This window comes from Bacillus cereus group sp. MS39 (genome assembly GCF_040448665.1).
GTDB classification, from domain to species: Bacteria; Bacillota; Bacilli; order Bacillales; family Bacillaceae_G; genus Bacillus_A; species Bacillus_A wiedmannii.
Genome location: NZ_CP123058.1, coordinates 3,854,116 through 3,911,786 on the forward strand (window position 1 = coordinate 3,854,116; position 57,671 = coordinate 3,911,786).

The window sequence follows — 57,671 nt, forward strand, 5'->3', positions numbered from 1 at the left end:
GAATTTGTGCCAATTGTAATGAAATATTTAAGTTCTCTAAATCACTTTCAATCTTTGTGCGCTGCGCTTTCGTTAATGATGCTACATTTTCTAGTACAGTTGCTACTGTTCCGTGCTCTTGAATCAATTTATACGCTGTTTTTTCCCCGATACCTTTTACACCTGGGTAATTATCGCTCGTATCTCCCATGAATGCTTTCGCATGCACGATTTGCCACGGCTCTACGCCTTTTTCTTCCATGATTTTCTCTGGTGTGTAATATTCGTAATTTCCGATTCCTTTGCGCAAGAGCATTACTGTAACGTTCTTATCAACAAGCTGGAGTAAATCCGTATCACCTGTTAAAATATACACTTCCGCTTCATTACAGTATTGTTTTGCAAGCGTGCCGATACAATCATCCGCTTCATACCCTTTCATACCGATAACTGGAATAGACAATTTCGCAGTCATTTCTTGAACTAAATCAAATTGCGGAATTAATTCTTCAGGCGGCGCTACACGATTCGCTTTATAATTCGAGAACGATTCTGTTCTAAATGTCGTACTACCCATATCCCAGCATGTTACGATATGTGTCGGTTCAATTGCTTGCATAGCTGTTAATAAATGTTTCATATAACCATGAATCCCATTTGTAGGGGTACCATCTTGTCGTTTCATAAATTGTCCGTAGACACTTGTTGCGTAAAAAGCACGAAATAATAGTGCCATACCATCAACTAATAATACTTTTTTCATAATCCCTCTCCTACCAAAAAAATAATAACCCCACGTCATCACGTAAGGTTATATAAATAGATTACCATTCTACGTTTTTTCAACTTTGTCTATTATACATTGTTTTTGTATATTTAGCATCATTTACACATTAAGACGTTCTACTACAACAAGTATGAAGAATTCCTGTATACGTATTTTTCCCAGTCGAAACAACTACAGCCTTTGCATTTCCGCCAACAATATGAGTCCCTTTGAAACATACGTTTTCAAGTTCAAGTGGATTATAGTCTTTCATTCGTTTTAAAGGAATAAATCGTTTACGCTCAAGGTGATAGCAACTTTCAAATTTCTCAATACTTGCATCTTTTCCTGTTAGCACGGATTCATTTACTAATAAATCATTCGCATAAATGATACGTACATCTGCTGGTACTGTATCACCTTCTGAAAGAAAAATCATATCCCCAGGAACAAGCTCTTGTACTGGCACATTCATCATTTTTAATTCACCGTTTAAACCTGTTACACTAGAACATTCTACTCGAGACACAGTAATTTTCTCACATTGTAATCCATCACGCACATGTTGTTTTGAAAAACCTGGAATCATTCCACTTAGCTTCATCATTACTTCCGCAATACGCGCTCTTTTTGAAATTAATTCGTTTCGGCCGTATACTTGAATGCGTTTTTGTGCCTCTTTCATAGATAATCCGTCTCTTGTTGTTTTAAAATACGCAAATACAGATTTTACATCTCTCGTTGCGATTTCAATTAATAAATCTTTATTTTTTTGAAGCATTGTTTGTTCTTTCATTGATTTTTTACTTAATTTATATGACGTGTTACCCACAGTTTTGTTTGCATATAACATATTATCGTCTCCTCCTGTACAACATAGGAAGAAACGCTTTGTTTCTCAATTTATCCACTTTACCGTAACAGTGTTTAGCGCTTGAACATGCATATAAACGCTACATTATGATAAATATAGAGGGAGGAACAAGTCGTTTCCTGCCTACATCATATATTTTTGATTTGAAGTATATGGGTAACGGAACCGAGTCAGAATTTGACATGCTCCTCACCTCCTCGTTTAATTTTATAGTTTATACTATGAAGTTACTCATAGATTTGTAACAAAAAGACCCTTACTCCGAAAAGAGTAAAGGTCATGGCATACACAAATAAACGATTCCTAAACAATTAGAAATCTACGGACCTCTCCCTCGCCGAGTTTTAGCACTGTATAGCATAGGTACATTACCAGCTACGTTAAGAAAAACCTTAATTCGATCATTCCTGTTGACCCATTGGCGTCTCTCGACATTTTTGGGCAGTAGCATTTCTCTATACAGGAGCCTCACCTAACAGAGACTTATTTTTATTACATAGAAAATGTTACTCTTATTTAAAATAGATGTCAACAGTAGCCTACAATTTTTTCGAAAAGTATGGCGAACTAACATATATAAAATAAAAACCTTTACGTCTAAACGTAAAGGTTTTAATAAGTTATACAACCAGCAATTACAATCCCAATGGAAAGCGATAAAAACATAAGAAAAAGACCGACTGCTTGATTATCTTCTTCAAGACTTTTGTTTATATTAAAGCGTGGTGTAAGCCACTCAGCTAAATAAAAGACGATAATTTGAGCCAAAATCCCAACGGCTCCCCATGAAACCATATCAAGAAGTGAAATGGAATTAGCTGCTGTCGAATATAAAACAATAGCTAACCCAAGTAATCGTCCTCCAAGTACATAGCTTACCGCCTTATTTCCTTGGGCCATTAACTTAAATTCTTTTACTTTCGTTGTCACTTCCATGAGGAACAGACCAATGCATAAAAGGCCCAGTGTTACTGCTAAATATAATAAAAAATTAATCATATACTTTCCTCCTTTTTTATACCTACCGGTAAATAGTACGATTCATTCCCTGTAATTTTTTCCCCAGCGCGAATACCGATACTACTCGCTTTTCCAGCAATTAAAAACGAACCAAACACATACGACAGTTTCTCCATCCCTTTCTCTGTTTCCAAAGATACGACTGGAAGTTCTGTATACTTTTGAAATATCGGCAGTGACGCTTTATACGTTTGGTGTGCATTTTGAATCATAATATTTTCGTCCTTATCGCGAACGGTAATTGTGTCTCCTTCTCTACCAAATGAAGGTTTTTGAACGAAAGAGCCTTTTCCTAAAAATAAATCTGGTTCTAAATATGTAGGTAACATATATTCTTTAATCCACTGTTGTTCCTCATTTGTATAAAAGGCCTTTTCTTCTGCTAACCCCCAAATAAGACACTGAATTGATTTTGGCTGAAGCAAAAATGCTGACAAAGGATTTATTATAAAAAGCTTTCCGGCTTTTACAAGTTGCAACAGTTCCACACCTACGAAGTCTCCTGTTTCAGGATCTTGATCCTCAATTAAATCTTCTATCGGATATGTTTGGCGATATAAAATATCAATCTGTACTCCATCCCTATCCACTAAAGCATCTTTTGTAATTCTAAGTTCTGACATTGGCACTACTTTATTTTCAACATGGCATAACTGACTCAAATACATAGTCGTATTCCAATCCTCAATATGTTCATGATGTGCTGTAAAAACAACATTTGGGTTATCTATTCCCTTTGTCGCTTCCATTACGGCCTTTGTAACACCAGAAGATAGTAATCGTTCTTGACCCAAGTTTGGATCATCATAGCCTAGTTTCCCACAAATTTTTCCATTCATTTGAAAGCATTCCATAATAAAAGTTGGTGTATCACTATTAAACTCAAGCATTTTAATTTGGTTATCACTTGTTAAAACGAAATCAAATCGTGAAATAACAGATTCAGGATATAATCCTTTCATTCTAATGAAAGATAAGCTTGCAGGAGGATACCCAAGTTCAAGAAGCTGTTCGTCACTTAAATTCCGCAAAAGTTTAGCAGTCTTAAAAAATATTTTCCCCATTCGTTCAGTTGCTAATTGCAATTGTTTCATAGTCTGATTTGTTATAGAGAAAATATGAAACAAACTATACTCACATTCATATAAATCCGACCAAAAATTCGGATATTTCGAATAAAACTCTTTTCGATCCCTTATGTATTGCGACATATGTTAGCCCCCAAATCCTCCCTTTGAACCGCTTCCAATTCCACCTTTAAATTCCGCAGACGATTGATAAGATTTAAACGCCGATGAATTTTTAAAAGTGGATTTATTTTGATAGTAACTCCCACCATAAAAATAATGCCCACGATAACCTGACCTACTATCATCACACTGCCATACCCCAAGTTCATCATCCCAATCCCAATCTGAACAACTATTATCATTCGGTTTTGGGGGAAGATCTTGTGCGCAGCCAAATAAGGTGCCAGTCATTAAAGACGTTACGACACCACCTACTAGCCATTTCGTTTTTGTCACCTTCGCACTCCCCTTTTTAAATTCTATTCCTATTATATAAGATAGCATGATAAAGTAGAAGAAAAAGGAAGAAGAGGGATAAAATGCGCTTAGAATATCGACTTAATGATGAAACGAAAAGGTATCCTGCTTTATGGAACTACGCAAATATTTCTAATTCTGAAATCATCGCACGCATGACGTGTGAATATTTTATAAAGGATAACAAGACATATGTTGTTACTGCTACTTCAGTAGATCCAGACGGAACAGCAGTTATATATATTCAAAAAGAAGAGTTTGCAAATGACCCTTCAGATCCTACATACTCTCACATCGGTTTTGAGGTTAGAGAACTAAGTGAAACGAGTTCAAGCATAATAGATCGGAAAGATGTATGGAACTATGAAGAAATTTTGCCATCTCTTCATTCAGACCTTATATATATTCAGCGCGACGGCATGCATATGGAGTTCGCTTTAGATTCAAGAGAGATTGATGAAGATAGAAAGTGCTATATTTATTATGGAAACTTCACAGGTGAATCCAGATAAAATAGATATATGTATGCAACAAAAAAACCTTACGTATAAAACGTAAGGTTTTTATATAGCCCCACATATGCCGTTCTCTCTAGATGTCCATAAACCTGCTCTCACAGGTGGATGCTCTCACAAATGTTTGTAACTTCCTTCTTAAAAAGATGGCATGTTAGCTACATTTAAATATTGAACTTCCATATTAAACTTATTGGTTTAAGACATGCATAAGCTACGTACACCGTAGGAATTTTATATAATGTTAGTTGAAATAAGACCCCCGCACGTGCCGCTCCTCGTAAATGTCCAAAAACCCGCTACTCGCAGGTGGATGCCCTCACAGTTACCGTACATCTTCCTCCACAAGGAAGGCTTGATGATGGTCGCTAAATATTGAGCTTCCGTATAACTAACATCGGTTTTAGACATAAATAAGTTACGTACACCGCAGGATGTATTATTTACTTGTCGTTATATTATCACATTGTTTCCAATGTGTAAAATACAAAGTTTTTCGAGCAATTTCTTGCTTGTGACCTTATTTTAATACAAATTATTTTTGCATGCAAGTGATTAATCTTCTTCTTTTGCAATTTGATTTTCTGGATAAGAAATCCAATCACTCCAGCTACCTGCATACAATTTAACATTTTGGAATCCAGCTAATTTCAATGCAAGGATATTTGGACATGCTGTAACACCAGAACCACAATATACAATTGTTTCCTTATCTTTCGAAAGATTTCGGAATCGTTCTTGTTGCCCAGCTTCATTCTTAAATTGCCCTGATTGTACAATTCCATCCTTCCAAAAATAGTTTACTGCTGTCGGAATATGTCCTGCTTTTGGATCAACTAGTTCCTCTACACCAGCATAACGTTTTGGCTCTCTAGAATCAATTAACGTAACATCTGCACCTGCATAAATATTCTCTCTCACCGTTTCCATCGTTACAAGCATATGATCTTGTACATTTGCTTTGAATATTTTTCGTATAGCAACAGGAATTTCCGTTGTTATCGGTAGTCCATTCTCTTTCCAAGCTGGAAATCCACCATCTAATATATATACTTTCTCATGTCCTACATAGTTTAATAACCACCAGAGACGAGAAGCATTTGCACCCGCTTGACTGTCATATGCAATTACTGTCGTATGTTCATCAATACCAGCTTGTGAAAGCTTGTCTGCAAACTCCTCAATATTCGGCAATGGATGGCGACCACCATGTTCTGTTACAAGACTTGATAAATCTAAATTCAAATCAAAATATAATGCATGAAGAATATGTTCTTCCTCATACTTTTCTCTACCCCAATTAGGATTCGCTAAATCAAAACGACAATCGATTATACGGACATTCTCATCTTCTATATGCTCACGTAACCATTCGACTGTAACTATCATCTTTAACGACCTTCTTTCTCTTGCAAACGACTTACATACTCCATAACCATTTCTTCTGTAACATATTTACGCTGCAGTGTAACACCATTTTTTGCAAGATCATTAATTTGCTTTGTTACAACATTAATGACATCAACCGAAAATTCTTTCCCCTTTGACGCAAGAGATACGGCTGCTTCAATAGCTGCTTCACGCTGCGCATCTAATTGTAAACATGCTTTTACACTTTCATTTTGTTTACGAGAATGTGCTGTAATTGCTTTATGTACTTCCATCTTCTCTTCCCCCTAAATAAGTTATACGTTCTTATTCAATTCCATTGCAAGCCGAATCATATCACGACATACAATCCCATTTTCAATAATCTCTTCTTCATAATGCTTTGAAAAGTAATCAAAATCAATAGAAAAAATACGAAATCCACATTTTTGATATAAAGCAAGTTGTGAAACACTAGAATTGCCTGTACCAACTTCAAGTTTTGACATACCATATCCTTTGGCAGTTTCTACGGCATGACTTAATAGCTGCTTTCCAATCCCTTTTCCTTGCAAATGCTCTACAACCGCAATATTCATAATTTCCATCGTCTTCGGCCTTGTTTCCAAAAGAACATATACACCGACAACTCTCTCCTCTTGCTTAGCTACATATGTTAACCCTCTTTGTACATATGCATCAATTTGCCCCTCACTTGGATCAGCAAGCAATAATAAAGGTTTCGGTATAACTTCTTTTGAAATATACTCTATTACTACACACATAAAAAACTCCCCTTTCTCTATTGTTCTAAACCCTCCTTGTCTACCATAAATAATAGAAAGGAGGGATTCACCATGGACAACAATGAGAAAAAATGCAACGTCATCTCTATTGATGGAAAGAAGAAGAAAAGCGACACGTATTCCTATCCAAAATTAGTAGTAGAAAACAAAACATATGAATTTTCTTCATTCGTCTTATGCGGTGAAACACCAGACGGCAGACGCCTCGTTCTTACTCATATGATTTCTACCGATGAATTTGCTGGGTTTGTCAAATCTTTAGATACAGTATTGCAAAAGAAAATTGAACGAATCTTTTTCTCATAACGACTATATCACATAAATTTCTTTTTCAATCTCTACTAACTGCTTTTGCAATTGTTCTTTACTTTGTTCATATAGTGATACATCAATTGTTTCAGCCAATGCAAATAATACACTTTCATAATAATTCATCACATCTTGCTGCATCAATTTTTGGAATAATTTCCATTTCGAATCCCACTCTTGCTTATAATGATGAACAAATAAATCTTTTTCATCAGCTACATAGTTTGATACGAAAGGCTCTAATACAACTTTAGCCTCTTCTTGCATGAAAGCTTTATCATTTTTTTCAAAAAAGCTTTTTTCATTTTTAAAATGCGCCAGTGCTTTTTTGAAATCTTTTATTTCAACTGAAGGGAACGGTTCTTTATGTGCAATATCTTTATATTCATAATCCACTGTTCCACTCATAGAAATTGATTCATTTTCTACTTTACAGTTCACCACAATTTCATTCTTTGCACGCTTCATCGCTTCATCTATCCATTTCTCAAGGCGTAATGATGTCGCACGCATTTCTTGTAGTAAATCATGCTGAATAAATGCCACTAATTCCATAACGCACTGTTGCAACTGCACTTTCACATTCCCATCCGTTCGCAGCGATGCTGGATTAATAAATTCAGTAAACACATCGTTATAGCGTAGGAATAGACGCTGTTGCACGTAATAAAGCAATTCTTTCACTTCATTTTGCATCGCCTGCTCTTCAGCAAGCACACTATATGATGAAATAATATGAAGTAGCTGATCACGCTCTGCTTCATATTTTTTCGTTTGCTTCTCTTTCTCTTCATTCCCCTGCTTTGCACCGTTTATCATATTTACTAAAAGCTGATCTGCTCCTTGCAATGTACCATATAAAGCATGAACAGATACGAGCATTAAATCTCTCATCATAAAGGATGTAAATGATCCCTCGAACTTAGCAATCCCAGAGTTTTGTAAAATACCGTACTTCTCTTTTTCAATATTCTTTCCTTGCTTCTCTTCAAGTGCACATAAACTTGAAATTGCAAATAAACGCGGATTTCTAATACCGTATTGCAGTAGCTGGTCTGCGATATAACCTTTTACCATTTCAAGTTCTTCTTCAGACTCTGCTAAATCGGCCGCATTAATTAAGAAGAACATTTTATCAAGTGCAAAAGTATCCTTTACACGACCAAGCTGGATTAAGAATTCACGGTCAGCACGAGAGAACACATGATTATAATACGTTACAAATAAAATAGCATCTGCGTTTTTAATATACTGGAACGCAACGTCCGTATGGCGGGCGTTAATAGAATCCGCTCCAGGTGTGTCTACAAGCGCTACTCCTTGCCTTGTTAAAGCACAATCATAATAAAGCTCCATGTACTCAACAAAACATGATTTTTCTTCATTCGCTACATAATCAGAAAACTCTTCTAATGTAACTTGTACTTGCTCCCCTAAATGAGCAGAAACCGTATCATACCCTTTTTGTACCGCTCTTAAAAAGCTAAATGTTGTTTTTTGCTTCCCAGTTGGTGAAGGATATTTCATAACTTTATCAATTTGTGCTAACGCTTCATCTAACGTAGTAATCTCATAATGAAACAACTTATAAACAGCTTTCATATCTTCTAATAGAGCTTGCTTTGATTTGAATTGGACCATTACTGTTCCGTGTGGTTTTTCCTCTGTAACCGGCAAAATTTGATTAATCGTTGCCGTCGTCGGATTTGGTGATACAGGAAGTACATTCCCACCAAGCAATGCATTGGCAAATGATGATTTCCCAGCACTAAAAGCTCCGAATAACGCTACTGTAAATTGTTTCGTTTCCACACGACGCCTTTTTTCTATTACCTCTTGCTGTACATGTTTCAGCGCTGGCAATGGCTCTAATATCGTTTCAGCTTTCTTCACTTTCTCTAATATACGCTGAATATTTAAAGCTGCTGTTCCTTTTATCTCTTCCTCACAAGCCATTACGCTATCGTTTACGCTTTCCTGCTCTTGTAGTGTGAATTTCTCACTAACAATTTGTGTTTTACTTTGCAATATCTCCTCTATTTGCAATCCTTCTGGTGTAGCAACACGCTCGTGCCAAACATTTTGCAAATAACTTTCATATGTCTCTAAATTGTTACTGTATTGCAATTGCGTTTCTTTTGCCGTTTGCAACATCATATATTTTTCAATCTCTTCTTCAATGCGTGCAACTGCTTCCTTCACCTTTTGCTTTAAAACGACTGCACTTTTATCAAAAATTTGCTGCGCTTTTGTAAAATAACGTTTCTTCAGTTCATTCGCTACATCCGCTGTATAAAGAAGTAAGTAATCACCTGTGAAACCTGCACCTTGTTTAATGACTTCAGCTAACATTTCTGATCCGAAAGCAATTTCTAAAGCATATATGTCTTTCCCAATTTCCTCTGTGAACAATCCTTCTTCTTTTAAGAAGGCAACAATAAATTCTTTCACATGAAAATCAAGTTGCGTTTCAACAGTCTTTTGCAAAGCAGAATAAAAAGCATCAAAACGTCTCTGTTTTTCTTGCTCCGTCTTTCCTTTCGCAAACAGCAAACCGACCTTAAATTTAGTTAATTTCGTTTCTAAATACGCATTTGCCAATTCTCTCATTTCAAATGGCATTAAATACGCGTTATCTAATATAGCTTGTAAGCCTTTTATAAATTCGTTTCTCACATGAGATTCTTTACTAGCCTCGCGCTGTTTAGTTTCCGTTAGCTCTTCTTTCTTTTCCACTATCTCTGAAATAGAAAGCGGCGATGCTAGCTCTTCCTCATATTTCAAAAGAGCTTTTTCATTTTCCGAAAGAATAAACGAAAAATGTTCCCCCATTAAATATTCTGTTTCTCGCTCCATTCCATCTCTTACATACTGCACTTTTTCTTTCATAATAGAAGTAATTAATGTTTCTAAGCTCCCAATTTCATTATGTGTATGGTTCATCATTCGTAATGAAGTATAATACACTCCATCTACTTCAATATCCCAGTTAGAGAACGATTGTTTTACACTATCTTTATAATCCTCAAACGATAATTCATTTTCTTTATGTTTATCTATTTGATTTACAACTAGATAAACCGTTTTATTACGTTGTTTCAATTCTTTAACAAATTGCAAATTCACTTCCGATTGGACGTGATTATAATCCATCATATAAAAAATTACGTCTGCTAGATGCAGCGTTGATTCTGTCGCTAATTGATGGGCATCATCTGTTGAATCAATCCCTGGTGTATCAACTAACATAACACCCTCAGGAATTGGCGCATCATTCCGATAAATATGAACACCAATTACCTCATCACCGTCTTTACAAATTTGTTTTAATTCTTCAGCTGAATATGCACCGTCATATTCGTACTGTTCACCGGATTTAACTGTTACAACAACACGATCCATTCCTTTTTCAATTTTGACAACGTTAGCGCTTGTCGGAATTGGACTTGTTGGTAACAACTGCGCTTTATATAGATGATTCATCATCGTTGATTTCCCTGCAGAGAAGTGACCGCAGAACGCTATCATAAGCTGCTCTTGTTTATATTTTTGAATCACCTCAAACAACTTTACACTATTCTCTGCATCGCCGTGTTTTTGCCACTCTTCATAAAAACAAACAAGTTTTTTCATACCGTTTGTCTGTACTATGTTTGTCATCCCCTTGTTCCCCTTTATCCAAGATGTATATACTTTTTCTCGCCATTTGCGAGCTCATAATCATCAGGAAATACATCCCCTCATCGATTACAGTTTCACTTTACTATCATACTAAATTTTCAGCATATTCTCATTAAAAATAAAAAATCCCTTTCATTCTTTTTACAAATGAAAGGGATTTTATGTCATATCACTCATTTTGCTGTTCCTACTCCATTTAAAACATACTTTGCAATAACTGCATATACAGCGACTGTACCTGCTACTAATGCATATACCATACTCATGCACCAACCTTTTTTTGATAATGATTATCACTTTTAAATACATTTTATCATTAAAGAGAATCATTATCAATACTTTTCATAAAGAAAGCCCCTTATAGAAAGGAGCTTTACTGCCTGTTTTGAAGAAGGTTAAAACTTGTTGTGCACTCTTATTATATCTCATAATACATATCTTAACAGTTTTAAAAATTGGAAATTACCTATATACCCTCCTCTTTACATTTTGTATAATAAAAGGGAATTACTTAACAAGGAGGAAAATAATGACACAAAATATTTCACAAGGCGAGAGGATACATTCCATCGATATTATTAGAGGGATAGCTGTACTAGGTATTTTTCTTGTTAACTGGCCTATTATCGCTGGGATTGACTCACGTGATCTTTCAGGAGTTTATGAGGGGCTAGATAGCTATATCCGTCTATTTTACGATATGTTTATTCAAACAAAATTTTATACAATCTTTTCGTTTTTATTCGGCCTAGGCTTTTACATTTTTATGACTCGTGCTGAAGCGAAAGCAGATCGCCCAAAAACTTTATTTGTTCGTCGCTTACTTATTTTATTATTATTTGGTTTCTTACATTACGTTCTTTTATGGGACGGGGACATTTTACATAGTTATGCAATCGCTGGATTTTTCTTATTTTTATTTTACAAGAGAGAACCTCGTACCATTTTAATATGGGCAATCGTTTTATTAAGTATTTTTCAGTTTTTCATGCTAATCGGTGGTATCGCTATTGCATTCGTTCCAAAGGAAGAATTAGGATTTTCCTTACCAATCATGCCACTTGAAGACTGGGTGTCACAAATACAAACTCGTTTCCATGCATTTTATGCTGATGGAATTGGACTAAACGCATTCATGTTCCCAGAAACAGTTGGACTATTTTTACTTGGTTTATACGCCGGCAAAAAGGATATCTTCCGCCGCGCGAAAGAGTTAGATCCGAAGCTTAAAAAATGGCAAATTATTATGTTCATTTTAACATTACCAATGTGGTTCTTCATGGTCCGTTATTTCTTATCAAAACCATCTTATGAACCAATCTACATGCAGGTCTTTACAATGTTTAGCGGAAAAACGTTATTCATATTCTACATTTTCACGCTCATGCGTTTATTACAAAAAGAAAGATGGCAAACATTATTACGCCCCTTCCAGTACGTTGGGCGAATGGCATTAACAAACTACATTTCACATACAATTGTTACATTACTTGTATTCGGACTATTGTTCAAAAATGATTATCTTGCTCCATTATGGGTAGGTCCTCTCTTTTGCATTAGTTTCTATACGTTACAAATCTTTATTAGCCGCTGGTGGCTGTCACGTTATCAATACGGGCCACTTGAATATATATGGCGCCTTGGTACGTACGGGAAAATGATGCCACTTAAAAAGAAAAGCAAGGTCTCATAACGAGACCTTGCTTTTTTATGCTTCTCTTACTGCACTTTGCATCGACACTGGCTCTTCTTTTACTTTCACTTTACGCTGCGGCACCATATTAAATACGATATTTAAAAGTACTGCTGACGCACTTCCAAGTACAATTCCGTTATCTGTTAAAATACGAATGTTTTCAGGAAGTTGTGAGAATAATGTCGGAACAACTGTAACCCCAAGCCCAATTCCAACAGAACATGCAACGATTAATAAGTTTTCTTGTTTACCAAAATCAACACTACTTAACATTTTAATACCATATGCCATTACCATACCAAACATCGCTAACATTGCACCGCCAAGTACTGATTTCGGGATAATAGTTGTAATAGCTGCGATTTTTGGAATGAACCCAAGAACGATTAACATACCACCACAAGTATAAATAATAACGCGATTTCTTACTCCAGTTAATTGAACAAGTCCTACGTTTTGAGAGTATGTTGTATATGGGAACGCATTGAAAATACCACCTAACACCATCGCTAATCCTTCTGCTCGATAGCCCTTTGTTAATTCTTTTTCACCGATCTTTTTATTGCAAATATCAGATAATGCGAAATATACACCTGTTGCTTCTACAATCCCTACACAAGCAACTAAAATCATCGTAATAATTGGCGTTAATTCAAATGTTGGTGTACCGAAGTAAAATGGCTGAATACCGTGGAACCAATCCGCTTCTCCAACCGCTTGCAAACTTACTTTCCCCATAAATGCTGCGACAATTGTACCGAACAATAGACCAAGTAAAATAGAGATTGAACGAATAAATCCGTCAAAGAAACGATACATAATGATGATAAATAGTAATACACCAAATGCTAACGCTAAATTTTCAAGACTACCAAAATCCTTACTTCCTACTCCTCCAGCCATATCATTAATTGCTGCTGGAACAAGTGTAACTCCAATTACGGTAACGACAGATCCTGTTACAACAGGTGGAAACAGTTTTACAAGCTTTCCAAATAATTTCGCAAAAATAACAACGAATAACCCGGCAGCAATAATTGCTCCATAAATAGAAGACACGCCGTATTGTTTCCCGATTGCAATCATTGGGCCAACCGCTGTAAATGTACAACCAAGTACGACTGGAAGTCCAATACCGAAAAAGCGATTTGATAATGCTTGTAAAATCGTCGCAACGCCGCACATTAATAAATCAATCGAGACTAAATATGTTAACTCTTTTTGATTTAAACCAAGTCCGCCGCCCACAATAAGCGGAACGATAATTGCGCCAGCATACATCGCAAGCATATGCTGCATACCAAGCGATGCGATTTTAAATGGATGTTGCTTCATCGTTTATTTCACCTCCGCAGTTTCTTGCTGTACAAATGTAACTGTGCCGTTATCAAGTGATGCAATTTCTGCTAGTGACTCAACACGAACTCCTTGTTCACGAAGCTTCTTTCCTCCATCTTGAAATGCTTTTTCGATAACAATACCAATTCCTGCAATACTTGCTCCTGCTTGCTCTACTAAACTCATTAAACCTAAAGCAGCCTGACCATTTGCTAAAAAGTCATCGATAATTAAAACACGATCATTTTCATCGATATGATTTCGAGATAATGAAATTTCATTCGTTTCTTGTTTCGTAAATGAATATACGTTTGCAACGTACATATTATCTTGTAACGTTAACGATTTACGTTTTCTTGCAAAGATTACTTTTACACCAAGCTCTAATGCAGCCATAACTGCTGGTGCAATGCCTGAAGATTCAATCGTCACGATTTTTGTAATGTTCTCTTCTTTAAAACGTTTAGCAAATTCTTTTCCGATCTCTTGCATAAGTACTGGGTCAATTTGATGATTTAAAAATGCATCTACCTTTAATACGTCACCAGATAAAACCTTTCCTTCGTTCAAAATCTTTTCTTGTAATACTTTCATGTTTGTTCCCCCTCTTATGCAATAAAAAACTCCAAAAGCCGCCACCACTCGTTACAAGTGAGAGACGCGCTTTTGGAGTTTCGCAAAAAAGAATGCTAAACAAGCAAATATATTCGTCCTCACTCATAGTCAAAGTATTTACGGTACTTCGGTAGAAACTTGCAGGCCATATCCCCGCGATTATATGAGTGTAGCTAACTATTTATTTTATAGATGGATTATAACGCACTTTTTATACTTTGAAAAGCATTTCTTAATAAAACACGTACAAATTTTATAAAAACACCTTTTTCGTTCGAGTTTTGTAAACTCTTACATATTATTTCAAAGTGTCGTTAAAATGATTGGCCCATCTTTTGTAATAGCAATTGTATGCTCATATTGCGCTGATAATTTCCCGTCCATCGTTCTTGCAGCCCATCCATTTAAATCTACTTTCGAATATCGCATACCTACATTGACAATAGGCTCAATTGTAATTACCATTCCTTCTTGTAGTTCAGGCCCTTGTCCTTGTTTCCCAAAATGAAAAATTGCTGGTTCTTCATGAATCTCTTTACCTATTCCATGTCCCGTAAAGTCTCTTGCGACAGAAAAACCTTCATTTGCTACATAACTTTCAATCGCATAGCCAATATCTCCTACATGATTACCGATCATCGCCTGATCAATTCCTTTATACAATGCATTCTCAGCTACTACCAATAACATTTCTGCTTCTTCAGAAACATTTCCAACTCTATACGTCCAAGCAGAATCTGAAAGACCACCATTTAAGTTTACTACCATATCAATTGTTACAATATCACCCTCATTTAAAGGAACATCCGCCGGAAACCCATGACACATTTCATCATTTACAGATGCGCATATCGCATATGGATACCCGTTGTAACCTTTCTGCTGAGATGTTGCACCATGCTTTTCTAAATATGCTTCAACAAACGTATCAATTTCTTTTGTCGTAATACCTGGTTTCATCATTTTGGCAATTTCCCTATGACATGAAGCAAGTAATTTCCCAGATTCATGCATCAAATCTATTTCATTTTTCGTTTTAATTGTAATCATTCTACCTCTCCTTGCTAAACCTGCTATTTGCTACTAAAGTTCAATCATACACATCCTCTGTCAAAATTTCAAAACTCCCAATTACAACAAGTATAAAAATATGTATCCTATACTTCTAAATCAAAATAAAAAAACAGAAGATCCCCTCTGTTTCTTAATCATTTTTACATATATAATTCATTTTCAAAAATTCAAAACAACTACCGTTCGTCTTCTGGATAAACGTTCCAACTGCTTCGAATCCTGCTCTTTTATACACTTTAATTGCTCGCTCATTAAATGTTGCTACTGATAACGTTATATAATTGCATCCGTATTTTTCTTTACTAAAAGCTAGTCCAGCGTTTACGAACTGTAAACCACATCCATTTCCAATTATATCAGGTCTCATTCCAAGACCTATATCAACCGTTCCATCATTTATTTTACAAACAGTAAAAAAACCAATGAGAGTGCCGTTTTCCTTCACAGAAAATGTATGATCTCCTCTACTCTCATCATGTAAAAACTCAGCTAAATCTTCTTCATCTGCCTCTATATCATAAAAAGAATATTCCCCTTCATAATGCCAGTTATATGCAATTTCTTCCGCTTCTTTTTGCGTCATTACTGTATATGTATAAATCATTCTTCTATCCCCTTTAAAAAAAGAGCTGCAATTAAGCAGCTCTTTTTTATAACCCATAGATTTCTTTATACTTCGCTTCTAAATAATCTGCTAAGTAGTTTGCATTTAATCCTTCACCTGTCACATCTTCTAAAATTTCAAGTGGCTTTTTCGTTTTACCGTATTGGTGAATATTTTCTGTTAACCATTCACGAATTGGTGTTACATTTCCTTCTTCTAATAATGCATCAAAGTTCGGAATTTCTTTTAACATTCTTTGCTTAAATTGCGCTGCATACATATAACCAAGCGCATAAGATGGGAAGTATCCAAATGAACCACCAGCCCAGTGAACATCTTGCAATACACCTTGCGCATCGCTTTCCGGACGAATTCCTAAATATGCTTCCATCTTATCATTCCAAGCCGCTGGCAAATCCTTCACTTGTAATGTACCATCAAATAATTCTTTCTCAAGTTCATAACGAACCATGACGTGAAGCGGATATGTAAGCTCATCTGCTTCTATACGAATGAACGATGGCTTCGATTCGTTAATCGCATCATAAAATTCATCTATTGATATATCATTGAATTGACCATCGCTATACTCTTTTAATAAATCATAATTTTTCTTCCAGAATGATTTATTACGACCGATAAAGTTCTCAAAGAATAATGATTGTGACTCATGAATACCCATAGAAGTTCCACTACATAGCGGTGTACCTTCGAATTTCTCTGCAATATTTTGTTCATATACAGCATGGCCACATTCATGAATTGTTCCAAACACTGCCATACGGAAATCTTTTTCATCATAGCGTGTTGTAATACGAACGTCCCCTCTATTTAATGTAATCTCAAATGGATGTACCGTTTCATCAAGACGACCTGCTTCAAAGTCATAATTCAATTGCTTTAATAACTCTAATGTAAAGTTCTTTTGTTTTTCTTTTGAAAAATGTTCTGATAAAGCACTTGTCTTTAATCTCTTTTGTGACTCCGATATTTCTTTTACGAGCGGAACGATACGCTCACGAAGTTGACCAAATACGTGATCTAACACTTCTACTGTAATACCTGGCTCATACATATCTAATAATGTATTATATTTATATGTTTCGTAACCCCAATATGTAATGAATTTCTTTTTAAATTCAACTATTTGTTCTAAATACGGACGGAACATTTCGAAATCAGATTTTTCCCGAGCTTCTTCCCACACACTTTCCGCTTTCGCTTCTAATTTCACATACGCCTCGTATTCCGCTTGTGGAATTTTCTTATTTCTATCATATTCTTTACGACACTCTTCAACCATTTTCTTCATCGTTTCAGAAAGTTTATCTTCACTTATTAAAGCTTCAAGCTCTGTTAAATAATTTCCCATCTCATCTGAAGTTGACATGACAAACACTTCTGATGAAAGCATACCAATTACTTCTGAACGCTGGTCTACACCTTTTTTAGGCGCACCTGTTCTTAAGTCCCAAAACATTAAGCTTAATGCTTCCCCGTAATTCTGTATCTTCTTCACATATGTTAAAAATTGTTTTTCTACTTCATATGTAGCTACTGTCATCGTATAAAACCTCCCTTTTCTACCTCAAACTTAATTCGACATGGAAATCTAAATTCCTTTTATAATAGAAAAAAAGCTTGGCAAACGCCAAGCTTTCTCCTTATAATTCTTTACCTTCTACTGGTAGTACGTTTTTCACCGCTTCTATCACTTTCTCATCTTCTGTATCAGATAAGAAGATTGATATAGCACCTTTATCGTCGCTCGTACGAATTAAACGTCCAATCCCTTGACGAAGACGTAAAATCATATACGGTACATCTACATCCCAGAATGGATCATTTACATGTTTACGCTTCGCTTCAAACACAGGATCGTTTGGAGGGAATGGTAATGACCAAATAATAACATGCGATAATGACGAACCAGGAATATCTAAACCTTCCCATAAATGAACAGCACAAAGTACAGTCTCTTCTTCATTTTGGAAACGAGAAACGAGCTGACTAATTTCTTGATCCCCTTCATATAGGAACGGAACGGACATTTGTTCTTTACTTACATATTCTTTAAACGCTGCAAGTTCTTGTGTTGTACGGAATAATACAAGTGTACGTCCATTTGTTTTCTGTATATTTTCAAGTGTATATTGACACTTTCTTTCCCATTCGTTCTCTTTCGTATGCGATAGTAAGTTTACTGCCATTTGCTCCTCATAATCAAACGGTGAGGCAACTGAGAATGATAAGTAATCTTTTACCCCTAGGCTATTTGCTGTAAATGCGAATGAATCATTGTTAGATAATGTAGCAGAAGAGAAAATATACGGGATTTTCTTCGAGAATACTTTCTCTTGTAACACTTCTTCAACTGCACGTGGCATAATCACTAACGTGAAGGCTCCATCACCTTCTTCACCCCATGTAATTACATTTTTCTCGTGCATGAACAGACGAAGTGAATGTTCTAATACATCTAAATGTTCATCAACGATATTTAAATCATACGTGTTTACTGTATGCATTTCACTTTCAAATACTAATGCATCACCGACTTCACCAATTTTCGCATAAAGTCTATTCGCTTCAGCTGTTACTTTTTCTGTCACAGTAATTTCTAAACGATCGGAACCGGCGATTTCCTTTTTATTTTCTTGTAACACATCAAAGAATCGCTCTGTTTGCCAAATTGTTTCTTCTACTAAATGTGCAAACTCTTCACGAATATCATTTTGCAACAATCTTGTTAAAAGTTGCTCCATCATCGTTTGCTTTAAACGATATGTTAAAGCTTTTTGAGCTGCATATTCTACAAGATGTCCCTCATCGAATACAACGCAGCTACTTTCAGGTAATAACGGAATTTGCCCTTCACGCTTACGAGCATCGTACGTCCAAATATGATCCATGTAGAAATCTTGAGAACAAATAATTAAATCTGCCGCTTTACGATAATGTTCACGAGAAAGAGTTTGACCACAACGATGACGAGAATCACAAGTGAAGCAATCTTGGAAGTAATCCCAATTTACTTTTGACCATTCCTCATCATTTAAAAGTGGAAATTCTTTTCTGTCGCCGTAGTGAGTAAAGTTTTGCATCGTACCATGATCGAATACAAACTGTGGTAATTCGTAGTATACATCTTCAATTACTTCTGGAGCTCGTCCACTCATAACATCTTCAAGTTTACGTAAACATAAATAATTATCCATTGATTTCGCAAGTCTAACATCAACAGATAGTCCTAATGCTTCAGATAACTTAGCAATGTCTCCTTCTTCTTTCACAAGCTGCTCAATTAACGTTTCATCAGCACAAGCGATAATAGCTGGTTTTCCAGTATAACGCGCATAGCAAATTGCATATAGAAGATATACAATTGTTTTCCCTGTTCCTACACCCGCTTCTGCGAACATTACTTTCTTTTCTTGGAAAGCACGCTCTAATTGAAACGCCATAAAAATTTGTTCATCACGCTCTTCAAAGCCTTTTTCCGGAAGGATATCGTAAAACACATCTCCAATCCATTCATTCAACTTATCATAAAAATTATCTTGTTTTCCTACTTCAAATGGTAATCTCTTCTCAGTAAACATCCTTAGCCTCCAACCAAAAAGTTTTTCTATAAAAAGATATAGCAACTGCTACTCATATGTGTGCAGCCACTTTCCCCTGTTGCCATACATAGAAATACACGAAAAAAAATTTTCCTTTCGAAAAAGGAAAATTTTTTTCTATATTAATGACTTTAAATACCGTTTATCAATCGTTGTTTCGTGTGAAAGAGCTGACAAATATTCTTCTTGTGCTTTTTGTATTTCCTCTACAATCGCACCTTGGCTATCCACTTCTTTCCCGATCTCATCATACGTACGATGAATAGCTTTTTGAATCATAGATAATTGGAAACTATCCATATCACGTCCTCCTTTACGCATTACATAATAGCCAGTATATGCGCGCTGGAGGAGTTTTATACTATGAATTACGCGGTGGACGTTTTCCGAAGTATTGGTAGTAATCTGTACGGATAAATCCATTAAACAGTTTACGTTTCTTCGATGCATCTTTTCCATAACACTTTTCAAATGCTTCGTAGCTTGTTAATACATACGCTGACCATGTATCTAATGGGCGGAATACTTGTCCCATTTCTTTGTACAATTGTTCAACGAGTGCTTTTTCACTTAAACGTTCTCCGTATGGAGGATTCGTTACAACATAGCCATAATCCTCTTTTGTCGTGAAATCTTTTACTTGCATTTGTTTAAATGTAATTAAATCACTTAAGCCCACTTCTTCTGCATTATCTTGAGCAACTCGGATCATACGATGATCAATATCTGATCCAATGATTTGTAGTGGTTGATTATAATTCGCTAAATCTTCAGCTTCTTGACGAGCTTCACGCCAGTTTTGTTTACCAACCCAGCCCCACTCATCTGATGCGAAGCCACGGTTAAATCCTGGTGCAATATTTTGTCCAATTAATGCTGCTTCAATCGGAATTGTACCTGATCCACAGAAAGGATCTACGAAAGGACGATCCGGCTTCCAGTTTGTTAACTTAATTAAAGACGCAGCCAATGTTTCTTTTAATGGGGCTTCCCCTTGATCCATACGGTATCCACGTTTATGAAGTCCAACACCACTTGCATCAATTGTTAATGTTGCAATATCCTTGAGCATTGCGATCTCGATACGGAATAACGGACCATCTTCTTCAAACCAAGTTGTACGTTTATATGTTGTTTTTAATTTTTCAACGACAGCTTTTTTAACGATACGTTGGCAATCTGAAACACTGAACAACTCAGATTTTAACGATTTACCAATTACAGGGAATTCTCCATTCTCTGGAATATAATCTCCCCAGTTTAATGCTTTCGTTTTTTCAAACAGCTCATCAAATGTTGTCGCTTTGAATTCGCCAACTTTAATTTTCACACGGTCCGCAGTACGTAACCATAAGTTCGTGCGACAAATCGCCTTTTCATCTGCTTCAAATGTTACTTTGCTATTTTCCACTTGGCATTCATAACCAAGATCACGAACTTCTCGGGCAACTAACGCTTCAATACCCATTGCCGCTGTTGCAATTAAAGTAACTTTTCCCATTTGCATTCACCTCTTATGTATAGTTAAACAATAATTAATAGCAATTTGTCCTATTAATCATTACATTTTACGAAGAATTTTCTCATTAACCATTTTAACTCATAATTTATAACTTCATACAAATAAAAAGCCCTCCTCTAACAAAGGAGAGCTGAGTTATTTCATAGTTGGTTCATAACGTTCTGTAAGCCATGTTCTGTTCCTTTGTACTGCAAACGGCCCACGCCTCGTACTCCGGTGGCAATCATCTATCTACAGGTTATACAACCTGTCCTTTCCCATCGTTCATTTCCTTGGAAAAGATTCCCCTACCATTATTTGGGTTTCTCGCTCGTGGGGTTTACCTCGTTCCACTCCTATCATTTCTTCAAGGACTTCGTCACTGTGGCACTTTAAAGGTAGTCAAACCATATCCGAAAGGACTTAGGTTTTTTCCCTGCCGTTAAACCAGCCTTACAGCCAGAATACCCTAGCTTATGAATTGGCTAGGCACGAACACTACAGCCATCTCAGGCCGTGCGAGCATGGACTTTCCTCTACAACGTTGGCGTTGCAGCGATTACCCAAACGTTATGACATCCATTAGTATAGTGGAAACAAAAAGATTTTGCAATGTTTTTTTCTATGTAAAATGCTTTAACCTTTTTACCACTAGAAATTATTCGTATAACTTACTTCCAAATACAGCTTTTTCTAAATTAGATAGACGTTTTAAAATGTCCGTATTCGTGTTGTTATATACAGGTTGTGCAACTGGTGTTTGTACAACTGGTTGTTGTGGTACTTGCGTTGCTACTAATTTTTGTTCCTCTAATTCACGCTTTAAACGAGCATTTTGTTGCTTTAATTGATCAAACTCCTTGTGGAAAGCTTCATAGTCTTTAATGATCATATCAAGAAACTTGTCTACTTCTTCTTGTTGATAGCCTCTCATGCCTGTTTTAAATTCTTTTTCTAAAATATCTTTCGCCGTTAATTTAATTTTATCCGAAATCATTTTCTTCACCTCAAATTTTTGCCAAAACTTTCATTACCTAAATTTTTTCAGAAACAATGCCTTTTGTCAATCATATATACGAGTACTATATTACATATTACTCAGCATTATTCCACTGTTCCTCTTCTATTATATCTTGTAAATCAGAAAAAAGAATAAAATAACTGTGATAATTTTCTATTTCTCCTTTTTTCTTTGCTGCTTCTACAATATATTTGGGACTCCCTGGTTTTTCTTCATCATATACAGCTAAAAGTGCATCACTTTTTTCAATAAAAAATTGATTTTTTAATTTAAATTGTTCCAGGCTTTCGTACTTCCGTTTCGTAATACTATCAATATGGTCTGCTTGAGAGAGAATACATTCGTAATATTCACGGTTATCTTCCTTCCAGCTTTCTTCTTGTTCTAAAAACGGAGTAAATACCGCTAATTTTAGATCTGGATATTCTACTTGAATTTCAAAAACAACTTCAGCAGCCCATAATTCGACTCCTAACTGTCCACTTATTATCACCCATTCCAAACCTTCTTCTACAAAAGTAGTTAATTTTCGATGCAATGCTTTTTTTATACATTCCACCCCTGGATGATCATTTTTAAATATACCAAGTTCAAATGGCTTATATCCCGTTACAGCAATAACTTTCATATCAACACTCCAATTACAAAAAAAGAACTAGCATTTCGCTAGTTCTAACATATCATTTACTTTTTAAATATTCCACCAACGTTTGGTCCAATATTCGGACCTACTGGTGATACATTGTTTGGTAAAAATGGTGATACGTTTGGTCCGAATGGTGATACATTTGGTCCTGGTCCAAATGGTGATACGTGATGTCCATGATGTCCATGACCACATGGTCCACATCCGCCGCCGAACCCTGGGTCAATCGGGTCTACAACATTTACATTCGAGTTTGTTTGTGGGAAGAAGTTTTGGTTTTTAATTTGTTGATGATGAACATGTGTTGTATGCGTTGGGAAAATGTGTGGCACCACCGTTGTTGAAAAAGAATGTGTTACACACTGTTTCGTCGGATGAATGACAGGAGCAGTTGTACAGATAGGTCCTACAGGCTTATGCCCTCCAAAACAAGGATGACAATGATGCATAGTTTTTTCTCTCCTCTCTCGTTAAAAAAATCTGACTACACTTTACAATATGAGAAAAGAGAGAAAGCCGTTTGTTATATATACCCATTTATTACAAGGAAATTTGTCTAGCCTTCTGCTTTATACGTAATGCTTTTTATAGACAACCCCCAAGATTACTTACCAAAAAAACCTCCAACTTGCTTTACAATACCTGTCACTTGGTTCATCGCATTCATCATTTGTCCAGCTGTATTCATCATTTTATTTACATCATAGTTACCATCTGAGTTTTTAAATTGGGAAACAAAACTAGAAAATTGACTCGGTTGCTGTTGTTGTTTTTGTTTATTCTGCGTCGGGTACGGTTGTTTTGGTGGATAAAACATCGCTTGTTGATTTCCATAGGGAGATGGTGGTGGCATATAGTATTGTGAATTCATATAAGGTTGCTGTTGTTGATCCATATAGGGTTGCTGTTGTTGATCCATATAGGGTTGCTGCTGTTGATTCGTATAGGGTTGCTGCTGTTGATCCATATAGGGCTGCTGTTGTTGTGGTTGATTCATAAACGACACTTCAAATGGCTGGTAATAATTTTGATTTCCATAATTAGGCTCGAAAGGATACATATTATACCGTAAATATGTATCCGTATTATATTGGTACATATTTTGCTGTGCATATGGATTAGATTGCTGATATACGTTAGATTGTTGAAACATGCATTCTCTCCTCCTTCACATAAGTTTCTACATATATAATATGTACTTGTAAAATAATTTGTGTGGCGGAGTCTCTGTCTATTTTTGTCGGAAGTTTAAATTTTTAAAAAATTAAAAAAGAAAACCCTTCCATGCTATGATAGTCAAGAAGAAGATTCTCATGGGGGAGGAATCAACATGGTATTAGGGGATTTAAAACAAGCGTTTTCTCAAAAAAAGGGGTATTACACAGAGAATGTAAATGAATTGTTAGACTTTGCGAGACATTGGTATCTCGAAGGAAAAATATGCATTTCAGATTACCGAACATTAATAAAAGAATTAGAAATAAACGGTGCAACAAAGCCTACAACAATGACAGAAGCATAAAAAAAACAAGAGGGTTTCCCCTCTTGTTACTTACATTGCTCAATTATATTTTGCAAAGTATACGAAATGGCTTGATGTGTTTCAAAGAATCGCTTACCTTTACCTTTATTTACAAAACATTGCAAAACATTTGTCTGTAAATTATCGTACACTTGATCAATTTGCTGTACATGTATATACTTCGGTTTTTCTTCCTTAATCCATTTATAAGCTAATTCTTTCCACACTTTTAATTCCTCATCTACCATATCTACAAATGGTTTCATATCCTTATAAAAATCGTACTCAATCATTTCTCTTTTTTTCACATTCGCTTCATTATTATACTGCATGAGTTTTTCTGAAGATTGTATTAATGCTTCATACTTCATTTTATTCCCACCTTATTATGCACTCACTACGACGTTTTGAAATGCCTTCACCCAATTCCCTTTTTCTTCGTGATGCACTAATTTATTTTCCATATGCTCAATATGCATTTCTGTTATTTCTATTTTATTGCATATTTTTTCACTCGTATCCTTCAATGCATGATTCATTCTAATCCCTATATTCATTTCCAGCAAATCGAGAGAACTTAACATTTGATCCATTGTTTTCATTACATCTTCCTTCTGAACCATCGCCATATACAAAACGCCCCCTTCTTTGCTTTTCCTTTGTCATGTAATTTCGCCGAATGACTCCTCACTCCTGCTCACATGACAAAACTAGTTGTTATTCGTCAAAGAAATCATTTTGTATGTCATTTATAGAAATGGTAACAATACAAAAAGGAGGTGTATGAAAATGGCAAAGAACAAAAACGAAAAAAAGAAAAAACAAAACAAACAAAATAAACCCGAGACTGGCAACCCTAAGTTAGATGGTCCAAACTTCCCTGCTACATAAAGTGAAACTTTAATCAGCGGGGTTTTTGTTCATCCCCACTGATTATTAGCCTTCTCAATCGGGCTTTTACGGGCAGTTGATCCACACCTAAATTCTTTGCTTTTACTGAATTTTGAGACGTGGGTCTTACTGCCCGGCAAGTAGCGGGATAAAGTGAGACTTTAGCGCTTTTACAAAAAGCTAATTTCTGAAGCATCCTTAATCTCTTATATTCATTACGTTTTGAGATTAAATTCTTAGCATACACGGCAGGATTACTTCACATTAAGAAGTCCCGTCTTCATTTATGAAGACGGGACTTCTTTTTTATTATATCACGAACTCATCCATCCTTTTAACAAAACGATTTACGATAGAAGCAACATAGATTTGCTCCCTCTTTCTTTTATACCATTCTGTTATATCAACTTCACCCTTATACTCTTCCAGTAGAAACAACTCATTTATTTCCTTATCTCTACAAAACCAATCTCTCATACTTATTTCCTTATGTGCAACGACAGGATAAACCTCTCTAAGGGCTGGCGTACAAGATTTTCTAGCTTCTCTTACATAATATTCATAATCTGCTCTTGATCCTGTGTGTATAGTTTGCAATGCAAACCTATGGAATAAACTTTTATAATTCGGATGAAACAGTAACTCCGCTAATTTCTGCCCTAGTTCTATACGCTTTTGTAACGTTTCAAATTGATAAACTGAAAAACCATACATCCTCCCTTCAACAGTCGGAAAAATAACAGCACTAATATGAAGCATTTCTTGCAATTTAAAAAGTGCAGTATGGAATACATGTTTTTTAAAATATGCATTCTCAATAACTGGTTTTTGAATTTTATTTTGCTCATTTATAATAAGCGCTGTCATGAGCCTATTTATATCTTTTTTTTCCCAAAAATAAATCCATTCTTTTTCCATGAAAATTGATACGTTAAAATATTGTAACAAATAGAATAGTGGTACCTGCCTCCTCTTACTTTCTTCGTATAACAATAGCTGAGGAAATGCATCTAAAAAAATAATCCAATTCGCTTCTTCATAAGTCAGAAACAAATGTTTTTTTACTGTTTGAGGTAAAACAGTAGCATAATACCTCCCTTTTAAATCAGTCATATTCCATCCCGCATTTCTCGAGACCATACTTGCTAAAAAGGCCCACCTAATTTCACTGTTCCTTACATAATATTCTTGATAAGACTGTGTTCGAGAAATGTTGTCCATATTAGCCATTTCTATTTTCCTCTTAATGTTATAAACGATTGTTTTTTCTTCGTCTGTACAAACCATATTTTTACGATATTGTTTAATTTTCTCATAATCATTCCATGTAAACATAAATAAGTCATCATACCTTTCTTCAAAAAGGTCACATCTTTTTTCATTTTTTGTTATAATCACCTTTGTAAGTAATTCTTAGCAAGTTGGGAGTGGACACACTATGACCATTCGTTACCCAAACGGAAAACGGTACAATCAAGCTTCACAACCTCATAAAACACCAATTAAAAAACATACTTATAGTAATAGAGGTATGTCCCTTGAAGAGGAATTGAATGAAACAAATGAATATTACTTAACCCATAATATTGCATGTGTACATAAAAAACCTACACCTCTTCAAATTGTAAAAGTAGATTACCCCGCTCGAAGTGCTGCAGTGGTAAAAGAAGCGTATTTTAAACAACCTTCTACAACAGATTACAACGGTGTATACAAAGGGAAATACATCGATTTTGAAGCGAAAGAAACAAAAAATAAAACCAGCTTTCCACTTCAAAACTTCCACCTTCATCAAATTGAACATATGAAGCGAGTAATCGCTCATGATGGAATTGCATTTGTTATTATTAAATTTACACTTTTTGATGAACTTTATTTACTAGATGCAAAACATATTATTGCATTTTGGAATCGTCAAAATACTGGTGGACGGAAATCGATTACGAAAGAAGAAATAGAAGAGCATGGATCTTTATTATCATGCGGTTATCACCCTCGGATTGATTATATCCGTGTACTAGACACGGTTTATTTTTCGTGATAGAGTCATCACTAAGGCTCTTTTTTCGACTTTTGGGGGAGAGAATGAAAGGTAGGAGAAAGTATAATGTCAGATAATTATCGTTCTCGTACAGAACGAAATCATGTAAAAAATCAAAAGCAAGAAACAAATAAAGAAGAAAAACCAAAGAAAAAAGGCTCCTTTTTTAAAAAATTCCTTATAGGTTGTCTACTTCTTGGTATCGTTGGTCTTGTAGCTAGCGTTTCCGCTTTCTTTGTTATGGTGAAGGACGCTCCAAAATTAGACAAATCAAAACTTGTCAATCCTTTATCAACAAAGTTTCTTGATAAGAATGGGAACTTTTTCTATGAATACGGTGCTGAAAAACGAACCCATGTTACTTACGATCAAATTCCAAAAGTAGTTGAAAATGCATTCCTTGCAACTGAGGATTCACGTTTCTATGACCATAATGGAATTGATTTTAAACGAACTACAAAAGCAGTTATGGAAAATGTCACTGGTGGTTTCGGTTCCCAAGGTGGTAGTACGATTACACAACAAGTAGTTAAAAACTATTTTCTAACGATGGAAAAAACCGCAAAACGAAAAGTGCAAGAATGGTACTTATCTTACAAATTAGAGCAACAATACTCTAAACATGAGATTTTAGAAATGTACTTAAATAAGATTAATCTAGGTAATCGCTCTTACGGTATTGCAACAGCGGCTCAAAAATATTATCAAAAAGATTTAAAGGACTTACAATTACATGAAGCTGCTATGCTCGCTGGCTTACCTCAAGGTCCTAACATTTATGATCCAACAAAACCAGAAAATGTTGAACGAGCAACAAATCGTCGTAATATTGTATTAACATTAATGAATCGACACGGCTATATAACAAAAGAAGAAATGAATAACGCAATAAAGATCCCTGTAACTGAGGGTCTAAAAAAATCAGAACTAACTGAAATGAAGTTTCAAGCATTTTTAGATGCTGTCGTAAAAGAAGTTGAAAAAGAATACCCTGATGTAAATATCGGTTCAGATGGTTTAACGATTCATACAACCCTTGATCAAGGTGCTCAAGAGTACGCTGAACAAATTATGGATGGCAATCTCATTAAGTATCCAAACGATCAGTTCCAAGGATCATTTGTATTTATGGATACACAGTCTGGAGAAGTTCGAGCAATTGGTGCTGGGCGTAAAGAAAGTAAGTCTACTTTCAAAGGTCATAATATGGCTGTTGATTTAAAACGCCAAGTTGGTTCAACAATGAAACCAATTTTCGATTATGGTCCTGCAATTGAAAACCTTCAATGGTCTACTTATCATCAATTAAATGACTCTGAATATACTTACTCTGATGGCACAAAGATTAAAAATGCTACCGGTAATTTTAAAGGTGACGTTTCACTTCGTGAAGCATTGAAGAAGTCATTAAACATCCCGGCTTTAAAAACAGCTCAAGCAGTCGGTATTCCTAAGGCAAAAGAGTTTGCTGAAGGTTTAGGCATGACGTTTAAAGATGGGATAGCACATGAATCTACTGCAATCGGTAGTAATGAAAGCTCTCCGTTAGATGTCGCTGGGGCTTATGCAGCATTTGGAAATGACGGTGTATACAATAAACCTCATTTCGTTAAAGAAGTTATTTTCCCAGACGGAAAAAAGAAAAGCTTTAAACCGAAAGAACAACGTGCAATGCACGACCATACAGCTTACATGGTTACTGACGTTCTTCGTGACGTAGTAAAACCTGGTTCCGGCGGTACAGGGCCAACAGCATATGTTTCTGGCTTTGACGTTGCTGGTAAAACAGGAACACAAAACTTTGATGCAAGAGATATAAAAAAATATGGCATCCCAGCTGATGCTAACAGAGATAGCTGGTTCGCTGGATATACACCACAATATACGATGGCTGTGTGGACTGGTTACGAAAAGAATGGGCCAGAAAATTACATTAGCGATCGTTATACTAGAATTGCACAACAAATGTTCCAAGTAATGATGAGCAAATTCGCTACAGATAAATCCCGTTTCGAGCGTCCTTCTTCTGTACAAGAAATAAACGGAGAGTTATACGTAAAAGGTGCGAAAAAAGATGCAATTAAACAAATTAAAGTAGATGCACCTAGTGGTCTTAATGTCACTTTCGATGGCGCTAGTACTGTTACACTAAACTGGTCTGGACCAACAGAAGTTGATGCGTATGCAGCAAGCTATAAAGCGACTGACGGTTCAAGTGGTAGCCTATCAATAAGTGGTACGACAGCTTCTCTTGGTGGTATTAAACCTGGCGTTACTTACAGCTTCTCTGTAGTAGCGAAAAAAGGTACTGGAACAAGCCCTGCAATTGGTGCATCCTTCACTGCACCTGGCGGAACTCCAGACCCGAAGAAAGCTGAAGAAGAGGCTGCCAAAAAGAAAGCCGAAGAAGAAGCTAAGAAAAAAGCTGATGAGGAAGTACAGAAAAAAGCTAATGAAGATAAACAAAAACAAGAAGAAGCTCAGAAAAAAGCTGCTGAAGAGCAGCGTAAACAACAACAACAGCAACAACAAGAACAACAACGTAAACAACAAGAAGAAGCTCAGAAAAAGGCTGCTGAAGAAGAAGCTGCTAGAAAGAAAGCCGAAGAAGAAGCTGCTAGAAAGAAAGCTGAAGAAGAGGCTGCTAGAAAAAAAGCTGAAGAAGAGCAACACAAGCAACAAGAACAACAACAAAATACCGGAGGAGATACACCTCACGCAGACGGAAATGTTGTCACAACAGAGTCTTAATACAAAAAAAGAAGTCCTTTCTCTTAACGAGAAAAGGACTTCTTTTTTGTTATCATTTTCTTAACATATAGCTTTTCTATTTCAATATACAACTGCGCTAACTGAATATAGGAATGATAATTATTCGGTTTCTTTATAATGAACGAATATCGCTCCATAAAATTAACTGGTTGTACTTCCAATTTACTCGTATAAGCTTCCATTTCATTTAAACTATGAACAGGTTGCTCATTTAGCCAATATATAATCGATAACAAATGTGCCGCAAAAAGAATCATTGGACCTTCAGCTTCTTGCTTATTTCTGTTTCGGAATAGTGTAGCAATGTCTTCATGCTTACTTTTCCATACATTCAACAGTACAGGAATACTATTTTCAATTTCATTCCACGGCTCATATTGTCTTTCAATATCAAATATAAAGTAAGTCTTTTGTATTATTTCTTCAAAAGACTGATCTGTATGATACATAATCGAAGTTACGCTTTCTGTAAAAAATGGTAAGCACCGAAATTCTTTCGGTATTTCTATAACTCGCTCCATCCTTTATTTCCCCTTCATTCGCTTCTTTCCTTCACGACACACTTCTAGTAATCGGCACTCTTCACATTGTGGTCGCTGTGCTTTACAGTGGTAACGCCCAAAGAAAATCATACGATGATGTGTAACACCCCATTCATCCATCGGAACTTTCTTCATTAATGTCTTTTCTACTTCTAACACCGAATCTTTCCACCTACAAATCGCTAACCGTTTACTCACTCTCTCTACATGCGTATCAACAGCAATCGCTGGAATTCCAAATGCAACCGAAACAACTACATTCGCTGTCTTTCTTCCTACTCCTGGTAATTTCGTCAACTCGTCACGGTCTTCTGGAACTTTCCCGTTATAATCATCTAGCAACATCTGGCACAATTTTTGAATATTTTTCGCCTTATTTCTAAACAATCCAATGGAACGTATATCTTGTTGTAATTCTTCTAAAGACACGCTTAAATAATCTTCCGGTGTTTTATATTTTTGAAATAAATTTTTCGTCACTTTATTTACAAGTGCATCTGTACATTGTGCAGATAACGCCACCGCGATTACTAATTCAAATGGATTATCATGAATTAATTCACAATGTGCTTCTGGATACATATCCGCCATTTTGTCTAAACAATAGCGAATTTGCGTTTTATTTAACATATACTTCCTCCTACATTACTGCTCCAACCAATTATAAAAAGGCACTTTCCCAGTAAATTTCGTCTCTTGTTTTGTCGTTTGCTGCGTTCGTTGTTGATTTGCTCTAAATTTCCGTCCTTGGTTTTGGGCTTGATCTACTGTTTTAATACCATTCTTTTTCCACTCAAATAAAATACGATCAATATATCGGAAATTAAGCTTACCGCTCATTACAGCTTCCCTGAGGGCCGCTTGAATTAAATTCGGATGATGTTGATCTTGATCTTCCCACATACCCAACGTTTCACATTCAAACGGAGAAAGTGGTCTTCCAAATTCTTTTTCAAATACTGTATATAAATTTACTTGCAGTTGTTTTATTTCTTTTTGTTCTTCCTCTATTGATTCGTTCATTAAGAAATGCAATATTTTTTCCCATAGCGGTTGTAAAGAATAACTTTCACACATCATCGCTTCTGATTTTTGTCCACCTTCTAGTGATAAAAAACCTTTTTGAATCAATGTCTGAATTACTTCCATACATTTCATTTCAGTAATCGTCATCCGTTCTGAAATCTCTGACGGAGTCGGAAACGAATTGCCCGATTCTAAAAATGTGTGTACATGAAGTACAACCATAAATTCCATTTCATTTAACCCTAATTTTTTATAATGCATCATAAGTAATTTTGGAATTGCAATGCTTCCCTGCTCAAACCACTGTAACATCATTTTCTTTTTCATCACCAAACACCTCGCTCTCTAGTATAACACACCTTTCGCTATTTCTTTTTGCCACAATTCGTCAAAAAAACCTTCCTATTATGTAGGAAGGTTTTTTTGTATTGCGTTAATAAAATATACAATTAAGCTTGCACTTTACTTTTCATAAACGTATGAATGCGTTCTAATGCTTTCTCTACTTGTTCAAGAGATGTCGCATATGATAAACGAACGTTATTTGGAGCACCAAATCCTGTACCTGGTACAAGAGCCACTTTTTCCTCTTCTAATAGAGCTTTTGCCCAATCATCCACAGTTTCGTATCCTGATAAAGCTACAGCTTCTTTTACATTAGGGAATAAGTAAAATGCACCTTGTGGTTTAATGCAAGTAAAGCCAGGGATTTGAATTAATTTATCATAAATAATGTTTAATCTTTCTTCAAATGCTTGACGCATTGTTTCTACAGGTTCTTGTGAGCCTGCATATGCTGCAATTGCGCCGTATTGAGCGATTGAAGTAGGGTTTGACGTACTATGACTCGCTAAGTTCGTCATCGCTTTAATAAGCTGCTTATTTCCTGCTGCATATCCAATACGCCATCCTGTCATAGAATGAGATTTAGATACACCATTAATAATAAGTGTTTGTTCTTTTAATGCATTAGAAAGCTGGGCAATCGAAGTATATTCTGCTCCACCATAAATTAATTTTTCATAAATTTCATCTGAAACGATTAAAATATCGTGTTCTAAACATACTTCTCCAAGCTGTTGTAATTCCTCTTTGCTATAAATCATTCCTGTTGGATTGCTCGGTGAATTAATAATAACTGCTTTCGTTTTCTCTGTAATTGCCTCACGCAGCTGCTTCTCTGTAATTTTGTACTCATTGTCTTCCAGGCCTTCTACGTAAACTGGCTTACCTCCAGCAAGCTTTACTTGCTCAGGATAACTTACCCAATAAGGAGTTGGGATGATAACTTCATCTCCTTCATCAAGTAACACTTGGAATAATGTATATAATGCATGCTTTGCACCGTTACATACAATAATTTCAGATGGATCATACGCAATTCCTTGATCACGTGTAAACTTCTTCACAATTTCTTGTTTTAACGCTTGTAATCCACCTGTTGGTGTATACTTCGTATGTCCTTCTAACATCGCTTTATGTGCAGCATCCATAATATGTTCTGGCGTATTAAAGTCAGGTTCTCCTGCCCCTAATCCGATTACATCATGACCTTCTGCTTTTAATGCTTGTGCCTTTGCTGTAATTTCTAAAGTTGCAGATGGTGTTAAAGCAGCTACTCGCTTTGCTAATTTCATTTGTAGTTCCCCCTACATCTATTTTTCAATGCTGTAGTGACCAGCATAAGCCCCATTTTGAAACTCTAAATAATAATACGTATAACGATCTTCCTGATCAATATATGTAATTTCCCACAACGGAATATCGTTTTGAGCACCTAATTTTACTTTTATAATTTCTTTTGGCTTTGGCTTTGGCTCATCACCTTTTCCTGTAGCTTGTTCAGCCAACTTTTGCAAAGCTTCTTTTTCAGGAATACCTTCACTCTTTTTCTTCACAAGGACATTCCCTTTTTTATTAGGCACCCAAACAATAATTTGTTCTCCTTTTTCGTCTACACCTTGTACGACTGTATATGAAGAATTTCCATTATAATAATCAACAGATTTTACTTTTGTAAGCTTTGCCTTTTCTTTTGCAATTTCTACAGATTTTTCCTCTTTATGGATTTTCTTTTCCATTGCTTTATTGTAAACATACGCCCCATATATTCCGCTAGCAACGATTACGATAACGATTGCAAAGATCCACTTTTTCATTGTATCACTACGTTCTGTAAATCGTAAATACAGCTATTTCTTTATCTTTTTCGTCTAATGCTAATCCGAACATGAGGTCCTGTTCTTTTAACGTACGATTCAAACTATCAACAATTTTATACAAGTCAGACGAATATTTAATACGCGTCGTTGATAGGACTTCGATTTTCTTATCCATGAAAAAACTCCTCCGTTACACAAAAATTTCTAATTATAGAAGAACGCAATACGGTTACAATAAGAGTACATTCTTTACAACCCCTGCTTCATCACCCATCTATTATAGCAGGACATGTACTGCAAAAAAAGGTTTCAAGTCGAAAACCAATACATTTTGTATACAAGAAGTAAGAAAAATAAAATTCCTCCTACCCACATTTTTTACGCCTGAAGCTTAAATGTACTTCAGGCGTATTTTTCTTCCAATTTTATTTATTTGGCCATGCCTTTAATTGTTCTAATAATTCTTCTAGAGGGCCTTCATAAAGCGGAACAGTTGGGATTGATTGTAAAAAACGTTTTCCATAAGAAGCGCTTATCAAACGACGGTCTAATACAAATACTGTTCCGGTATCTGTACTTGTTCTAATCAGACGACCAAATCCTTGTTTGAAACGCAAGATTGCTTGCGGGAGTGCTAACTTAGCGAATACGTCCTCTCCTTGATTTTTTAAACACTCTCCTTTTGCTTCCATCATCGGTTGATGAGGAGGCGTAAAGGGAAGCCGTACAATAACAAGACAACTAAGGGCATCTCCAGGTATATCTATCCCTTCCCAAAAACTACTTGTTCCTAACAAAATCGATTTGTCGAACTCTTGAAATTTACGAATGAGACGACTTCGGCTCTTATTATTTACACTTTGCGTTAATAATAAATACCCCTCTAATTCTTCATCATTTTTCAAATTCGTATACGCTTCTTTCAACATTTCATACGAAGTGAATAAAACAAGCATTCTACCTTTTGTAGCTTTCGCTATTTTTGCAATATGTGCCGATACAGATTCAATATATTCTTCATTACTTGCTTGCTTAATAAAAGGCACATCTGTTGAAACCATTAATTTCATCTGTTCTTCAAAACGGAATGGTGATGGAACCTGTAATGTATTGGGAGCAAAATCATGTAAACCTAGCTCCTCTTTTATATAGTCAAATGAATCGTTTACTGTTAACGTTGCTGATGTGAAAATAACACTCTTTTTCTGTGTTAAAAATTCATCCGCAAGCCTTTCACCAATATGAACAGGCTGTGCATATAAAACGGTTGAATGAATTGTTCCCTTCGTTTCAGTCTCCATCCATGTCACGTATGAATTTTTTTCTAAAATGAGTAATTGTAAAGATTGTTCCATCTTTCTCAACAACTCAATTAAATGCATAAATTCACCTGTAACAACATGCATCTCCCATTCTAATTTACTTTGCAATATATCAACTTGCTTCTCAAGTGTAGTCAATAATTTTCTTACATCGTATACAAAACGATTTGTTAACTCGGTAATGCTATCCCATAACTTACCTTTCTCTACTTCCGTGTTATATCGATAAATGAGTGGCATATTGCTTATCCCTTGTTCCTGCTTTGTTTGTTTAAAGATGAAAGCACGTAACATTTGGAATAGCTCATCCGCATCAAATTTCAATTCCTTCAAACTATGACTCACCATACGGAAAGTCGAACGAGAGGCTTGCTCTGATTTTTTCATCATTTTATATACTTTAGAAAGTACATCATCTGTTTCTAGCGTACCAAGACGAGATAAAACTAATTGAAAATACATACAGGAGAACTGTTCACCTAATGTTCTACTCGCCGCTTCCTCGATATGATGAGCTTCATCAAAAATAATATGTTCACATGAAGCAAATAGTGGTTCTTCACTTGAAAAATCTTGAAATAATAACGCATGATTTGTAATAACGATATCTGCAAATAATGCTTTATTCTTTGCTCGTTGATAAAAACAACGGCTATACCAGTTGCTTTGCATCCCGCCTGGACTATGTACATCACTACAAATGCGGTTCCAAAGTAACTTTCCGCCCTCAGGAATATTTAATTCATCACGATCGCCAGTTTCTGTTTGCAATAACCACACTAAAATTTTTGCCTTTGTGAGCGCCATATCATAATTTTTCTCTTCCTCTTGCAAAGCATATTCAAATTTATGTAGACAAAGATAATGCTTTCTTCCTTTCAAAAGAGCTACTTCAAATGAAAATGGCATTATTTTCTGTAATAATGGAATTTCTTTTTCTAATATTTGTTGTTGCAGTTGTACTGTTTGGGTACTTATGATGACAGGTTCTTCTTTTTTCGTTGCAAAATAAATACTTGGAAGTAAATATGCAAGAGTCTTCCCTGTTCCTGTTCCTGCTTCAATTAGTGAAAACCTAGAATCTCTTAGTGCTGTATATATTTCCTTCATCATAATCTGTTGGCTTTCTCTTTTTTCAAACTTTGGCATATTCAATTCCAGGTTATCGATTGCCTTATGCAAGAAAGCATCAAATTTAGATGAACATGTTTCACTGAGATTTAAAGCATAATTCCGTTTTCGAAGCGCAATATTTCGATACACTTCATACCCCTCTGCCGCTTTTCTACCATGCATCATTTTCTTTAAAATATTTTCAGAAAGTACATCCGCTATATCACTTTGAAAAACATCGCTCAATTCATAGAGCGATTGCAAGGTGACAAGTGGTAACTTTTCAATTTCATTTAAAAATTGTAAAAATAATTCCGCTGTTGCAAGAGCATCACTATCCGCACGATGCGGTTGATCGTGCTCTAATTCATGTTGTTTAGCTAAATCACGTAATTTATAACTATCAGCCGTCGGCAAAAGAATTTGCGCCAACTCAACTGTATCAACTTTCGGACAATGTACTTCTGTATATCCAGCCTGCCTTAATTCTTCCGTTAAAAAATTCCAATCAAAGTGAACGTTATGTGCAACGAAAGCTGCACCTTGCAATAGCTCAACAACCATCGGGGCTACATCTTGAAATAACGGGGCTTGCTTAACCATACTCTCATCAATCCCTGTTAATTCTGTAATAAATGGCGGAATCTCTCTCTTCGGATTAATAAAAGATGAAAAAATCTCTAATATCTCTCCATCTTCCACTACAACAGCTGCGATTTGGGTAATTTTATCCTTCCCGTCCTTCCAGGAGTTCCCTGTCGTCTCTAAATCCACAACGACATAACGCTTACTCATATATGTAACACCTCAATTTCTTACCTATCAAACGCAAAATTATATAATGTTACTATACCACGTTTTATCTCATCTTAATGAAAAGATGCACAAAAAAGCTACCTCCGTAATTAGAGATAGCCTTCTTACTTATAATATCGTACCCGCTTTTTCAGCGCCTAACATTTGGATAATTTGATTATCATCGTCTAATACTGCAATTTTCGGCTCTTGGTTATGAATATTTTCTTCTGCCACTAAACCGTAGCAAATAATAATAACTTTATCCCCTGGCTGTACAAGCCTTGCAGCTGCACCATTTAAACAAACAACACCGCTACCGCGTTCTCCTTTAATAACATATGTCTCTAAGCGCGCACCATTATTGTTATTTACAATTTGTACTTTTTCATTTTCTACAAGATTTACTGCATCCATTAAATCTTCATCAATTGTAATACTACCTACATAATTTAAATTTGCTTCTGTTACCGTAGCGCGATGTAACTTCGCTCTCATCATTGTGCGAAACATAGATGCTCCCCCTTATTTAACCGTTAATGTTATATTGTCAATTAATCGTACATTCTCAAATTTAACTGCAATTGCTAAAATCATTCGTCCTTCAATTTTATCTATTACTTGTAGTGAAGGATAGGCATATAAATCAGCATAATCTACAGTGCCTTTCGTATACGTCTCAATATACTCTTTCACAAGAGTTGTAATGATTTCTGCATTACATTCGCCTGCTTCAATTCTTTCTTTCGCTTTACATAGACTGCGGTATAAATGAGGAGCCTCTTCACGCTCTTCTTGTGATAAATACACGTTACGAGAACTTTTCGCTAATCCATCTACTTCCCTTACAATATCCACTGGTACGATCGTAACCGGAATATTAAAATCAGCGACAAATCCTTCAATGACAGCAACTTGCTGTGCATCTTTCATACCGAAATAGGCACGCGTTGGCAATGTAATATTAAATAGTTTCATTAGTACAGTCGCAACTCCAGCGAAATGACCAGGTCTTTGTTTGCCACATAATACATCGGTACGTTTCACAACTGCTACTGTTGTCGTTTGTTCTGCTGGATACATTTCTTCTACGCTCGGATAAAATAAATAATCTACACCGTTTTCTTTTGCTACATTTTCATCTCTATCCATATCACGAGGGTATCGATCTAAATCTTCATTTGGCCCAAACTGTAGTGGATTGACAAACACGCTTAAAACTACAATTTCATTTTCTGCTCTTGCCTTACGTAATAAAGTCGCATGACCTTCATGTAAATAACCCATCGTTGGAACAAAACCAATACTTTTTCCACTTATACGAAGTTCGTTTGTAATTTGCTGCATCTCTTGCACTGTAGTTACGATTTTCATTATTGTTTTCCTCCGTATAACGCTAAGCATTCTTCCTCTTTCATTGTGAATGAATGTTTTTCTTCTGGAAATTGTCCTGTCTTTACTTCAGTAACGTATTGTGAAATCCCTCGCACAATCTCCTCTTGAACAGACGTATATTGCTTTACAAATTTCGGAACACGATTTACGCCGTATGAGATAAGATCATGATAAACAAGTACTTGCCCATCTACTTTTTTCCCTGCTCCAATTCCAATCGTCGGAATTGTTAGTTGCTTCGAAATTAATTCCGCTAACTGCATTGGCACACATTCTAACACAAGCGCTATCGCACCAGCTTCCTCACATCTCTTCGCATCTTCTATTAATTTTTTTGCACTTTCAGCATCTTTTCCTTGTACTTTATACCCACCTAGTACTCCTACAGATTGAGGAGTTAAGCCTAAGTGTGCCACGACAGGAATTCCCGCATTCGTCAAGTAATGAATAGTTGATACCACTTCCCCTGCACCTTCTACCTTCAGTGCATGAGCACCACTCTCTTGAACAATGCGGCGTGCATTCACCATCGTATCTTGAGGAGAAACATGATACGACATAAATGGCATATCAGTTACAATAAACGTCTCTTTCGCTCCTCGGCGTACAGCTTTCGTATGATGAATCATATCCTCTACTGTTACAGGTACTGTTGAATCGTAGCCGAGCACAACCATCCCAAGGGAATCTCCAACTAGAATCATATCAACTTCAGCTTCTTCTGCTAACTTAGCAGATGGATAATCATACGCCGTTAGCATCGTAATCGGCTCACCTTGCTCTTTCATCTTCAAAAAATCTGTTTTTGTTTTCAAAAACTACTCCTCCTTTATACAGGAGAGAGGAGATGGCCGAAATCATATAAAAAACCCCTCTGGCCATAAAAGGGCAGAAGGGTTGTGTGTTAGTCGGCATTATTCATCCCTCTGTCCCAGTCCGTTATTGGATCAAGGCAGAATCCAAGTTATTATTTTTCGTATTGCTTCGAATCATGGTGCAGTTCGCTCTGATACTGCCCACATTCGAACTAATTATAGCAAACTCCAAAAAGGAATTACTACATTTTTTTGAAAAAATAATTTTTTATTTCCATTAAGGTATGTGAAATTTTTTTATAAATAACTCAATCATAGAAAGATAAAGCTTTGTTTAAAATGCCTCGTATAACTCTTAAACTAATGATGCAGGTTAATTGAGAAACGTACTTACAAAAGGAGAATTGCGAATGTTTATGAACAAATGGTTATTTCCATTCACCGGTTTGCTTCTGATGCTTGTAGGGATGATAACTTTTAGCTCCTTCCATGCATTTGCCTCAATTAACGTCGTAACACAACTTATCGATTCAACGAAAGTAATTGAGGTCGAACTGAATGATGATTACTTTCATCCAAACGTCATCACCATTCCAATTGAAGAGTCAACAACATTGTTATTAAAAAACAAAGGTAAGAATGAACACACCTTTACAGTAAAAAAACTCGGCATTGATGTCATAGTCGAGTCAGGAAAAGAAAAAAACATTACCGTGAAACCTAAAAATACTGGTACATATGAATTAATATGCCGGTACCATCTTCTTAAAGGAATGGAAGGCAAAGTAATAGTCAAATAAAAAGAAGTTCCAAAAAGGAACTTCTTTTACTTAATTTCGATATCCGCAGAATGAATGTGATGTACTTTCCCTTCATGGTCCTCCAGAAGCAATACACCATCCTCTGTAATTCCTTTTGCTACACCTGTAATTGTCTCTCTCATCGTTCGAGCGGTAATTTCTTTCCCGATGCTCACAGCGTAACTTTCCCAAAGAATTTTAATGACAGAGAAACCATTTTGTAAATACTCTTCATATAATTTTTCTAGTTGTAAAAAGATTTGTTGCATAAGCTCTGCACGAACAATTGGCTCACCGGATTCAATCGCTAAAGAAGTAGCAATATGTTGAATTTCCTCATCAAAATGTTCTTGCTTTTGATTCGCATTAATACCAATGCCCATAATGACAGCATTAATTTTATCAGGATCTGCCTGCATTTCTGTTAATATACCTACAGCCTTTTTACCTTGAATTAAAATATCATTCGGCCATTTTATTCCTACGTTTACACCCGTGCACTTTTCAATTGCTTGTGCAACGCTAACAGCCGCTAATAAAGTAAGTTGTGGTGCATGATGAACCGGGATTGATGGACGTAAAATAATACTCATCCAAATTCCTGTTCCTTTTGGTGAATGCCATTTCCTGCTTAAACGACCTCTGCCGGCTGTTTGTTCTTCTGCCACAATAATCGTTCCTTCTTCTGCACCTTCATAAGCAAGTTTTGCTGCAATATGCTGCGTAGATTCAACAGACTCTTCAAAATATACCGTTCTACCAATATGTTTCGTTTGTAACCCTAACTGAATTTCATTAGCAGTCACTTTGTCTGGCTTACTCGCAATTCGATAACCTAATCGACGCACAGCTTCAAGTTCATATCCCTCATTCCGAAGGTCCTCCATATGTTTCCACACAGCGGTTCTTGAACAACCAAGTTTATCACTAATCGTTTGGCCAGATACAAACGCGCCATCCGCTTCTGAAAAAACTTGCAATAACTGCTTTCTTATAGTAGATTGCATTCTTGCAGCCACTCCCTTATACACTCTTTCTCATTACCTACGTTTCCTTGTACGATTGCTTCTTCAATTTTTTGAATCATTTCAGCAACCCACGGACCAGGCTTTTTATTTGCCCAGTTTAATAAATCATTCCCAGTCACATTCATTTCTTGGCGACTCTTTATTGGCAATTTTTCAAACAACGTTTGTACCCGTTTAACAGATGTATTATCATAGCTTTCAATCATCGCTTCATATACTCTTTCTGCCATTTCAGCGATATGAATTCCCGTTTTATAAAGAAGAACTGTATCCCAATCCTTCTCCTTTCTCGTACGGATTGTTAATAAAACTGCAACGATATCTTTTATTTTTTTATTCGAAAACTTCCATTGACGTAAAAAGACAGATGGATGCTCTTCTCCAATACAATATAAGAAAAATGCCCATGCCTCAATATCCGTTTCAAAAGAATCCCAGTTATACTGCGTAGCTTTTAACAATCTCTCTTCTGACATTTGTAAATAGGGTAGATGAGAAAATAGCTTCGTTTCTACTAATTCTTGCAAGCCCTTCACGCAATATGTACCAGTTAACAGTTTCTCAAACTCCACTGTAATTCGCTCAATTGCAATATGTTCTAGCAAATGTCCATATGTTTCTATTGCTTGTTTCGTTTTCATTTCTAAAGAAAAACCTAACGTACTTACAAAACGAATACCACGCATCATTCGCAGGGCGTCTTCTTGAAAACGATCCGCAGCATTGCCAACCGTCACAATTTCTCTCTTTTGAATCGCTTGCTGTCCAGCAAATAAATCAACCATTTTGCCTTCTTCTGTCATCGCAATTGCATTCATTGTGAAATCACGACGTTTTAAATCCTCTTCTAATGAACGAACGAATTGAACACTACTAGGTCTTCGAAAATCTTCATATTCGCTCTCTGTTCGAAAAGTGGTTACCTCATAAGGTTCACCATTTTCTACCACAATTACAGTTCCATGCTCAAGACCAACAGGAACATGTCTTGGAAATATAGCCATCACTTCTTCTGGTAAAGCAGATGTCGCAATATCAATATCTCCAATCGGCCTATCGATAATAAGATCTCGTACGCTTCCGCCGACAAAGTAGGCCTCATGTCCTTGTTGCTTTAAAGTCTCAATAATAGAACTAGCTTTTTTAAATATTTCCATTTTTGTCATCCCTTAGTACATCGTAGTAAATCGTTTCATATTGTGAGACGATTTTTTCAGAGCGGAACTGCTCGTAAACACTTGCTCTTGCTCGCTCTCCCATATTACGGTGAAGTTCTTCATCCTTTAATAGCTGAATGGCTTGATTTGCCACTCCTGCTGGATTGCCAACTTCACATAAATATCCTGTTTCACCATGTTGAATGACTTCTGGAATACCTCCAACCCTTGTTCCGATACAAGGCACACCACACGCCATCGCTTCTAATAAAACAAGACCAAAACTCTCCTTCTCTGATAGAAGCAACATTAAATCACTCATTGCAAGTAGCTCTGCAACATTATCTTGCTTCCCTAAGAATAAGACGCGATCTTCAATATGTAAATTTTTCACTAACTGTAAAATCGTGCAAAATTCTGGTCCATCTCCAACAAGAAGCAACTTCGCATCTACTTCTGTAACAACTTTAGCAAATGCCTGAACAACATCTTGCACGCGTTTCACTTTACGGAAATTTGAAATGTGAATTAGTATCTTTTCACTCTCACTTATACCGTATTCTTTCTTTAATTGAGACATATCACGCTTGAAATATACACGCTCGTCTATAAAGTTATATACCGTTTGAATGTTTTTATTTGGTTTTACAAGCTCATGCGTTTCGCTAATCAATGAATGCGAGACAGCCGTCACAACATCAGATTGCTCAATACCAAAACGAATTAAATTATTTAGCGAAGGGTCGGAACCTAACACAGTAATATCTGTTCCATGCAAGGTTGTAACAATTTTAATACGCTCCCCAATCATTTGTTTTGCTAAATAAGCACAAATGGCATGTGGTATTGCGTAATGCACATGTAAAATATCTAGGTTCTCTCTTTGTGCAACCTCTGCCATTTTACTCGCTAACGCTAAATCGTATGGTGGATATTGAAATACAGAGTATTGACTTACCGTCACTTCATGAAAATAAATGTTTGGATACACTTTATTTAATCGGAATGGTAAACCCGATGTAATAAAGTGTATTTCATGCCCGCGTTCCGCTAATTGCTTTCCTAATTCTGTTCCAACAACTCCAGAACCACCTACAGAAGGATAACATGTAATACCTATTTTTAATTTCATTTACATCCCCCTACTAAATCAGCATGTAATAAAACCGGTTTCTTACTCTTAAATCCCTCGGCATATAAGACTCCAACTTCTTTTCCAAACATTTTCTCTCGAGCGACCACAGTTTCAACGTAACCTTCTGTTAACGGCGTTTTCACACCATCACTACCTGTTAAAAACTGACTTTCATATGCTTCTAATGCTTCCACTTTTATAGAAAGGTACTCACTTATATCTATACAAAAATTCGGTTTATGAAAACCATTAATCATATAATAATAAAAAGACTCCACGCGATGTGGCGAAACCTCTGGCATATATTTACGAATTCCCGCTGAAAAAATAGCTTCTTCCACAAGTTTTGCACAATTTGCATGATCTGGATGACGATCTTCATAATACGGCGCAAAAACTAGTTTTGGTTTATATGTACGAATCACCTTTACAATTTCACGTATATACTCTTCTTTCATATACAAACCACGGTCTGGCATCGCTAAATTCAGTCTCGTTTTTACTCCCATTATACGAGCTGCCGCCTTTGCTTCTTCTTTTCTCAATTCTATCGTTCCATTAGAAGAAAGGTCAGCTTCTGTTAAATCACAAATACCTACTTCATACCCTTGCTTCGTATATTTAGCAATGGTACCAGCCATGCCGATTTCAACATCATCGGCATGAGCACCAAACGCTAATATATGTAATCCACTCATAATTGTTCCCCTCATTTTCTAAACTTGCGGTAATCTAAATCTCCTCGCTCTAATGCGTGCATTAACATTTCAGCACTTGCCATATTCGTTGCAAGTGGAATCGCATATACATCACATAAACGAAGCAATGCATTTACATCTGGTTCATGCGGCTGAGCAGTTAGTGGATCTCGGAAAAAAATCACCATATCCATATCGTTTTTTGCAATCATGGCACCAATTTCTTGATCGCCACCAAGAGGACCCGACTGAAATCTTGTTACAACTAAACCAGTTGCCTCCATAATACGAAGTCCTGTCGTCCCTGTTGCAAAAAGTTCATGTTGTTCAAAAATTGGTTTATATGCATACGCAAACGAAACCATATCATTTTTCTTTTTGTCATGTGCGATTAAGGCAATTTTCATCCGTTTTCTCCCCTTTAGTCGATAATATTTTCTAATCCGTACACAAGATGATCAAGGTTCATTACTGTATCAATTGATAGTTTTACACCTGACATAAAGGATGCACGATTGAATGAATCATGACGAACTGTTAACATTTGTCCATCTCCACCAAACATTACTTCTTGGTGTGCAATAAGACCTGGTAAACGTACACTATGAATGTGAATGCCGTCTACATTTGCACCACGAGCACCTTCTAATTGCTCTACTTCATTCGGATGACCTTGCTGCTTTGATTCACGGTTTTGACGAATTAGCTCTACTGTTTTGACAGCTGTACCAGATGGTGCATCTAATTTTTGATCATGATGCAATTCAATTACTTCAACATCTTGGAAGTACTTCGCTGCCATTTGTGAGAATTTCATCATAAGAACTGCACCAATTGCAAAGTTTGGAGCGATAATTGTTCCTACTGCTTTTTCTTTCGCATTCTCTGTTAATTGCTTTAGTTCTTCTTCTGTAAATCCAGTTGTACCAATAACAGAACGAAGTCCACGCTCAACTGCTAGTGTAACGTGTTGTTTCCCAACTTCTGGCGTTGTTAAATCTAACAACACATCAGCTTCTACTTCCTCTAAACAAGTATGTAAATCTGCGTAAATAGGTGCATCTAGCGCAGGCATGCCCGGTAAATCAGAGATTTTCTCTCCCCCATGCTTATAATCCACTGCAGCTACTAAATTAAAATGTTCCGTTCTTTCCATAAGAAGGACTGCTTCATGTCCCATACGTCCTCTTGGTCCAGCGATAATTACTTTAATTTCTTTCATTATTCTTTCTCTCCCTCATCAATACGTGTCCAGCGATCTTTATCGCGAGTATTAAATTTATTCATTACAATGTTATGTGCTGTTTCTAAATCAATATTTAAACTATTTGCCATACAAATCATAACAAATAATACATCTCCAAGCTCTTCTTCAATACTACGTTCTTTTTCAGTTGTTTTCTTCGGTTTCTCACCATAATAATGATTTACCTCTCTCGCAAGCTCCCCCATTTCTTCCGTTAAACGAGCCATCATTGCAAGTGGACTGAAATAACCTTCTTTAAACTGACCAATATATGCATCTACTTCTTTCTGCATATCCTTCATCGTTTTTGCTTCCATACAATTCACCTCTAATCCTTCCTCTTTCATGTTAGCCAATTCATCGCGATTTGACAAATATTATTCCCTGCAAAACACCTATTTGCGCCCCCTTTTTAGATAGAATATAATAAAGTGAAACTTCTTTTGCGGTTTTTGCAAAAGATCAGCCCGAACCAATTGGGTTCCAACGGCTGGTTTGCCCTCCTTCAGAGCTTTATCCCCTACCAGCCGTTGGAACGGGGTAAAGTGAAACTTTCTTTTGCGGTTTTTTATAGCCTTCACTATTTTTACTAAAAGCTAGAAATTACTTATCATTATGTTTTACCGTATCAGCGGAGCAATGCCATTTACATAATTAGGAGGATTTCTATATGACATCAAATTTGAAGATTCGAAATATCATTTTCATTTTAATCGGTTCCGCTATTTTTTCTTTCGGTATTGTGAATATCAATATTGAAAATCACCTTGCAGAAGGTGGATTTACCGGTATTACACTATTATTGTATTTTCTATTTAAGTTTGATCCTTCTTATTCAAACTTAATTTTAAATATCCCTATATTTTTTATCGGTTGGAAGTTACTTGGAAGAACGACATTTATCTATACACTAATCGGCACCTTCAGCGTATCTTTATTTCTATGGATTTTTCAACGTTACGAAGTTCTCAACTTACATTTAAACTTACAAAATGATATGACACTCGCGGCTTTATTCGCCGGGGCATTTATCGGTGTCGGTCTTGGAATAATATTTAAATATGGCGGGACTACTGGCGGTGTAGATATTATCGCGAGACTCGCTCATAAATATGTTGGCTGGAGTATGGGGAAAACGATGTTTATGTTTGATGCTATCGTCATTATCGTCTCTATTCTTACCTATTTATCATACCGCGAGGGCATGTATACGTTAGTTGCTGTTTTTATCGGGGCGAAAGTCATTGATTTTATGCAAGAAGGAGCCTATGCGGCAAAAGGAGCAACTATTATCTCAGATAAAAACGATGAAATTGCTGCCAAAATTTTATCTGATATGGAACGCGGAGCTACTTTTTTAAAAGCTGTTGGATCGTATACAAAAGTGGAACGGAACGTATTATATTGCGTTGTTGCTAAAAATGAAATCGTGAAATTAAAAAATATTATTACTTCTGTAGATCCTCATGCCTTTGTTGCTGTAAGTGATGTACATGATGTAGTTGGTGAAGGTTTTACGTTAGATGAAAATAAAAATCCTTTACATAAATAAACGCAACTAGAAAAGCTCTCTAGCTTTTCTAGTTTTTTATTACATATTTTTTAAGTTTCTCTAAATCCTCATAAATAAACTCCAATAAACTCCTATTATAAAAAATGGAAGCAGGATGAAAAGTCGGGAAAATATGATATTCTTTCTCTGACCATGTAAACTCTGCACTTTGCATATCCTTTAATTTTTGAATGGGCTGTATTAATAATTGTCCGTGCACATCTGTAATTTTTTTATTTTTCCCCGTTAAACGTTGAAGGCCGATATTTCCAAGTGTAACGATAAGCTTCGGGTTTATTTTCTCTAATTCATAATCTAACAAAGGGGCATGGGCAAGTATTTCTCCTTGATTTGGCGTTCTATTATACTTTTTCTGTATGATTTCACCATTTCGTTCTTTTTTCTCTCGCCACTTATAAGGTCTACTCCGAATAGCGCTCGTAATATATACTTCTTCCCTTGTAACATGAATCCGTTCTAAAAAACCCATTAATTGTTTTCCCGCTCTCCCGCTAAACGGAATCCCATTATGAATTTCTGTTTCACCAGGTGCTTCTCCTAACAACATAAATTTTGGATTTTCAGGACCTTGTCCACTTAAAAAGCCTTCTAACTGATAAGAAGCGCTTTGTTCTTTCACTTGTTTTACTATATGACTTGGATATTTCACTTTCCCCACCGCCTTTCCGCATTACTTCTATTCCTTCTATTATTTCTATTTGCAATACATTATATAATTCAATCCACAATATAAAAAAAGACTATCAAATGATAGTCTTTAGTCGTCGCTACGCTGCATACCAGTATACATTAATACGAGACGTAATAATTCAAATACCGCTACAGCTGCAGCCGCTACATATGTTAATGCTGCCGCATTTAATACTTTACGAGCTTGGCCATATTCATCTGTTGATACGATACCTAACGCTTCAATTTGTTGCATTGCACGCTTTGATGCATCAAACTCAACAGGTAATGTAACAAGTTGGAACACAACACCTGCTGCCATTAAAATGATACCTAATAATAACAAATTAGACATAGATGCAAAGGCACCAATCATAATAAATACCCAAGAAATATTCGATCCAAAGTTTGCAACTGGCACTAACGAATGACGAATACGCATAAAGTTATAATCTTTTGCATCTTGAATTGCGTGTCCTACTTCGTGTGCTGCTACTGCTGTACCAGCAACTGAATGACCGTAATAGTTATCTGTTGATAATCGAACTGTTTTGGCAGTTGGATCATAATGGTCTGATAAATGACCTGGTGTTTCTTCTACAGCTACGTTGTATAATCCATTTTCATCTAAAATCTTTCGAGCCACTTCCGCTCCTGTCATACCTGATGTTGAATAAACTTGTGAATACTTGCTATAGGCACTACGTACTTTTGACTGTGCATACAACGGTATGATCATTATGATCGCGAAGTAAATTAAATAAAACATCATGAACCTTTGAACCTCCATTGAAGTTTTAATTATAGTACTTCTCATTCTATTTTCTTCTGACATCATTGTCAATGAATAAACCTTACAATCCATATCTTTATTTATTGCATTATCTATTTTTAGAGTGTACATTACTTTTTCTTTTTTCTCTCTCTCCTTTATACTTTCTCCATCCAACATAAGTTAATGTGAATAAAATAAGACCTCCAGTAATTGTCATAAACCAAATGAGAGAGGGTGCAATTTCATCTTTTTTTACTGTGTGAAATATTTTTTGCAAATCCCCTTTAATGATTCCTAATTGCATTTGCCCACCTTTCGTTTTTAACATAACGTTACGAAATTCATCCAAATAAGATAAATGGGCATTTACACGCTGCACTTCGTTTTCTGGCAAAGCAATCATTAAGCTTGGATAAATAATATTAAATTCATGTAAAAATGTGTTTAACGTTTGTTGAAACTGTCCCGTATCTTCTTTTTTCATCGCTTTTTCCATTTGAGAAAAGGCACCCATTACTTTTTTTTCTCTTTCCATCCAAAGTGGTTGATATTTCGACACTTTCGCATCAACAGCGAGCTGTAGGGCTAACACATTATCAATTTTAACTTGTTTACCTAAATCTGTTTCCGCGAGTGATTGTTTCGCCTTGTCGTAAGCTAAAGAAATAACTCTAACTTGATCTGGCGTTACTTCTTGCTTCTTTTCATTCCCCTTTATGACAAACTGCTCCGAGAAATGTTGTAATACTTGTACTGCTTTTTCATCTTCATTACGCTTCACTAATTGTAATGAGTCGTCTAACAACCCTGTTAGTTCACTCCACTCTTCAGCATATATACGTAACGGAAACATTATAATTAGAAATGCTATCAATCCAATTAATGTTCTCTTCATCACGGTCCCCCCTATAACTACTAGTACAAAATATGTTAATTGGGACAAGAATAGAACAGAACTGGACCGAAAAATATATTATCGTTTTACAAACAAAAAAATTCTCTTTAAACAGAGAATTTTTCCTTTGAAATCCTTTTCTTTTTTACGAAATATCTATACAAGCTGTAACAAAGTATGCTGCCACATAAAATAAATAATAAAATTGCACACGCAGCATGCATAAAGAATTCTTCTGGTAACATTAATATAATTGGATCCGTTTCAATATCAAACATCCAATAATCATTACTGAATAACAGCTTATGGAATAATACAAAACTCTTTTCAAAATTAATAGCGATCGGTAACATGAGCGCGATCGGTAAGATAATTGTTAAAATTGATCCGTGCAGTAAAAACTTTTCATTTTTCTTTTTTAATAAATAAATCCCGCCTATTATTGCAATCATAATTGTCGCATACATTACATATTGAATCTTTACTAAAATATTTTTAACATCTACAAAATGAATACGGCCATTTGTAGACATATCTAATGTTGGCAACTGCAATGCTCCATCATAAAACGGCGATAAATATGTAATAAGCACATCATAATTTCTTTTAATATCATCCTTCGCCATATCCGCTAAATCTGGAATGTTTAAAAAATCAATTTCAAAATAATATAGCCATTTTCCGTATACAACCGCCGTTGTTGCGAGTGCAAATATAGAAAATGCTATACTATATGAAACAACTATAGTAATCAATCGATCCAATATTTTTGTACCACTCTTATTTTTCTTCATTTTCTCCCCCTACATGTTCTAACTATCATAAAGAAAACTGTTTTCGGTTCTCACGCAAGCAATAATAATATGTAAGACATAGTGTGACGATGCTTAGCCAAAACGTAAAGTAACCAATTTCTTCTACAAACAAATGCATAATTCCATATCTCGGCATTTGCCAAAATAAATAATCAATTGCATCATTATGTAATGTCCATATAGATGCTACCGCAAAATGCCATTTTTTTATACGGTAAAACGGTGCATATAACAATCCTTGTACTGCCATCGCAAAGTGCGAAAGCATTAACATATACCCCATAAGACCAATAGGACCTTTTACATAGATCATAATTGCATTTACAACAACAGCCCATATACCATATTTCATTAAAGTAACAATCGCTAGCGCCTCTATTAATCCCCAATTTCTCTTTCTTAAAAAAGCAATTAAAACAAAGACAAAAAAGAGACTCGCCATCGGGCTATCGGGTACAAACGGCCAAAATATAGGTGAGGTTTCTTTTAATTGATTTCCATACCATATAAATCCGTATATTGTACCTAATATGTTAACAACTAATAAAAATAATAATATAGAGCGTTGTCTTAACATTGCATACAAATAAACCAAGCTGTATGTCCAACACCTTTCAAACAAAGTCATTCTTTCCTCAAACTCTACTCTATTATATAGTAAACTTTCTTTCATCAAAATAAAAAGCTGACTACAAATTTTGTAGTCAGCTTTTTATTATTTTTTATTATACTTAGCAATGAATTCCGAAAGCTTCTTCAATTCCTCATCCGTACCTTTAAATACGCCTTTAGGCATTGAACCTTTTCCATCTTTCGCAATTTTAGCAATTTCTTCTGGCTTTAAAGTTAAATTTTGCAGTGCCGGTGCTGCTGCCCCGCCTTGTAAATTGTCACCGTGACATGTTAAACAAGTATTTTTTTGCATTAATTTATAGCCGTCATCATTTTTATCAACTGGTGCTGTTTTTACAATTGCTCCTTGTTTTTTTGCAGCTTCCCAGTCGTGGTGTGCTACAGATTCCCAAGTTAAAAAGATAATCGATGCAATTGCTAAAAGCATAAATCCAGTTGCTACAGGACGCTTCAATGGGCGTCTTTCTGGGCCTCGATCAAGAAATGGAGCTAACAGTAATGCGCCAAACGCAATCCCTGGCATAATAAACGCTCCAATTACAGTAAATGAACCAGAAGCATAAGAATACTTTAATAACTGATACAAGAATAAGAAATACCAATCTGGAAGTGGTATATATCCGGCATCAGTTGGATCCGCCATTCTCTCAAGTGGTGACGGATGCGCCACTGTTAAACATAAATAACCGATTAAAAAAACTGCACCAACCATCCATTCTTTTAACAAGAAGTTCGGCCAAAACGCTTCTGTTTTTCCTGGGTATTCAGAATAGTCTTTTGGAATATTTGGTTTCCGAGCTACTGGTACCCGAGAATCTCCTACAAACTTCATCCCTTTGCCTCGATGCATAATCTCCCTCCTTTAGTTCTTTCCCCTTTAATTTAGCAATCTCTTATAGCGGACCGGAAATACCTTGTTTGCGAATCATGATGAAGTGGAAGGCCATTAAACCTAGAAGTGCTGCTGGTAAGAAGAAGACGTGAATAGCAAAGAAGCGAGTTAATGTTTGAGCGCCAACAATTTCGGAATGACCAGCGAGTAATGTTTTAATATAAGGACCAATGAGCGGCGTTTGCTCTGCAATTTGAATCCCTACTTTCGTAGCAAATAATGCTTTCATATCCCACGGTAATAAATATCCGGTAAAACCAAGACCTAACATAACAAAGAAAATAAGAACACCAACAATCCAGTTTAACTCACGAGGCTTTTTATACGCACCCTGGAAGAAAACTCTAAGTGTATGTAAAAACATCATTACAATGACGAGACTAGCGCCCCAGTGGTGCATACCACGAACAATTTGCCCATATGCAACTTCATTTTGTAAATAATAAACCGATTCCCAAGCATTTTTAATATCAGGCACATAATACATCGTCAAAAACATTCCTGATAAAATTTGAATTACAGTAACGAAAAAGGTAAGTCCTCCAAAGCAATAAACGAATGCAGAAAAGTGATGTGCCGGGTTTACATGTTCAGGTACTTCATGATCAGCGATATCACGCCATATTGGTGTAATATCTAACCTTTCATCTACCCAATCATAAATTTTATTTAGCATCTACTTTGCACCCCCTTTTGGCTTCGCTTTGCCTAAATACAGCGTTCCATCTTTTACTTTGGACTCGTATACATCAAGCGGAGCAAGGGGCGGCGTACCTTTGATGTTCATCCCGTCTTTTGTGTAACGGCCCCCGTGACATGGACAAAAGAATTGATTCGGATGTGCTTTGTCCGAATTCCAGTTAACTGTACATCCCAAATGTTTACATACTGGAGAGAACGCAACAATGTCTCCGCTTTCATCTTTATGAACCCAAGCTGATTTTGGCTCTTCGGACTTGTACCAACCATCAACCTGCTTCACCTTAAAATCGAAACGTTTCGGCTCTGTTGTAATATCCTTTACTTGTGCAACAGCAACCATATCCGTTCCCGCTTCTTTTCTTAACACCGGATCAAGCGCAAATCGCGTCATCGGCATTAAAATACCCGCTGCCATAAAGCCTCCTACCCCTGTAAGGGTGTAATTTAAAAACTGTCTTCTTGATACACGATGTTCTTTCTCGCTCACGAAAATTTCCCCCCTCTATCAGAAATTGTCCCCTCGTGATAAATTATATAAAAAATAAAAACTAGGACACTATCATGATATAATACGCTTAGGTACAGGTCAATATCATACTACTCATAATAATAAGAACTTTCTGTTTATTATTACTTTCCCCACTTTTCTTCTAGCATCACCATTATATTTTTTATATGTGCATGAATAACTTCTCTTTTCGCTTGATCACTAAATTGTTCTAACGCTAATGAAGGAAACCAAAATAAATCTCCTTGTAACTCTTGCATATCTTCTTTCCATGAAAAATCACTTGTAACATAAGCAATATGCTTAAAACCTTGCTTTTGCAAATGATTTGTCCATTCTTGCAAACGACCTTTTTCATTTTTTTGACTTTCTACTAAATACGTAAATGCAGGTAGTAAAAGTACTCTTCCTTTATATTCTCTTTCCAACTCCATACTCAACAATTCGATAAATTCACCTTGTTCTACTACCATTTTCATTTCTTTTGCTGCCGAAATTGATAAAAGTGGTATAACACCAGTATCTACATACTCTCTTGCTTGCTCAAACTGCTCCACATCTTTTACACTCCATTTCAAATGTCTTCCCTCCCTTCATTTGTAAATGACAGAACTTTCACTTTATATATATTAAACCATACTAAAAGAGGTAAAAAAAGAAAAACTACCTATATTAAGGTAGTTTTTCTCAAAAAGTCTGAAATTTGTAAAATTTTATGAATCCAAATGAATTCTATAACATCTTTAACTCAGCTGTTAACTTATGAAACGCTTCCTTATCTTGCTTATCCAGCGCTTCATCAATTTGTTTCAAAAGACGTTCTCTTCTAAAAGAAAATACACTTTCTTCTAAAAATCTTTCTGCAAGTAAACGATCTTTTTCATTTACTTCAATATGCTTTGGTAAATACGGGTTTTCTTCTAATACAGCTACATAATTGGCATTTTGAAACGATGATTTAAAATTGAGTTGAATATAAATATCTTCATCTCGATTTAAACGAATATCATGAAACGATTTTTCAGCATCTGTTGTCATAACATTTTGTTTAAAAAAGTGAAACGGTGTGTCTTTCACACAATTCGCGGACATCACTAAACCACGCGGACAATATTTTGCATGCTCTACGAAGTGGACTTTATGCATCAATTGGTCATGACTCATTAAATAATTCAAAATCCATACGCATTCACGCTGTTTCAGTTGGTAATTATTCAAAAACCATTTTACAAAATCCTTCTTCTCGTTTACAGAAACAGGGGTATTCATAGCAATTAAGTCCCTCCTCTGTCTTTCTCTTTTCTTTTTAGATTCAAGAAGCGGTATTCAGTTTCCTTCCAACTTATGAAAAATCCTCTAAATTATATAACAATTCTTCAATATGAATTTGTGTCGGGTCTAGTTGTATTAACTGAGTAAATACTTCTTTCGCCTCTTTTCGCATACCTTCTTCCAATAAGAAATAACCGTACTCTTCCAAGAAGTCTGGATGATTCTTAAAAGAAGTATATGCACTTTCATAGTGTTTTAATGCATCCGAATACATTTCTAATTGTTTTTTTGCAAACGCAAGATCCCAAAGTAGTTGTGTATCTGGTTCTCCGCTATCAATCGCACGCTCTACAACTGCAATTAACTCTTCATATTTTTCCTGTTCTTTTAAGATATACGCATATTTTAATATCGCACCTAAATGTCCTGGATCTAACTCAAGCGCTTTTTGAAGCACTTCCTCTGCTTCTGCTATTTTTCCTAATTTCGCCGCAATGTTCGCTAATTCTACATAAAATGGTACAGAAAGCTCATCTACTTTAATTCCTTCTTGCAGTGTTTCATAGCTTTCTTGCAGCATTCCTTCTTTTTCATAGCTTTTCGCCAAATACATGTAAAGCGATGCATACTCCGGATCTAATTCTTTTAGTTCTTGCCAAGCACCAATTGCTCTTTGGTATTCTTCACCTTGGTATAATGTGAAGGCATATCCAAATAATGAGTGGATATCTTTTTGTTCCTCTAAACCTGCTTCATAGTAAGAGATCGCTTCTTCCCAATTTCCAATCGCACTTAACGTCTCTGCGAGGCGAAGTGCAATGACAACACCACCCATGACTTTATGTTCTGCTAATAGCGACTCATAATGAGTGATTGCCTTTTGTTCCTCACCTTTACTACTATATAACTCTGCTAATCCAAACGTAATAACAGGTTCGTCAGGCATCATTTCTTTCGCCTTTAATAGTTTTTGTTCTGCTACATCATCGAAACCTTGCATTTGGAATAAATCTGCAACAAGTAATAACGATTGAACATATAAGTCATCATTTTCTGGAATATCATGAAGCACTTCAATCGCTTCATCTTCTTTGTCTAGATCAATATATAATTCTGCTAAAAATACAGTGAATTCACTTTCTTCCGGATACAATAAACGCAAGTCTTCTGTAATAGCTAACGCTTCATCCGTAAATCCAAGTGTATGATAATAGCGAGCGATATCATACTTCTCTTCATCATTCGCAATTTTTAATTGTTCTTTTAATAATTGTAATCCTTTTTCCGCTTCACCATTTTCAATATATGAAACAGCTTGTTCAAACTTTTGCATAAACGTCTCCTTTAATTCTAACAAATATTATTTTCTGTTCATTTCCCCCGATTGGTGCGGGCTAATAATCAGTGAGGGGATAAGCATCCCCTCACTGATTAAAGTTTCACTTTATCATAAGCAACTAGGTGTACGAACGCAACCTTTAGAATAAGCATACTTCTTCTTGTACTTTCACTCATAACGATTCGAATATGACACCGATACCGCATTACTACTTTCTATTGTACCGTTTTCTTTCATTACCGTGCAAATAACTTCCCTTATTAATTATTAACACGCACGGATCAAGCTTTACAGGCCTTCATTTAAATAAAAAAGACTCCTATATTAGGAGCCTTCACAAACTCTTAAGAGTATGTTTCTTCTTTCTTTACTTGCTCGTTTACAAGCTCTTTCAATAATTCTATAATTTCATCATTTTCTTCTTTCAAACCGACAGTAATACGAATACCATCATGTATACCAAATGCAGCACCAGAACGAACAATATATCCTTTCTTCATTAATCGTTCGAAAGCCTCATTACCAGGAATACCGAGTTTTAAGAAAATGAAATTTGTTTGAGATGGATAATAGAATACGTTATATTCCTTACAAAATGCGTAATATTGATTTAATCCTTCTTCATTTTTTTTCACACATTCTTGTAAAAATACTTGATCTTCTAATGCAGCGAGTGCTACAGCCTGCGCTACAGTCGATGTATTAAATGGTAACCTTGCTACTTCTAGCTGCCCAATTAAATTCGCATTACCAACCGCATATCCGATACGGAAAGCAGCTAAACCATATGCTTTTGAAAACGTGCGTAAAACCATAAGATTTTCATACTTTTCAAGAAGTGGTAATGTTTGCGGATAGTCTTCTGCCCCCGCATATTCATAATATGCTTCGTCCATAATAACGAGCGCTGACTTAGGAACTGATTCTAAAAATGAAAGTAAGTTTTGTTTCTCTACATATGTACCTGTCGGATTATTCGGGTTACAAATCCATACAATCTTCGTTTTATCATCTATTTGCTGTAACATCGCATCTAAATCGTGAATGCCATCTTTAAGTGATACTTCACGAACTTCTGCTCCTTCAATAACAGCATGGTGATGGTATTGCGAGAATGTTGGATTCGCCATTACAACATTTGTTCCTTCATGTAGTAATGCACGGCTAATCATTTGAATGACTTCATCTAATCCACTACCAAATAACAGTTGTTCTGCTTTGACACCTAACTGCTCTGCTACTTTTGTCCGAAGTTCAAATGCATATCCATCTGGATAAAGAGCATATTGACTCGCTAAAGAAGTTAATGCTTCTGTTACGCGTGCTGAGCAACCGAATGGATTTTCGTTCGATGCTAATTTCACAATTTTTGATAATCCATATTCCCTTTTTACTTCTTCAATATTTTTCCCAGGTACATATGCTCTCAAAGTTAACAATTGCTCTTTCACTCTCATTTTTCTTCCCCCAGTCGTTTTATTCAATTCAATTACAATAAGGTTGTAATCTCTCACTGCAATCGTTTATCTTAACCGTCACTATTACGAGGATACCTTTAAACAAGCACTTCTTAGCTCTTAAACCATATCCTTTTGAAATGCCTCTAACGCAATATGAACAGTCTCATCTGGAATAGATACGACATTCACTACCCCATATTCCTGCATTAACACCATATGAATTGCTCCAGCGTTCGCTTTCTTATCTTGTTTCATTAATTGAACGAGACGCTCTACATTCAAATCACTTGGCATTTTTGGATATCCGTACTTTAAGAACCACTGCTTCATCTCTTCATAAGAAAGATTAACCTTGTACACTTGCTCACTTAAAAATAAGGCAAATAACATTCCAACCGCTACTCCGTCACCGTGAGTAATATTTCCATATCCTAGTTCTTTTTCAAGAGCATGGCCTAACGTATGTCCAAAGTTCAAATGAGCACGTACACCTTTTTCTGTTTCATCTTGCGATACAATGTTTGCCTTTACAGGAATTGCCTTCGTTAATATATGGATTAACTTCTCATCACGAAGATCCGCTAATGTTTGCACTTCTTCTTTTAACCAATGATACAGCTTTACATCACCAATAAGAGCATGTTTTATCACTTCTGCATAACCTGAACGCCACTCTTTTTCAGGAAGAGACTGTA

General features: G+C 35.9%; 63 protein-coding genes, 3 other RNA genes and 2 riboswitches (2 of these 68 only partly in view). Of the genes, 9 read left to right on the top strand and 57 right to left on the bottom strand.

Annotated features, from left to right (window positions below; all coding sequences use genetic code 11):
• The 5 genes from QEP67_RS19925 to QEP67_RS19945 all read right to left on the bottom strand — a co-directional run.
• A protein-coding gene (locus QEP67_RS19925) for a 5'-3' exonuclease H3TH domain-containing protein (protein ID WP_000757060.1) crosses the window boundary here: on the bottom strand, nucleotides 1–742 show its 5' portion. 125 nt of this gene lie to the left of the window's left edge; 742 of the gene's 867 nt are visible here — the first part of the coding sequence; it begins with the start codon at nucleotides 740–742; the stop codon falls past the left edge of the window.
• Nucleotides 743–872: 130 nt separating this feature from the next.
• Nucleotides 873–1,598 (bottom strand): cation-transporting P-type ATPase, encoded by a 726-nt coding sequence (locus QEP67_RS19930; protein ID WP_000964966.1) that lies wholly within the window; start codon nucleotides 1,596–1,598, stop codon nucleotides 873–875.
• Between the two features lie 344 nt (nucleotides 1,599–1,942).
• Nucleotides 1,943–2,106: riboswitch (M-box (ykoK) riboswitch) on the bottom strand.
• A gap of 125 nt (nucleotides 2,107–2,231) precedes the next feature.
• Complete coding sequence (locus tag QEP67_RS19935) at nucleotides 2,232–2,618, bottom strand: DUF350 domain-containing protein (protein ID WP_000606860.1); 387 nt, start codon at nucleotides 2,616–2,618, stop codon at nucleotides 2,232–2,234.
• Entirely contained in the window at nucleotides 2,615–3,850 is a 1,236-nt protein-coding gene (locus tag QEP67_RS19940; protein ID WP_064056755.1) for a glutathionylspermidine synthase family protein, read from the bottom strand. Before QEP67_RS19940 ends, QEP67_RS19935 begins: the two co-directional genes overlap by 4 nt.
• A 3-nt stretch (nucleotides 3,851–3,853) precedes the next feature.
• Nucleotides 3,854–4,165 carry a hypothetical protein gene (locus QEP67_RS19945; protein WP_000169026.1) on the bottom strand — a complete coding sequence of 104 codons (312 nt, stop codon included), beginning with the start codon at nucleotides 4,163–4,165 and terminating at the stop codon, nucleotides 3,854–3,856.
• Nucleotides 4,166–4,248: 83 nt separating this feature from the next.
• Between QEP67_RS19945 and QEP67_RS19950 the strand changes: the two genes are divergently transcribed.
• A complete protein-coding gene (locus QEP67_RS19950; RefSeq protein WP_001235541.1) occupies nucleotides 4,249–4,698 on the top strand; it encodes a hypothetical protein in 450 nt (149 codons plus the stop codon).
• Between the two features lie 54 nt (nucleotides 4,699–4,752).
• Here QEP67_RS19950 and ssrS (QEP67_RS19955) read toward each other — a convergent pair.
• The 5 genes from ssrS (QEP67_RS19955) to QEP67_RS19975 all read right to left on the bottom strand — a co-directional run bounded on the left by ssrS (QEP67_RS19955) (nucleotide 4,753) and on the right by QEP67_RS19975 (nucleotide 6,854).
• A non-coding RNA gene (gene ssrS / locus QEP67_RS19955) (6S RNA) lies at nucleotides 4,753–4,936 on the bottom strand.
• 21 nt (nucleotides 4,937–4,957) lie between these two features.
• Nucleotides 4,958–5,140, bottom strand: a non-coding RNA gene (ssrS, locus tag QEP67_RS19960) — 6S RNA.
• Nucleotides 5,141–5,256: 116 nt separating this feature from the next.
• Nucleotides 5,257–6,090: a sulfurtransferase gene (locus tag QEP67_RS19965; RefSeq protein WP_064459945.1), complete on the bottom strand. Its 834-nt coding sequence runs from the start codon at nucleotides 6,088–6,090 to the stop codon at nucleotides 5,257–5,259.
• Between the two features lie 2 nt (nucleotides 6,091–6,092).
• On the bottom strand, nucleotides 6,093–6,365 hold the full coding sequence (locus tag QEP67_RS19970; protein ID WP_000451808.1) for a YpbS family protein: 273 nt from the start codon (nucleotides 6,363–6,365) through the stop codon (nucleotides 6,093–6,095).
• Between the two features lie 21 nt (nucleotides 6,366–6,386).
• Nucleotides 6,387–6,854 (bottom strand): GNAT family N-acetyltransferase, encoded by a 468-nt coding sequence (locus tag QEP67_RS19975; protein ID WP_000338048.1) that lies wholly within the window; start codon nucleotides 6,852–6,854, stop codon nucleotides 6,387–6,389.
• Nucleotides 6,855–6,926: 72 nt separating this feature from the next.
• Between QEP67_RS19975 and QEP67_RS19980 the strand changes: the two genes are divergently transcribed.
• Entirely contained in the window at nucleotides 6,927–7,181 is a 255-nt protein-coding gene (locus tag QEP67_RS19980) for a DUF3931 domain-containing protein (RefSeq protein ID WP_000369740.1), read from the top strand.
• Between the two features lie 3 nt (nucleotides 7,182–7,184).
• Here QEP67_RS19980 and QEP67_RS19985 read toward each other — a convergent pair whose 3' ends face one another.
• On the bottom strand, nucleotides 7,185–10,844 hold the full coding sequence (locus QEP67_RS19985; protein ID WP_064459946.1) for a dynamin family protein: 3,660 nt from the start codon (nucleotides 10,842–10,844) through the stop codon (nucleotides 7,185–7,187).
• 550 nt (nucleotides 10,845–11,394) lie between these two features.
• Here QEP67_RS19985 and QEP67_RS19990 point away from each other — a divergent pair.
• A complete protein-coding gene (locus QEP67_RS19990; protein WP_000193078.1) occupies nucleotides 11,395–12,558 on the top strand; it encodes a DUF418 domain-containing protein in 1,164 nt (387 codons plus the stop codon).
• A gap of 15 nt (nucleotides 12,559–12,573) precedes the next feature.
• On the opposite strand, the gene pbuX is transcribed toward QEP67_RS19990, so the two are convergent.
• The 13 genes from pbuX to QEP67_RS20055 form a co-directional block, all read right to left on the bottom strand.
• On the bottom strand, nucleotides 12,574–13,896 hold the full coding sequence (pbuX, locus tag QEP67_RS19995; protein ID WP_000809222.1) for a xanthine permease PbuX: 1,323 nt from the start codon (nucleotides 13,894–13,896) through the stop codon (nucleotides 12,574–12,576).
• A gap of 3 nt (nucleotides 13,897–13,899) precedes the next feature.
• Nucleotides 13,900–14,493 carry a xanthine phosphoribosyltransferase gene (locus QEP67_RS20000; RefSeq protein ID WP_000866483.1) on the bottom strand — a complete coding sequence of 198 codons (594 nt, stop codon included), beginning with the start codon at nucleotides 14,491–14,493 and terminating at the stop codon, nucleotides 13,900–13,902.
• Nucleotides 14,494–14,599: 106 nt separating this feature from the next.
• A riboswitch (purine riboswitch) is annotated at nucleotides 14,600–14,701 on the bottom strand.
• A gap of 116 nt (nucleotides 14,702–14,817) precedes the next feature.
• Nucleotides 14,818–15,564 carry a type I methionyl aminopeptidase gene (locus tag QEP67_RS20005; RefSeq protein WP_000628437.1) on the bottom strand — a complete coding sequence of 249 codons (747 nt, stop codon included), beginning with the start codon at nucleotides 15,562–15,564 and terminating at the stop codon, nucleotides 14,818–14,820.
• A gap of 154 nt (nucleotides 15,565–15,718) precedes the next feature.
• Nucleotides 15,719–16,192 carry a GNAT family protein gene (locus QEP67_RS20010; protein WP_000640863.1) on the bottom strand — a complete coding sequence of 158 codons (474 nt, stop codon included), beginning with the start codon at nucleotides 16,190–16,192 and terminating at the stop codon, nucleotides 15,719–15,721.
• A 46-nt stretch (nucleotides 16,193–16,238) separates the two neighbouring features.
• Nucleotides 16,239–17,756: a carboxypeptidase gene (gene ypwA / locus QEP67_RS20015; RefSeq protein WP_000215107.1), complete on the bottom strand. Its 1,518-nt coding sequence runs from the start codon at nucleotides 17,754–17,756 to the stop codon at nucleotides 16,239–16,241.
• 100 nt (nucleotides 17,757–17,856) lie between these two features.
• Nucleotides 17,857–19,794, bottom strand: coding sequence for an ATP-dependent DNA helicase (locus QEP67_RS20020; protein WP_000493718.1), 1,938 nt, complete (start codon nucleotides 19,792–19,794; stop codon nucleotides 17,857–17,859).
• A 138-nt stretch (nucleotides 19,795–19,932) separates the two neighbouring features.
• A complete protein-coding gene (locus tag QEP67_RS20025; protein ID WP_000376889.1) occupies nucleotides 19,933–20,115 on the bottom strand; it encodes a DUF3921 family protein in 183 nt (60 codons plus the stop codon).
• 61 nt (nucleotides 20,116–20,176) lie between these two features.
• Entirely contained in the window at nucleotides 20,177–21,316 is a 1,140-nt protein-coding gene (locus tag QEP67_RS20030; RefSeq protein ID WP_000521230.1) for a class I SAM-dependent RNA methyltransferase, read from the bottom strand.
• Between the two features lie 180 nt (nucleotides 21,317–21,496).
• Nucleotides 21,497–21,887, bottom strand: an RNA gene (rnpB, locus tag QEP67_RS20035) — RNase P RNA component class B.
• Between the two features lie 87 nt (nucleotides 21,888–21,974).
• Complete coding sequence (gene gpsB, locus QEP67_RS20040) at nucleotides 21,975–22,313, bottom strand: cell division regulator GpsB (protein ID WP_000622425.1); 339 nt, start codon at nucleotides 22,311–22,313, stop codon at nucleotides 21,975–21,977.
• Nucleotides 22,314–22,410: 97 nt separating this feature from the next.
• Entirely contained in the window at nucleotides 22,411–22,965 is a 555-nt protein-coding gene (locus QEP67_RS20045) for a DUF1273 domain-containing protein (RefSeq protein WP_353706387.1), read from the bottom strand.
• 56 nt (nucleotides 22,966–23,021) lie between these two features.
• Nucleotides 23,022–23,432 carry a CotD family spore coat protein gene (locus tag QEP67_RS20050; RefSeq protein ID WP_046955205.1) on the bottom strand — a complete coding sequence of 137 codons (411 nt, stop codon included), beginning with the start codon at nucleotides 23,430–23,432 and terminating at the stop codon, nucleotides 23,022–23,024.
• Between the two features lie 155 nt (nucleotides 23,433–23,587).
• Entirely contained in the window at nucleotides 23,588–24,136 is a 549-nt protein-coding gene (locus QEP67_RS20055) for a YppG family protein (protein ID WP_000487712.1), read from the bottom strand.
• A gap of 177 nt (nucleotides 24,137–24,313) precedes the next feature.
• On the opposite strand from QEP67_RS20055, the gene QEP67_RS20060 reads away from it, so the two are divergent.
• Nucleotides 24,314–24,505 carry a YppF family protein gene (locus tag QEP67_RS20060; RefSeq protein WP_000242661.1) on the top strand — a complete coding sequence of 64 codons (192 nt, stop codon included), beginning with the start codon at nucleotides 24,314–24,316 and terminating at the stop codon, nucleotides 24,503–24,505.
• A 26-nt stretch (nucleotides 24,506–24,531) separates the two neighbouring features.
• On the opposite strand, the gene QEP67_RS20065 is transcribed toward QEP67_RS20060, so the two are convergent.
• Both QEP67_RS20065 and QEP67_RS20070 read right to left on the bottom strand, forming a co-directional pair.
• Nucleotides 24,532–24,876: a YppE family protein gene (locus QEP67_RS20065; RefSeq protein ID WP_000872967.1), complete on the bottom strand. Its 345-nt coding sequence runs from the start codon at nucleotides 24,874–24,876 to the stop codon at nucleotides 24,532–24,534.
• A 15-nt stretch (nucleotides 24,877–24,891) separates the two neighbouring features.
• Nucleotides 24,892–25,134: a hypothetical protein gene (locus tag QEP67_RS20070; RefSeq protein ID WP_001252042.1), complete on the bottom strand. Its 243-nt coding sequence runs from the start codon at nucleotides 25,132–25,134 to the stop codon at nucleotides 24,892–24,894.
• 85 nt (nucleotides 25,135–25,219) lie between these two features.
• Here QEP67_RS20070 and QEP67_RS20075 point away from each other — a divergent pair, with 85 nt between their 5' ends.
• On the top strand, nucleotides 25,220–25,396 hold the full coding sequence (locus QEP67_RS20075; protein WP_001982922.1) for a hypothetical protein: 177 nt from the start codon (nucleotides 25,220–25,222) through the stop codon (nucleotides 25,394–25,396).
• A 309-nt stretch (nucleotides 25,397–25,705) separates the two neighbouring features.
• Here QEP67_RS20075 and QEP67_RS20080 read toward each other — a convergent pair whose 3' ends face one another.
• Complete coding sequence (locus QEP67_RS20080) at nucleotides 25,706–26,731, bottom strand: DUF2515 domain-containing protein (RefSeq protein WP_002108635.1); 1,026 nt, start codon at nucleotides 26,729–26,731, stop codon at nucleotides 25,706–25,708.
• Nucleotides 26,732–26,834: 103 nt separating this feature from the next.
• Between QEP67_RS20080 and recU the strand changes: the two genes are divergently transcribed.
• Complete coding sequence (gene recU, locus QEP67_RS20085; RefSeq protein ID WP_000155596.1) at nucleotides 26,835–27,437, top strand: Holliday junction resolvase RecU; 603 nt, start codon at nucleotides 26,835–26,837, stop codon at nucleotides 27,435–27,437.
• 66 nt (nucleotides 27,438–27,503) lie between these two features.
• Nucleotides 27,504–30,188, top strand: coding sequence for a PBP1A family penicillin-binding protein (locus QEP67_RS20090; protein WP_001283111.1), 2,685 nt, complete (start codon nucleotides 27,504–27,506; stop codon nucleotides 30,186–30,188).
• A 23-nt stretch (nucleotides 30,189–30,211) separates the two neighbouring features.
• Here the strand turns inward: QEP67_RS20090 and QEP67_RS20095 are convergent, their stop codons facing one another.
• The 10 genes from QEP67_RS20095 to panB all read right to left on the bottom strand — a co-directional run bounded on the left by QEP67_RS20095 (nucleotide 30,212) and on the right by panB (nucleotide 39,379).
• The gene (locus tag QEP67_RS20095; RefSeq protein ID WP_000442672.1) at nucleotides 30,212–30,730 is read right to left on the bottom strand and encodes a YpoC family protein; all 519 of its coding nucleotides are present in this window, start codon (nucleotides 30,728–30,730) and stop codon (nucleotides 30,212–30,214) included.
• A gap of 3 nt (nucleotides 30,731–30,733) precedes the next feature.
• Nucleotides 30,734–31,381, bottom strand: a complete 648-nt coding sequence (nth, locus tag QEP67_RS20100; RefSeq protein ID WP_000933016.1) for an endonuclease III — start codon at nucleotides 31,379–31,381, stop codon at nucleotides 30,734–30,736.
• Nucleotides 31,382–31,396: 15 nt separating this feature from the next.
• Nucleotides 31,397–32,104, bottom strand: a complete 708-nt coding sequence (gene dnaD, locus QEP67_RS20105; RefSeq protein ID WP_000728534.1) for a DNA replication protein DnaD — start codon at nucleotides 32,102–32,104, stop codon at nucleotides 31,397–31,399.
• Between the two features lie 122 nt (nucleotides 32,105–32,226).
• The gene (aspB, locus tag QEP67_RS20110; RefSeq protein WP_000761550.1) at nucleotides 32,227–33,414 is read right to left on the bottom strand and encodes an aspartate transaminase AspB; all 1,188 of its coding nucleotides are present in this window, start codon (nucleotides 33,412–33,414) and stop codon (nucleotides 32,227–32,229) included.
• Nucleotides 33,415–33,432: 18 nt separating this feature from the next.
• Complete coding sequence (locus QEP67_RS20115; protein ID WP_000758745.1) at nucleotides 33,433–33,936, bottom strand: DUF5590 domain-containing protein; 504 nt, start codon at nucleotides 33,934–33,936, stop codon at nucleotides 33,433–33,435.
• Between the two features lie 7 nt (nucleotides 33,937–33,943).
• On the bottom strand, nucleotides 33,944–34,114 hold the full coding sequence (locus QEP67_RS20120) for a YpmA family protein (protein ID WP_000358351.1): 171 nt from the start codon (nucleotides 34,112–34,114) through the stop codon (nucleotides 33,944–33,946).
• A 250-nt stretch (nucleotides 34,115–34,364) separates the two neighbouring features.
• Complete coding sequence (gene dinG / locus QEP67_RS20125; RefSeq protein ID WP_000044945.1) at nucleotides 34,365–37,169, bottom strand: ATP-dependent DNA helicase DinG; 2,805 nt, start codon at nucleotides 37,167–37,169, stop codon at nucleotides 34,365–34,367.
• A gap of 129 nt (nucleotides 37,170–37,298) precedes the next feature.
• Complete coding sequence (gene panD / locus QEP67_RS20130; RefSeq protein ID WP_000490191.1) at nucleotides 37,299–37,682, bottom strand: aspartate 1-decarboxylase; 384 nt, start codon at nucleotides 37,680–37,682, stop codon at nucleotides 37,299–37,301.
• A gap of 12 nt (nucleotides 37,683–37,694) precedes the next feature.
• A complete protein-coding gene (gene panC, locus QEP67_RS20135) occupies nucleotides 37,695–38,543 on the bottom strand; it encodes a pantoate--beta-alanine ligase (protein WP_000707016.1) in 849 nt (282 codons plus the stop codon).
• On the bottom strand, nucleotides 38,543–39,379 hold the full coding sequence (gene panB, locus QEP67_RS20140; protein ID WP_000853116.1) for a 3-methyl-2-oxobutanoate hydroxymethyltransferase: 837 nt from the start codon (nucleotides 39,377–39,379) through the stop codon (nucleotides 38,543–38,545). The genes panC and panB overlap by 1 nt, the downstream gene beginning before the upstream one ends.
• Before the next feature lie 410 nt (nucleotides 39,380–39,789).
• Between panB and QEP67_RS20145 the strand changes: the two genes are divergently transcribed.
• A complete protein-coding gene (locus QEP67_RS20145) occupies nucleotides 39,790–40,179 on the top strand; it encodes a cupredoxin domain-containing protein (RefSeq protein ID WP_000480940.1) in 390 nt (129 codons plus the stop codon).
• 26 nt (nucleotides 40,180–40,205) lie between these two features.
• Here QEP67_RS20145 and QEP67_RS20150 read toward each other — a convergent pair whose 3' ends face one another.
• Genes QEP67_RS20150 through QEP67_RS20180 form a run of 7 tightly spaced genes read right to left on the bottom strand, consistent with a single transcriptional unit; the run spans nucleotide 40,206 to nucleotide 45,760 of the window.
• Nucleotides 40,206–41,186 (bottom strand): biotin--[acetyl-CoA-carboxylase] ligase, encoded by a 981-nt coding sequence (locus QEP67_RS20150; protein WP_001192032.1) that lies wholly within the window; start codon nucleotides 41,184–41,186, stop codon nucleotides 40,206–40,208.
• A complete protein-coding gene (locus QEP67_RS20155; RefSeq protein WP_000402222.1) occupies nucleotides 41,171–42,364 on the bottom strand; it encodes a CCA tRNA nucleotidyltransferase in 1,194 nt (397 codons plus the stop codon). The genes QEP67_RS20150 and QEP67_RS20155 overlap by 16 nt, the downstream gene beginning before the upstream one ends.
• Nucleotides 42,351–43,496: an N-acetyl-alpha-D-glucosaminyl L-malate synthase BshA gene (gene bshA, locus QEP67_RS20160; RefSeq protein ID WP_000768318.1), complete on the bottom strand. Its 1,146-nt coding sequence runs from the start codon at nucleotides 43,494–43,496 to the stop codon at nucleotides 42,351–42,353. The genes QEP67_RS20155 and bshA overlap by 14 nt, the downstream gene beginning before the upstream one ends.
• Nucleotides 43,493–44,197, bottom strand: coding sequence for a bacillithiol biosynthesis deacetylase BshB1 (bshB1, locus tag QEP67_RS20165; protein WP_000015668.1), 705 nt, complete (start codon nucleotides 44,195–44,197; stop codon nucleotides 43,493–43,495). The genes bshA and bshB1 overlap by 4 nt, the downstream gene beginning before the upstream one ends.
• 11 nt (nucleotides 44,198–44,208) lie before the next feature.
• Entirely contained in the window at nucleotides 44,209–44,604 is a 396-nt protein-coding gene (gene mgsA, locus QEP67_RS20170; protein WP_000684762.1) for a methylglyoxal synthase, read from the bottom strand.
• 14 nt (nucleotides 44,605–44,618) lie between these two features.
• Nucleotides 44,619–45,419, bottom strand: coding sequence for a dihydrodipicolinate reductase (dapB, locus tag QEP67_RS20175; protein WP_000658799.1), 801 nt, complete (start codon nucleotides 45,417–45,419; stop codon nucleotides 44,619–44,621).
• Nucleotides 45,419–45,760: a nucleotide pyrophosphohydrolase gene (locus QEP67_RS20180; RefSeq protein WP_002108639.1), complete on the bottom strand. Its 342-nt coding sequence runs from the start codon at nucleotides 45,758–45,760 to the stop codon at nucleotides 45,419–45,421. Before QEP67_RS20180 ends, dapB begins: the two co-directional genes overlap by 1 nt.
• A gap of 353 nt (nucleotides 45,761–46,113) precedes the next feature.
• On the opposite strand from QEP67_RS20180, the gene QEP67_RS20185 reads away from it, so the two are divergent.
• On the top strand, nucleotides 46,114–46,995 hold the full coding sequence (locus QEP67_RS20185; protein ID WP_000203306.1) for a YitT family protein: 882 nt from the start codon (nucleotides 46,114–46,116) through the stop codon (nucleotides 46,993–46,995).
• A gap of 28 nt (nucleotides 46,996–47,023) precedes the next feature.
• Here QEP67_RS20185 and QEP67_RS20190 read toward each other — a convergent pair whose 3' ends face one another.
• From QEP67_RS20190 to aroB, 13 genes are all read right to left on the bottom strand, one after another.
• Entirely contained in the window at nucleotides 47,024–47,665 is a 642-nt protein-coding gene (locus tag QEP67_RS20190) for a uracil-DNA glycosylase (RefSeq protein WP_000876949.1), read from the bottom strand.
• Nucleotides 47,666–47,773: 108 nt separating this feature from the next.
• Nucleotides 47,774–48,454 (bottom strand): zinc metallopeptidase, encoded by a 681-nt coding sequence (locus QEP67_RS20195; RefSeq protein WP_002096760.1) that lies wholly within the window; start codon nucleotides 48,452–48,454, stop codon nucleotides 47,774–47,776.
• Nucleotides 48,455–48,566: 112 nt separating this feature from the next.
• Nucleotides 48,567–49,355, bottom strand: a complete 789-nt coding sequence (gene ypjB, locus QEP67_RS20200) for a sporulation protein YpjB (protein ID WP_000831596.1) — start codon at nucleotides 49,353–49,355, stop codon at nucleotides 48,567–48,569.
• Between the two features lie 107 nt (nucleotides 49,356–49,462).
• Nucleotides 49,463–50,149 (bottom strand): TIGR01906 family membrane protein, encoded by a 687-nt coding sequence (locus tag QEP67_RS20205; protein ID WP_000739735.1) that lies wholly within the window; start codon nucleotides 50,147–50,149, stop codon nucleotides 49,463–49,465.
• 25 nt (nucleotides 50,150–50,174) lie between these two features.
• A complete protein-coding gene (locus QEP67_RS20210; RefSeq protein ID WP_000262814.1) occupies nucleotides 50,175–50,765 on the bottom strand; it encodes a DUF1405 domain-containing protein in 591 nt (196 codons plus the stop codon).
• Nucleotides 50,766–50,885: 120 nt separating this feature from the next.
• Nucleotides 50,886–51,653, bottom strand: coding sequence for a menaquinol-cytochrome c reductase cytochrome b/c subunit (qcrC, locus tag QEP67_RS20215; RefSeq protein WP_000554600.1), 768 nt, complete (start codon nucleotides 51,651–51,653; stop codon nucleotides 50,886–50,888).
• Nucleotides 51,654–51,696: 43 nt separating this feature from the next.
• Nucleotides 51,697–52,371: a menaquinol-cytochrome c reductase cytochrome b subunit gene (qcrB, locus tag QEP67_RS20220; protein WP_000932700.1), complete on the bottom strand. Its 675-nt coding sequence runs from the start codon at nucleotides 52,369–52,371 to the stop codon at nucleotides 51,697–51,699.
• Nucleotides 52,372–52,884, bottom strand: coding sequence for a menaquinol-cytochrome c reductase iron-sulfur subunit (gene qcrA, locus QEP67_RS20225; RefSeq protein ID WP_001290419.1), 513 nt, complete (start codon nucleotides 52,882–52,884; stop codon nucleotides 52,372–52,374).
• A gap of 143 nt (nucleotides 52,885–53,027) precedes the next feature.
• Complete coding sequence (locus QEP67_RS20230; protein ID WP_000872168.1) at nucleotides 53,028–53,483, bottom strand: YpiF family protein; 456 nt, start codon at nucleotides 53,481–53,483, stop codon at nucleotides 53,028–53,030.
• A 154-nt stretch (nucleotides 53,484–53,637) separates the two neighbouring features.
• The gene (locus QEP67_RS20235; protein WP_001095922.1) at nucleotides 53,638–54,174 is read right to left on the bottom strand and encodes a ReoY family proteolytic degradation factor; all 537 of its coding nucleotides are present in this window, start codon (nucleotides 54,172–54,174) and stop codon (nucleotides 53,638–53,640) included.
• A 73-nt stretch (nucleotides 54,175–54,247) separates the two neighbouring features.
• Complete coding sequence (locus QEP67_RS20240; protein WP_001168667.1) at nucleotides 54,248–55,510, bottom strand: tetratricopeptide repeat protein; 1,263 nt, start codon at nucleotides 55,508–55,510, stop codon at nucleotides 54,248–54,250.
• Nucleotides 55,511–55,860: 350 nt separating this feature from the next.
• Nucleotides 55,861–56,973, bottom strand: coding sequence for a histidinol-phosphate transaminase (gene hisC / locus QEP67_RS20245; protein WP_001264030.1), 1,113 nt, complete (start codon nucleotides 56,971–56,973; stop codon nucleotides 55,861–55,863).
• A gap of 120 nt (nucleotides 56,974–57,093) precedes the next feature.
• Nucleotides 57,094–57,671, bottom strand: the 3' portion of a protein-coding gene (aroB, locus tag QEP67_RS20250) for a 3-dehydroquinate synthase (RefSeq protein WP_000526814.1). 508 nt of this gene lie beyond the right edge of the window; only the last 578 of its 1,086 coding nucleotides appear in the window; the start codon falls outside the window, past its right edge; the stop codon is at nucleotides 57,094–57,096.

Bases quoted from the DNA above. Each gene is read 5' to 3' on its own strand.
- QEP67_RS20020 (WP_000493718.1), bottom strand. From the start codon at position 19,794: ATGTTTACTGAGAAGAGATTACCATTTGAAGTAGGAAAACAAGATAAT.
- QEP67_RS20150 (WP_001192032.1), bottom strand. From the start codon at position 41,186: ATGCAATCTACTATAAGAAAGCAGTTATTGCAAGTTTTTTCAGAAGCG.
- pbuX (WP_000809222.1), bottom strand. From the start codon at position 13,896: ATGAAGCAACATCCATTTAAAATCGCATCGCTTGGTATGCAGCATATG.
- QEP67_RS19975 (WP_000338048.1), bottom strand. From the start codon at position 6,854: ATGTGTGTAGTAATAGAGTATATTTCAAAAGAAGTTATACCGAAACCT.
- QEP67_RS19980 (WP_000369740.1), top strand. From the start codon at position 6,927: ATGGACAACAATGAGAAAAAATGCAACGTCATCTCTATTGATGGAAAG.
- QEP67_RS19990 (WP_000193078.1), top strand. From the start codon at position 11,395: ATGACACAAAATATTTCACAAGGCGAGAGGATACATTCCATCGATATT.
- QEP67_RS20155 (WP_000402222.1), bottom strand. From the start codon at position 42,364: ATGGAAATATTTAAAAAAGCTAGTTCTATTATTGAGACTTTAAAGCAA.
- qcrB (WP_000932700.1), bottom strand. From the start codon at position 52,371: ATGCTAAATAAAATTTATGATTGGGTAGATGAAAGGTTAGATATTACA.
- QEP67_RS20145 (WP_000480940.1), top strand. From the start codon at position 39,790: ATGTTTATGAACAAATGGTTATTTCCATTCACCGGTTTGCTTCTGATG.
- QEP67_RS19940 (WP_064056755.1), bottom strand. From the start codon at position 3,850: ATGTCGCAATACATAAGGGATCGAAAAGAGTTTTATTCGAAATATCCG.
- QEP67_RS20055 (WP_000487712.1), bottom strand. From the start codon at position 24,136: ATGTTTCAACAATCTAACGTATATCAGCAATCTAATCCATATGCACAG.
- QEP67_RS20070 (WP_001252042.1), bottom strand. From the start codon at position 25,134: ATGGCGATGGTTCAGAAGGAAGATGTAATGAAAACAATGGATCAAATG.
- QEP67_RS20115 (WP_000758745.1), bottom strand. From the start codon at position 33,936: ATGAAAAAGTGGATCTTTGCAATCGTTATCGTAATCGTTGCTAGCGGA.
- bshA (WP_000768318.1), bottom strand. From the start codon at position 43,496: ATGAAATTAAAAATAGGTATTACATGTTATCCTTCTGTAGGTGGTTCT.
- QEP67_RS20120 (WP_000358351.1), bottom strand. From the start codon at position 34,114: ATGGATAAGAAAATCGAAGTCCTATCAACGACGCGTATTAAATATTCG.
- QEP67_RS19950 (WP_001235541.1), top strand. From the start codon at position 4,249: ATGCGCTTAGAATATCGACTTAATGATGAAACGAAAAGGTATCCTGCT.
- dapB (WP_000658799.1), bottom strand. From the start codon at position 45,419: ATGAAAGAAATTAAAGTAATTATCGCTGGACCAAGAGGACGTATGGGA.
- QEP67_RS20045 (WP_353706387.1), bottom strand. From the start codon at position 22,965: ATGAAAGTTATTGCTGTAACGGGATATAAGCCATTTGAACTTGGTATA.
- bshB1 (WP_000015668.1), bottom strand. From the start codon at position 44,197: ATGAGTGGATTACATATATTAGCGTTTGGTGCTCATGCCGATGATGTT.
- QEP67_RS19930 (WP_000964966.1), bottom strand. From the start codon at position 1,598: ATGTTATATGCAAACAAAACTGTGGGTAACACGTCATATAAATTAAGT.
- ypjB (WP_000831596.1), bottom strand. From the start codon at position 49,355: ATGAAGAGAACATTAATTGGATTGATAGCATTTCTAATTATAATGTTT.
- recU (WP_000155596.1), top strand. From the start codon at position 26,835: ATGACCATTCGTTACCCAAACGGAAAACGGTACAATCAAGCTTCACAA.
- QEP67_RS20185 (WP_000203306.1), top strand. From the start codon at position 46,114: ATGACATCAAATTTGAAGATTCGAAATATCATTTTCATTTTAATCGGT.
- QEP67_RS19965 (WP_064459945.1), bottom strand. From the start codon at position 6,090: ATGATAGTTACAGTCGAATGGTTACGTGAGCATATAGAAGATGAGAAT.
- QEP67_RS20090 (WP_001283111.1), top strand. From the start codon at position 27,504: ATGTCAGATAATTATCGTTCTCGTACAGAACGAAATCATGTAAAAAAT.
- panC (WP_000707016.1), bottom strand. From the start codon at position 38,543: ATGAAAATCGTAACTACAGTGCAAGAGATGCAGCAAATTACAAACGAA.
- QEP67_RS20095 (WP_000442672.1), bottom strand. From the start codon at position 30,730: ATGGAGCGAGTTATAGAAATACCGAAAGAATTTCGGTGCTTACCATTT.
- aspB (WP_000761550.1), bottom strand. From the start codon at position 33,414: ATGAAATTAGCAAAGCGAGTAGCTGCTTTAACACCATCTGCAACTTTA.
- panD (WP_000490191.1), bottom strand. From the start codon at position 37,682: ATGTTTCGCACAATGATGAGAGCGAAGTTACATCGCGCTACGGTAACA.
- nth (WP_000933016.1), bottom strand. From the start codon at position 31,381: ATGTTAAATAAAACGCAAATTCGCTATTGTTTAGACAAAATGGCGGAT.
- QEP67_RS19970 (WP_000451808.1), bottom strand. From the start codon at position 6,365: ATGGAAGTACATAAAGCAATTACAGCACATTCTCGTAAACAAAATGAA.
- QEP67_RS20235 (WP_001095922.1), bottom strand. From the start codon at position 54,174: ATGAATACCCCTGTTTCTGTAAACGAGAAGAAGGATTTTGTAAAATGG.
- QEP67_RS19985 (WP_064459946.1), bottom strand. From the start codon at position 10,844: ATGACAAACATAGTACAGACAAACGGTATGAAAAAACTTGTTTGTTTT.
- dnaD (WP_000728534.1), bottom strand. From the start codon at position 32,104: ATGAAAAAGAAAATGATGTTACAGTGGTTTGAGCAGGGAAGCATTGCA.
- ypwA (WP_000215107.1), bottom strand. From the start codon at position 17,756: ATGACAGTAGCTACATATGAAGTAGAAAAACAATTTTTAACATATGTG.
- hisC (WP_001264030.1), bottom strand. From the start codon at position 56,973: ATGAGAGTGAAAGAGCAATTGTTAACTTTGAGAGCATATGTACCTGGG.
- QEP67_RS20030 (WP_000521230.1), bottom strand. From the start codon at position 21,316: ATGGGAAAAGTTACTTTAATTGCAACAGCGGCAATGGGTATTGAAGCG.
- QEP67_RS20065 (WP_000872967.1), bottom strand. From the start codon at position 24,876: ATGAAGTATGAAGCATTAATACAATCTTCAGAAAAACTCATGCAGTAT.
- QEP67_RS20240 (WP_001168667.1), bottom strand. From the start codon at position 55,510: ATGCAAAAGTTTGAACAAGCTGTTTCATATATTGAAAATGGTGAAGCG.
- QEP67_RS20050 (WP_046955205.1), bottom strand. From the start codon at position 23,432: ATGCATCATTGTCATCCTTGTTTTGGAGGGCATAAGCCTGTAGGACCT.
- QEP67_RS20005 (WP_000628437.1), bottom strand. From the start codon at position 15,564: ATGATTACAATTAAAACGAAAAATGAAATAGATTTGATGCATGAATCT.
- dinG (WP_000044945.1), bottom strand. From the start codon at position 37,169: ATGAGTAAGCGTTATGTCGTTGTGGATTTAGAGACGACAGGGAACTCC.
- QEP67_RS20000 (WP_000866483.1), bottom strand. From the start codon at position 14,493: ATGAAAGTATTACAAGAAAAGATTTTGAACGAAGGAAAGGTTTTATCT.
- mgsA (WP_000684762.1), bottom strand. From the start codon at position 44,604: ATGAAAATTGCCTTAATCGCACATGACAAAAAGAAAAATGATATGGTT.
- QEP67_RS20025 (WP_000376889.1), bottom strand. From the start codon at position 20,115: ATGGATAGTTTCCAATTATCTATGATTCAAAAAGCTATTCATCGTACG.
- QEP67_RS20205 (WP_000739735.1), bottom strand. From the start codon at position 50,149: ATGAAGAAAAATAAGAGTGGTACAAAAATATTGGATCGATTGATTACT.
- QEP67_RS20080 (WP_002108635.1), bottom strand. From the start codon at position 26,731: ATGTTTACATGGAATGATTATGAGAAAATTAAACAATATCGTAAAAAT.
- QEP67_RS20180 (WP_002108639.1), bottom strand. From the start codon at position 45,760: ATGGAAGCAAAAACGATGAAGGATATGCAGAAAGAAGTAGATGCATAT.
- QEP67_RS20010 (WP_000640863.1), bottom strand. From the start codon at position 16,192: ATGATTTATACATATACAGTAATGACGCAAAAAGAAGCGGAAGAAATT.
- qcrC (WP_000554600.1), bottom strand. From the start codon at position 51,653: ATGCATCGAGGCAAAGGGATGAAGTTTGTAGGAGATTCTCGGGTACCA.
- QEP67_RS20060 (WP_000242661.1), top strand. From the start codon at position 24,314: ATGGTATTAGGGGATTTAAAACAAGCGTTTTCTCAAAAAAAGGGGTAT.
- QEP67_RS20195 (WP_002096760.1), bottom strand. From the start codon at position 48,454: ATGTTTTATTTAATTTACTTCGCGATCATAATGATCATACCGTTGTAT.
- QEP67_RS19935 (WP_000606860.1), bottom strand. From the start codon at position 2,618: ATGATTAATTTTTTATTATATTTAGCAGTAACACTGGGCCTTTTATGC.
- gpsB (WP_000622425.1), bottom strand. From the start codon at position 22,313: ATGATTTCGGATAAAATTAAATTAACGGCGAAAGATATTTTAGAAAAA.